General features: G+C 67.2%; 55 protein-coding genes (2 of these 55 cut by a window edge). 14 read left to right on the top strand and 41 right to left on the bottom strand.

Annotation, left to right across the window (positions count from 1 at the left end; genetic code table 11):
* Both J7I84_RS04935 and J7I84_RS04930 read right to left on the bottom strand, forming a co-directional pair.
* On the bottom strand, positions 1–194 hold the 5' portion of the coding sequence (locus J7I84_RS04935) for an AAA family ATPase (RefSeq protein ID WP_214941305.1). Its footprint begins 2035 nt before the window's first position; the window shows 194 of its 2229 coding nt (coding positions 1–194); it begins with the start codon at positions 192–194; the stop codon falls past the left edge of the window.
* Positions 195–245: 51 nt separating this feature from the next.
* Positions 246–935 carry a DNA-3-methyladenine glycosylase gene (locus J7I84_RS04930; RefSeq protein WP_214941302.1) on the bottom strand — a complete coding sequence of 230 codons (690 nt, stop codon included), beginning with the start codon at positions 933–935 and terminating at the stop codon, positions 246–248.
* Between the two features lie 130 nt (positions 936–1065).
* On the opposite strand from J7I84_RS04930, the gene J7I84_RS04925 reads away from it, so the two are divergent.
* A complete protein-coding gene (locus tag J7I84_RS04925; protein ID WP_214941300.1) occupies positions 1066–2544 on the top strand; it encodes an AlkA N-terminal domain-containing protein in 1479 nt (492 codons plus the stop codon).
* Positions 2541–3035 carry a methylated-DNA--[protein]-cysteine S-methyltransferase gene (locus J7I84_RS04920; protein ID WP_214941298.1) on the top strand — a complete coding sequence of 165 codons (495 nt, stop codon included), beginning with the start codon at positions 2541–2543 and terminating at the stop codon, positions 3033–3035. The genes J7I84_RS04925 and J7I84_RS04920 overlap by 4 nt, the downstream gene beginning before the upstream one ends.
* Positions 3036–3041: 6 nt before the next feature.
* Here the strand turns inward: J7I84_RS04920 and J7I84_RS04915 are convergent, their stop codons facing one another.
* From J7I84_RS04915 to argC, 10 genes are all read right to left on the bottom strand, one after another.
* Positions 3042–3803 carry a maleylpyruvate isomerase family mycothiol-dependent enzyme gene (locus tag J7I84_RS04915; protein ID WP_214941296.1) on the bottom strand — a complete coding sequence of 254 codons (762 nt, stop codon included), beginning with the start codon at positions 3801–3803 and terminating at the stop codon, positions 3042–3044.
* 9 nt (positions 3804–3812) lie between these two features.
* Entirely contained in the window at positions 3813–4373 is a 561-nt protein-coding gene (locus J7I84_RS04910; RefSeq protein ID WP_214941294.1) for a pyridoxal 5'-phosphate synthase, read from the bottom strand.
* Between the two features lie 173 nt (positions 4374–4546).
* Positions 4547–5974: an argininosuccinate lyase gene (argH, locus tag J7I84_RS04905; RefSeq protein ID WP_214941292.1), complete on the bottom strand. Its 1428-nt coding sequence runs from the start codon at positions 5972–5974 to the stop codon at positions 4547–4549.
* A 5-nt stretch (positions 5975–5979) separates the two neighbouring features.
* Entirely contained in the window at positions 5980–7185 is a 1206-nt protein-coding gene (locus tag J7I84_RS04900) for an argininosuccinate synthase (protein ID WP_214941290.1), read from the bottom strand.
* 45 nt (positions 7186–7230) lie between these two features.
* Positions 7231–7761: an arginine repressor gene (locus J7I84_RS04895; RefSeq protein ID WP_159632296.1), complete on the bottom strand. Its 531-nt coding sequence runs from the start codon at positions 7759–7761 to the stop codon at positions 7231–7233.
* Positions 7761–8762 carry an ornithine carbamoyltransferase gene (gene argF / locus J7I84_RS04890; RefSeq protein WP_214941288.1) on the bottom strand — a complete coding sequence of 334 codons (1002 nt, stop codon included), beginning with the start codon at positions 8760–8762 and terminating at the stop codon, positions 7761–7763. Before argF ends, J7I84_RS04895 begins: the two co-directional genes overlap by 1 nt.
* Positions 8759–10012 carry an acetylornithine transaminase gene (locus J7I84_RS04885; protein WP_214941286.1) on the bottom strand — a complete coding sequence of 418 codons (1254 nt, stop codon included), beginning with the start codon at positions 10010–10012 and terminating at the stop codon, positions 8759–8761. The genes argF and J7I84_RS04885 overlap by 4 nt, the downstream gene beginning before the upstream one ends.
* Positions 10009–10968: an acetylglutamate kinase gene (argB, locus tag J7I84_RS04880; RefSeq protein WP_214941284.1), complete on the bottom strand. Its 960-nt coding sequence runs from the start codon at positions 10966–10968 to the stop codon at positions 10009–10011. Before argB ends, J7I84_RS04885 begins: the two co-directional genes overlap by 4 nt.
* Before the next feature lie 70 nt (positions 10969–11038).
* Positions 11039–12205 (bottom strand): bifunctional glutamate N-acetyltransferase/amino-acid acetyltransferase ArgJ, encoded by a 1167-nt coding sequence (argJ, locus tag J7I84_RS04875; RefSeq protein ID WP_214941282.1) that lies wholly within the window; start codon positions 12203–12205, stop codon positions 11039–11041.
* Positions 12202–13233 (bottom strand): N-acetyl-gamma-glutamyl-phosphate reductase, encoded by a 1032-nt coding sequence (gene argC, locus J7I84_RS04870; RefSeq protein WP_214941279.1) that lies wholly within the window; start codon positions 13231–13233, stop codon positions 12202–12204. The genes argJ and argC overlap by 4 nt, the downstream gene beginning before the upstream one ends.
* A 154-nt stretch (positions 13234–13387) precedes the next feature.
* Here argC and J7I84_RS04865 point away from each other — a divergent pair, with 154 nt between their 5' ends.
* The 3 genes from J7I84_RS04865 (at position 13388) to J7I84_RS04855 (ending at position 19864) form a co-directional block, all read left to right on the top strand.
* Positions 13388–14353, top strand: a complete 966-nt coding sequence (locus tag J7I84_RS04865; RefSeq protein WP_214941276.1) for a quinone oxidoreductase — start codon at positions 13388–13390, stop codon at positions 14351–14353.
* Between the two features lie 163 nt (positions 14354–14516).
* Positions 14517–18491, top strand: a complete 3975-nt coding sequence (locus J7I84_RS04860) for a Pls/PosA family non-ribosomal peptide synthetase (protein WP_214941411.1) — start codon at positions 14517–14519, stop codon at positions 18489–18491.
* An 11-nt stretch (positions 18492–18502) separates the two neighbouring features.
* Positions 18503–19864, top strand: coding sequence for a M1 family metallopeptidase (locus tag J7I84_RS04855; RefSeq protein WP_214941273.1), 1362 nt, complete (start codon positions 18503–18505; stop codon positions 19862–19864).
* On the opposite strand, the gene J7I84_RS04850 is transcribed toward J7I84_RS04855, so the two are convergent.
* Genes J7I84_RS04850 through pheS form a run of 3 tightly spaced genes read right to left on the bottom strand, consistent with a single transcriptional unit; the run spans position 19828 to position 24171 of the window.
* Complete coding sequence (locus J7I84_RS04850; protein ID WP_214941270.1) at positions 19828–20532, bottom strand: 4'-phosphopantetheinyl transferase superfamily protein; 705 nt, start codon at positions 20530–20532, stop codon at positions 19828–19830. The two genes, J7I84_RS04855 and J7I84_RS04850, sit on opposite strands and share 37 nt — an antisense overlap.
* Positions 20533–20563: 31 nt before the next feature.
* Entirely contained in the window at positions 20564–23107 is a 2544-nt protein-coding gene (gene pheT / locus J7I84_RS04845; RefSeq protein ID WP_214941268.1) for a phenylalanine--tRNA ligase subunit beta, read from the bottom strand.
* 2 nt (positions 23108–23109) lie between these two features.
* Positions 23110–24171, bottom strand: a complete 1062-nt coding sequence (gene pheS, locus J7I84_RS04840) for a phenylalanine--tRNA ligase subunit alpha (RefSeq protein WP_214941267.1) — start codon at positions 24169–24171, stop codon at positions 23110–23112.
* A 200-nt stretch (positions 24172–24371) separates the two neighbouring features.
* On the opposite strand from pheS, the gene J7I84_RS04835 reads away from it, so the two are divergent.
* The 3 genes from J7I84_RS04835 (at position 24372) to J7I84_RS04825 (ending at position 26711) form a co-directional block, all read left to right on the top strand.
* The gene (locus tag J7I84_RS04835; RefSeq protein ID WP_214941264.1) at positions 24372–24824 is read left to right on the top strand and encodes a hypothetical protein; all 453 of its coding nucleotides are present in this window, start codon (positions 24372–24374) and stop codon (positions 24822–24824) included.
* 17 nt (positions 24825–24841) lie between these two features.
* Positions 24842–25486, top strand: coding sequence for an SIMPL domain-containing protein (locus J7I84_RS04830; protein WP_311381064.1), 645 nt, complete (start codon positions 24842–24844; stop codon positions 25484–25486).
* Positions 25487–25577: 91 nt separating this feature from the next.
* On the top strand, positions 25578–26711 hold the full coding sequence (locus J7I84_RS04825; protein WP_214941261.1) for an Rv2578c family radical SAM protein: 1134 nt from the start codon (positions 25578–25580) through the stop codon (positions 26709–26711).
* A 40-nt stretch (positions 26712–26751) separates the two neighbouring features.
* Here J7I84_RS04825 and J7I84_RS04820 read toward each other — a convergent pair whose 3' ends face one another.
* Complete coding sequence (locus tag J7I84_RS04820; RefSeq protein ID WP_214941259.1) at positions 26752–27207, bottom strand: (deoxy)nucleoside triphosphate pyrophosphohydrolase; 456 nt, start codon at positions 27205–27207, stop codon at positions 26752–26754.
* A gap of 162 nt (positions 27208–27369) precedes the next feature.
* Here J7I84_RS04820 and J7I84_RS04815 point away from each other — a divergent pair, with 162 nt between their 5' ends.
* Positions 27370–28578: an MFS transporter gene (locus J7I84_RS04815; protein WP_214941256.1), complete on the top strand. Its 1209-nt coding sequence runs from the start codon at positions 27370–27372 to the stop codon at positions 28576–28578.
* Between the two features lie 70 nt (positions 28579–28648).
* Here J7I84_RS04815 and J7I84_RS04810 read toward each other — a convergent pair whose 3' ends face one another.
* On the bottom strand, positions 28649–29605 hold the full coding sequence (locus J7I84_RS04810) for a cation diffusion facilitator family transporter (protein WP_214941253.1): 957 nt from the start codon (positions 29603–29605) through the stop codon (positions 28649–28651).
* A gap of 199 nt (positions 29606–29804) precedes the next feature.
* On the opposite strand from J7I84_RS04810, the gene J7I84_RS04805 reads away from it, so the two are divergent.
* The gene (locus J7I84_RS04805) at positions 29805–30080 is read left to right on the top strand and encodes a GlsB/YeaQ/YmgE family stress response membrane protein (RefSeq protein WP_159632311.1); all 276 of its coding nucleotides are present in this window, start codon (positions 29805–29807) and stop codon (positions 30078–30080) included.
* A 145-nt stretch (positions 30081–30225) separates the two neighbouring features.
* On the opposite strand, the gene J7I84_RS04800 is transcribed toward J7I84_RS04805, so the two are convergent.
* The 4 genes from J7I84_RS04800 to infC all read right to left on the bottom strand — a co-directional run bounded on the left by J7I84_RS04800 (position 30226) and on the right by infC (position 33041).
* Positions 30226–31161, bottom strand: a complete 936-nt coding sequence (locus J7I84_RS04800; protein WP_214941251.1) for an RNA methyltransferase — start codon at positions 31159–31161, stop codon at positions 30226–30228.
* Between the two features lie 69 nt (positions 31162–31230).
* On the bottom strand, positions 31231–31620 hold the full coding sequence (gene rplT, locus J7I84_RS04795; protein WP_214941249.1) for a 50S ribosomal protein L20: 390 nt from the start codon (positions 31618–31620) through the stop codon (positions 31231–31233).
* A gap of 117 nt (positions 31621–31737) precedes the next feature.
* Positions 31738–31932 (bottom strand): 50S ribosomal protein L35, encoded by a 195-nt coding sequence (gene rpmI, locus J7I84_RS04790; protein WP_009358635.1) that lies wholly within the window; start codon positions 31930–31932, stop codon positions 31738–31740.
* 116 nt (positions 31933–32048) lie between these two features.
* A complete protein-coding gene (gene infC, locus J7I84_RS04785; protein ID WP_396020028.1) occupies positions 32049–33041 on the bottom strand; it encodes a translation initiation factor IF-3 in 993 nt (330 codons plus the stop codon).
* A 399-nt stretch (positions 33042–33440) separates the two neighbouring features.
* Between infC and J7I84_RS04780 the strand changes: the two genes are divergently transcribed.
* Positions 33441–33827, top strand: a complete 387-nt coding sequence (locus tag J7I84_RS04780; protein WP_214941246.1) for a DUF1844 domain-containing protein — start codon at positions 33441–33443, stop codon at positions 33825–33827.
* Between the two features lie 90 nt (positions 33828–33917).
* Here the strand turns inward: J7I84_RS04780 and J7I84_RS04775 are convergent, their stop codons facing one another.
* The 8 genes from J7I84_RS04775 to J7I84_RS04740 all read right to left on the bottom strand — a co-directional run bounded on the left by J7I84_RS04775 (position 33918) and on the right by J7I84_RS04740 (position 40236).
* On the bottom strand, positions 33918–35216 hold the full coding sequence (locus J7I84_RS04775) for an MFS transporter (RefSeq protein ID WP_214941243.1): 1299 nt from the start codon (positions 35214–35216) through the stop codon (positions 33918–33920).
* Between the two features lie 57 nt (positions 35217–35273).
* A complete protein-coding gene (locus J7I84_RS04770) occupies positions 35274–36158 on the bottom strand; it encodes an SseB family protein (RefSeq protein ID WP_214941240.1) in 885 nt (294 codons plus the stop codon).
* Positions 36159–36177: 19 nt separating this feature from the next.
* Positions 36178–36924, bottom strand: a complete 747-nt coding sequence (gene priA, locus J7I84_RS04765; RefSeq protein WP_214941237.1) for a bifunctional 1-(5-phosphoribosyl)-5-((5-phosphoribosylamino)methylideneamino)imidazole-4-carboxamide isomerase/phosphoribosylanthranilate isomerase PriA — start codon at positions 36922–36924, stop codon at positions 36178–36180.
* 82 nt (positions 36925–37006) lie between these two features.
* Complete coding sequence (locus tag J7I84_RS04760) at positions 37007–37171, bottom strand: hypothetical protein (RefSeq protein WP_214941236.1); 165 nt, start codon at positions 37169–37171, stop codon at positions 37007–37009.
* A complete protein-coding gene (gene hisH, locus J7I84_RS04755) occupies positions 37172–37933 on the bottom strand; it encodes an imidazole glycerol phosphate synthase subunit HisH (protein WP_214941233.1) in 762 nt (253 codons plus the stop codon). It lies immediately after the preceding gene.
* Positions 37930–38556: an imidazoleglycerol-phosphate dehydratase HisB gene (hisB, locus tag J7I84_RS04750; protein WP_214941230.1), complete on the bottom strand. Its 627-nt coding sequence runs from the start codon at positions 38554–38556 to the stop codon at positions 37930–37932. Before hisB ends, hisH begins: the two co-directional genes overlap by 4 nt.
* Positions 38557–38617: 61 nt before the next feature.
* Entirely contained in the window at positions 38618–39736 is a 1119-nt protein-coding gene (locus J7I84_RS04745) for a histidinol-phosphate transaminase (protein WP_214941228.1), read from the bottom strand.
* Between the two features lie 149 nt (positions 39737–39885).
* Positions 39886–40236, bottom strand: coding sequence for a LysM peptidoglycan-binding domain-containing protein (locus J7I84_RS04740; protein WP_214941225.1), 351 nt, complete (start codon positions 40234–40236; stop codon positions 39886–39888).
* Between the two features lie 356 nt (positions 40237–40592).
* On the opposite strand from J7I84_RS04740, the gene lexA reads away from it, so the two are divergent.
* Positions 40593–41327 (top strand): transcriptional repressor LexA, encoded by a 735-nt coding sequence (gene lexA, locus J7I84_RS04735; protein ID WP_214941222.1) that lies wholly within the window; start codon positions 40593–40595, stop codon positions 41325–41327.
* A gap of 53 nt (positions 41328–41380) precedes the next feature.
* On the opposite strand, the gene J7I84_RS04730 is transcribed toward lexA, so the two are convergent.
* On the bottom strand, positions 41381–43441 hold the full coding sequence (locus J7I84_RS04730; RefSeq protein WP_214941219.1) for an ATP-dependent DNA helicase: 2061 nt from the start codon (positions 43439–43441) through the stop codon (positions 41381–41383).
* Positions 43434–45014: a GTPase HflX gene (gene hflX / locus J7I84_RS04725; protein ID WP_214941216.1), complete on the bottom strand. Its 1581-nt coding sequence runs from the start codon at positions 45012–45014 to the stop codon at positions 43434–43436. Before hflX ends, J7I84_RS04730 begins: the two co-directional genes overlap by 8 nt.
* A gap of 436 nt (positions 45015–45450) precedes the next feature.
* Between hflX and J7I84_RS04720 the strand changes: the two genes are divergently transcribed.
* The gene (locus tag J7I84_RS04720; protein WP_214941213.1) at positions 45451–46074 is read left to right on the top strand and encodes a class I SAM-dependent methyltransferase; all 624 of its coding nucleotides are present in this window, start codon (positions 45451–45453) and stop codon (positions 46072–46074) included.
* Here the strand turns inward: J7I84_RS04720 and dapF are convergent.
* The 6 genes from dapF to J7I84_RS04690 form a co-directional block, all read right to left on the bottom strand.
* Positions 46046–46990 carry a diaminopimelate epimerase gene (gene dapF / locus J7I84_RS04715; RefSeq protein ID WP_214941210.1) on the bottom strand — a complete coding sequence of 315 codons (945 nt, stop codon included), beginning with the start codon at positions 46988–46990 and terminating at the stop codon, positions 46046–46048. The two genes, J7I84_RS04720 and dapF, sit on opposite strands and share 29 nt — an antisense overlap.
* Before the next feature lie 44 nt (positions 46991–47034).
* Entirely contained in the window at positions 47035–47931 is an 897-nt protein-coding gene (miaA, locus tag J7I84_RS04710) for a tRNA (adenosine(37)-N6)-dimethylallyltransferase MiaA (RefSeq protein WP_214941207.1), read from the bottom strand.
* A 3-nt stretch (positions 47932–47934) separates the two neighbouring features.
* On the bottom strand, positions 47935–49491 hold the full coding sequence (miaB, locus tag J7I84_RS04705) for a tRNA (N6-isopentenyl adenosine(37)-C2)-methylthiotransferase MiaB (protein WP_396020027.1): 1557 nt from the start codon (positions 49489–49491) through the stop codon (positions 47935–47937).
* 3 nt (positions 49492–49494) lie between these two features.
* The gene (locus J7I84_RS04700; RefSeq protein WP_311381063.1) at positions 49495–50043 is read right to left on the bottom strand and encodes a regulatory protein RecX; all 549 of its coding nucleotides are present in this window, start codon (positions 50041–50043) and stop codon (positions 49495–49497) included.
* A gap of 72 nt (positions 50044–50115) precedes the next feature.
* Complete coding sequence (gene recA, locus J7I84_RS04695; protein ID WP_214941401.1) at positions 50116–51171, bottom strand: recombinase RecA; 1056 nt, start codon at positions 51169–51171, stop codon at positions 50116–50118.
* A 226-nt stretch (positions 51172–51397) separates the two neighbouring features.
* Positions 51398–51622, bottom strand: coding sequence for a DUF3046 domain-containing protein (locus J7I84_RS04690; protein ID WP_214941201.1), 225 nt, complete (start codon positions 51620–51622; stop codon positions 51398–51400).
* Positions 51623–51663: 41 nt separating this feature from the next.
* Here J7I84_RS04690 and J7I84_RS04685 point away from each other — a divergent pair, with 41 nt between their 5' ends.
* Positions 51664–52194 carry a MarR family winged helix-turn-helix transcriptional regulator gene (locus tag J7I84_RS04685; protein ID WP_214941198.1) on the top strand — a complete coding sequence of 177 codons (531 nt, stop codon included), beginning with the start codon at positions 51664–51666 and terminating at the stop codon, positions 52192–52194.
* 73 nt (positions 52195–52267) lie between these two features.
* On the opposite strand, the gene J7I84_RS04680 is transcribed toward J7I84_RS04685, so the two are convergent.
* The 4 genes from J7I84_RS04680 to J7I84_RS04665 all read right to left on the bottom strand — a co-directional run.
* Complete coding sequence (locus tag J7I84_RS04680) at positions 52268–52720, bottom strand: helix-turn-helix domain-containing protein (RefSeq protein WP_018771597.1); 453 nt, start codon at positions 52718–52720, stop codon at positions 52268–52270.
* A 168-nt stretch (positions 52721–52888) separates the two neighbouring features.
* Positions 52889–53368 (bottom strand): CinA family protein, encoded by a 480-nt coding sequence (locus tag J7I84_RS04675; RefSeq protein ID WP_214941195.1) that lies wholly within the window; start codon positions 53366–53368, stop codon positions 52889–52891.
* Positions 53365–54009 (bottom strand): CDP-diacylglycerol--glycerol-3-phosphate 3-phosphatidyltransferase, encoded by a 645-nt coding sequence (pgsA, locus tag J7I84_RS04670; RefSeq protein ID WP_214941193.1) that lies wholly within the window; start codon positions 54007–54009, stop codon positions 53365–53367. The genes J7I84_RS04675 and pgsA overlap by 4 nt, the downstream gene beginning before the upstream one ends.
* Positions 54010–54026: 17 nt before the next feature.
* On the bottom strand, positions 54027–56259 hold the 3' portion of the coding sequence (locus tag J7I84_RS04665; protein WP_214941190.1) for a DNA translocase FtsK. It continues 662 nt past the right edge of the window; 2233 of the gene's 2895 nt are visible here — the last part of the coding sequence; its start codon lies beyond the right edge, outside the window; the stop codon is at positions 54027–54029.

Raw genomic sequence — 56259 nt, 5'->3', positions numbered from 1 at the left:
GCGTCCAGCTGCGCCAGGCGGTCCTCATACAGCGCAGCGAAGGCGTCACGTTCCGAAACGTTCTGCATGGTGCCCACGGCTCCGGCACGACGGACTTGCGCCAGCTGGCGGCGCTTTTCCTCCCGGAGTTCCTCCAGCCGGGCATACAGGCCGGCTACATACTCCCGTTCGTGGGCCAATTCGGAGTCGAGCATCAACGTTCCCCTATCGCAAAAGACAGACCGTCCATTCTACAACCATTTCCGTTAACGCTGGTCAAACCTTGCACCCAGCGGCGGACCCGGTGCCTGCGTCCGGGTCCGCGGCTTCGCTGCCTTGTATTTGGAGACGGTAGGGTCGTCGGCGAGCCAGAACCGCCACGCGTATTCATCCGAGCCTCCGGCGCCGGCCACGCCCACCCGGGGACCGGAACTGACCCGCCCTGCGGGAGCGGAGGGAAGCTCCAGTCCAAAAGGCGGGGCCAGTGCGTCGCGGCCACTGTCCGCCGTCGTCAATCCCAGTGCTTTGGCGAGGCGGGCCGGACCGCTGGCCAGGTCGGAAACAGTTTTCGACGTCGGCCGGCGCCGCTGGGCCAGCTCCAGCCCGTCCACGATTTCCCCTGCCCGGAGGAGCAGGGCGGACGCGACGCCGGCCGGACCGCACACGATGTTGGTGCAGTGGTGCATCCCGTAGGTGAAGTAGACGTAAAGGTGGCCGGCGGGGCCGAACATGGGTGCGTTGCGCGGCGTGGGGCCGCGGTAGGTGTGCGAGCCGGGGTCCGGGTGCAGCGAGTCCTCGGGCCCCATATAGGCCTCTATCTCGGTGAGCCGGACGGACACGGCGCCGTCGCGGGATTCATGCGTGAGCACGGCACCCAGCAGCTGCGGTGCGAGCTCACGGGCGTCTGCGGACAGGAATTCCCGCAGTGGTCCCATCGCCCCAGTGCTTTGGTTCATTGCTTGACCTTACCCGGATGCTGCGGGTTTCATCCGCTCCTGAAACGGGGCCTGCGAGGATTTTCCCGTGCCCACGGCGATGTCCGATTCCCGCTAGTAGCAGTGGCCAGGCGGCTGGCAGGATGGAGGCGTGGACTTCTGGCAGCGCTACCGGGCAATCGACGCCCGCGACCCCCGGTTCGACGGCCAGTTCTTCACCGCCGTCCGCAGCACCGGGATCTACTGCCGCCCCTCGTGCCCGGCCCGGACCCCCAAAGCCGCCAACGTGACGTTCTACGAGACGTCCGTCGCGGCACACGAGGCAGGCTACCGCGCCTGCAAGCGCTGCCTGCCGGAGGCGGTGCCGGGAACTCCGGCCTGGAACGTACGGCAGGACGTCGCGGGCCGCGCGATGCGCCTGATCAACGACGGCGTCATCAACCGCGATGGGGTGGCGGGCCTTGCCGCCCGGCTGGGGTATTCACCGCGCCAGCTGAACCGGATCCTGGGCCAGGAGCTGGGCGCCGGCCCCCTGTCGCTGGCCCGTGCCGCAAGGGCACAGACCGCGCGCACCCTGCTGGTTTCCACATCGATGAAGCTCGCCGACGTTGCCTTTGCGGCAGGCTTCAGCAGCGTCAGGCAGTTCAACGAGACCATCGCCGAGGTGTTCGGCATGACTCCCACTGCACTGCGGAGGACGGTCCGGCACCCGGCGCCCGGCGGCGGCACCACGGCCCTGACCTTGGGCCTGCCCTACCGCCGGCCTTTCGACCCGGGCATCTTCTCCTTCCTGGCGGTCCGTGCCATCCCGGGAGTCGAGGAAGGGACGCCGACGTCCTATACCCGGACGCTGCGGCTCCCCCACGGCGACGCGCGGTTCCGGGTGGAGTACGACGGCGGGTCCCGGGAACGGCCGCTGACCCTCACCGTAGGCGCGGTGGACCTTCGCGACCTTCCGGCGCTGCTCAGCCGGGTGCGCAGGCTGTTCGACCTCGACGCGGACCCGGAAGCGATTGACGGCGCCCTGGAGGCGGATCCCCGGCTTGCCGCCTCCGTTGCCGGCGCCCGCGGGATGCGGATGCCGGGGGCGGTGGATCCGCAGGAGCTGCTGATCCGGGCCATGGTGGGCCAGCAGATCACGGTTGCGGCTGCCAGGACCGCACTGACCCAACTGTCAGCGGCCGGCAGTCCCAGCAGTGCACCCGGCGACGGCCTGGACCGGCTGTTTCCCACTCCGGCCGAAATCGCGGGGGCGGGACATCTGCTGCGCGGTCCACGGCGGAGGACCGAGTCGCTGCTGCACGCTGCGGATGCCATGGCGTCGGGACAGCTGGCGTTCGGCTACGGCGACAATCTCCCAAGCCTGACCGCGGCGCTCCTGCCGCTTCCCGGCGTCGGGCCCTGGACGGTGGGGTACGTGGCCATGCGGGTCCTGGGCGCCCCGGACATCTTCCTTGACAACGACGCCGCGGTGCGGAACGGGATCCGCGCCGTCGATAATGGGAACAACGCCCTGAGTCCGGACTTCCGGGAGACAAGCCCGTGGCGCTCCTACGCCACGATGCACCTGTGGCGTGCCGCGGCGCGGCCCGCCACAATTACCACCATTCCCGCGAAAGGGATGCCATGAAAGCGCAACTGCTCCAGCTGTCCACGCCGGACGGACCGTTCACCATCCTCGCCCGGGATGGCGTGGTCCTTGCATCGGGCTGGACCGCCGGCCTGTCGGAGCTGACCGGGCAGGTCCATCCTGCCCTGCGGCCTGACGCCGTGGAAGAGGTGGCGGACCTGGGCGGGATCTCCTCCGCCGTCGACGCCTTCTATGCCGGCGACCCCGCACCGGCCATGATGGTGCCGGTCCACCAGCAGTCCGGCCCGTTCCGCGCCCATGCCTGGGATGTACTGCGGCAGGTCAAACCGGGCTCTCCCGTCACCTACACCGAGTACGCGGCCCTTGCCGGCAATCCGCGCGCTGTGCGGGCCGCCGCGAGCGCCTGCGCGTTCAACGCGGCTGCCCTGTTCGTTCCCTGCCACCGCGTCATCCGGACCGACGGCTCGCTGGGCGGTTTCCGCTGGGGCCTGCGCATCAAGGAAAGCCTGCTGGCCCGCGAGGCCGCCTGACCACGCCTACTTCGGGTCAGGCATCGCCGAGGGCCAGGGCAGGAGGCCGGGGAGGTCGGTGCCGTCCCCGGCGGCCGTGGCCCGCAGGCTGTCCAGCGACGGCTGCCGCCCGGCGAGCCACGCGGCAATGTCGGTCACCATGCCGCTGACTACCGTAGAGCGGGTGCCGCTGCCGATGCTCACCGGAGGCAGGCCAAGCGGCTGCAGCAACAGTTTCTCTTCCGGAGGCACGCGGGCGGCCAGGAAGTCGAACAGGTGCTCACAGAACGGCCGGCTCCAGGTCTCCGGTCCCCGGCCCGTCAACAGGTCGGCGTTATGGATGACCAGTTCGCGCCACAGCGCCAGCCCGCCGTCCAGGACCACCCCCCGCCTGAAGGAAATGGGCGCCCACCAGCCGGTTTGGTTAGCGGACGAATCCTTGACGCCGGGCAGTGCATCAAACGCCCGCAGTGCACGTTTGAGGCCGGCGGACACATCTTCCCGGTGGGTGGCGGCATCGTGGCCGGCAGCCATGTCGATGGCCCTGTTCCGGCCATCCATCCCGCCGTCGTACAGCTCAATGGTTTCTCCCCGCGCGGCGTACTCAAGTTGGCGCGCCATGGCATTGGAGATTCCGGCCACGTGCGCCAGGACGTGCCCGCGCGTCCAGCCGGGCAGGGCGGACGGAGCCTTCACGTCCTCGTCGGTGAGCTTGGAGACGTCGGAGGTGACGGCGTCGGCGGCTTGGTGGATTCCGGAGAGCAGGTCGGCAGGGGAAGGTGAGGTCATGCGGCCAGCCTAGCCGAGCGATTTGTCCAGCGGACTGCCGTGCGGGCCCACACGGTGGCGCACGTGCCGGCCGTCGTTGCTGGCCTGCCAGAACTCGAGTTCGGTGGGCTGCAGGGCGTAGAGCTGCCAGTGCGGGTTGTCGCTGCCGTCCGCCCGGGGCCGCTCCTGCCAGTCGACGGCGGAGGCCTCAGCGGAAAGCTCAACCACGGTGCCCGCCACCCGGACCTGCCGGCCCAGGCCCGGCCAGTAAAAGTTCATTGCCGCGCGAGGTGACGCCGCCAGTTCCCGGCCCTTGCGGGAGGTGCGGGACGTGGCGAAGTGCCAGCCGTCGTCGTCGATGTCCTTCAGGATCAGCATCCGGGAGGACGGTTGCGGGCCGCCGTCGGACCCTGCGCCCACCGTGGCCAGGCTGAAAGCGTGCGGTTGCTGCTCCCCCGCGTCCAGCGCCTCGTCCAGCCACTGCTTGAAGAGCAATGCAGGGTCCGGCGGTGCGTTCTCCGGGTCGAAGCCGGGAAGGTTGGACGGGAAATCGGGCAGGGTGCGAAGGAACTTGCGGAAGGTCTCGCTCATGAAGCCAGCCTAGCGGCGCGTCAACCGCCCTCGTCCCCCAACGCCCGCTCAGATATTGCAGGGCAATTGGCAACGCCCGCTCACGCTCTACACCTAAAACGCCAACGCCCGCTCACTGTCCTGAAGAAAGTGAGCGGGCGTTGGCCCGAAAAGCGCAGGAAGTGAGCGGGCGTTTAGCCGGCGTACTCGCGAACCCGGCCCAGTTCAGCTTCCAGCGCAGCCAACTGGCGTTCGACGGCGGCCGGCGCGGTTCCGCCCTGGGAGTTGCGGCTGTTGAGCGAGCCCTCGGTGGAGAGGACGGTGCGGACCTCCGGAGTGAGGTGCTCCGAGATCGCCGCGTACTCTTCGTCCGTCAGGTCCCACAGCTCAACGCCGCGGGACTCCGCCTGCTTGACGGCCGCGCCGGACAGCTCGTGGGCCTCACGGAACGGCACGCCCTGGCGGACCAGCCACTCGGCGATGTCCGTCGCCAGGGCGAAGCCCTGCGGTGCCAGCGATTCCATCCGTTCGGTGTTGAACTTCAAAGTGGCGATCATGCCGGACACAGCCGGGAGCAGCAGCTCCAGGGTATCGGCGGCGTCGAATACCGGTTCCTTGTCCTCCTGCAGGTCGCGGTTGTACGCGAGCGGCAGGCCCTTGAGCGTGGCCAGCAGCCCGGTGAGGTTGCCGATCAGGCGCCCTGCCTTGCCGCGGGCCAGCTCTGCCACATCCGGGTTCTTCTTCTGGGGCATGATCGAGGAACCCGTGGAGTACGAATCATCCAGCGTGACGAAGGAGAACTCCTTGGTGGCCCAGAAGATGACTTCCTCGGAGATGCGGGACAGGTCCACGCCGATCATCGAGCAGACCCACGCGAACTCGGCGAAGACGTCGCGGGAAGCGGTACCGTCGATCGAGTTGTGCACGGCGGAGAAGAACCCCAGGTCCGCGGCCACCGCTTCGGGGTCCAGGCCAAGCGAGGATCCGGCCAACGCGCCGGAACCGTAGGGCGAAACACCTGCCCGCTTGTCCCAGTCCTGCAGCCGCTGCACGTCGCGCAGCAGCGCCCAGGCGTGGGCCAGGAGGTGGTGGCTGAGCAGGACGGGCTGGGCGTGCTGCAGGTGGGTGCGGCCCGGCATGGCCACGCCGTGGTGCGCCTTGGCCTGCTCCACGAGCGCGTCCACGGTAGCCAGGACACCGCGGGCGATGATCCGCGCGTGGTCGCGCAGGAACATCCGGCCCAGGGTTGCCACCTGGTCGTTGCGGGACCGGCCGGCGCGGAGCTTGCCGCCCAGCTGGGCGCCGGCACGCTCGATCAGGCCGCGTTCCAGCGAACCATGTACGTCCTCATCGGATTCCGCCGGCAGGTACGCACCTGAGGCCACGTCCTCGTCCAGCTGCGTCAGGGCGGCGAGCATGCCTTCCAGCTCGGCGTCGTCCAGCAGGCCGGCCTTGTGCAGCACGCGGGCGTGCGCCTTGGAGCCGGCGATGTCGTAGCGCGCCAGCCGCCAGTCGAAGTGGGTGGACTTGCTCAGCGCGGCGAGGGCGTCTGCGGGGCCGCCGGCGAACCGGCCGCCCCACAGGGCACCTGCGTTGGTTGCCTCCGTTTTTTGCTCAGCCACGCGGGCTACTTCCCTGCGACGCGGATGTCGCGGCCGGAGGCGACCTTGGCGGACATGCCCCACAGCTCGATGAAGCCCTTGGCCTGGGACTGGTCGAAGGTGTCGCCGGTGTCGTAGGTGGCCAGCGAGAAGTCGTACAGCGAGGTGTCGGAGCGGCGCCCGTTGACGATGGCCTGGCCACCGTGCAGGGTCATGCGGATGTCGCCGGTGACGTACTTCTGGGTGTCCTCGATAAAGGCATCCAGGGAGCGCTTGAGCGGGGAGAACCACTGGCCGTCGTAGACCAGCTCTGCCCAGCGCTGGCCGACGGTGGCCTTGAAGCGGGCCTGCTCGCGCTCCACGGTGATGTCTTCGAGGTGCTTGTGCGCGGTGATCAGCGCCATGGCGCCCGGGGCTTCGTAGATTTCGCGGGACTTGATGCCCACCAGGCGGTCTTCGACGACGTCGATGCGGCCCACGCCCTGCGCTCCGGCGCGGCGGTTCAGTTCCTTGATGGCCTGCAGCGGGGTGACCTTGACGCCATCGATCGCGACGGGAACGCCGGCTTCGAAGGAGATGGTGACCTCGTCCGGCGCCGGCGGGAACTCCGGGGTGGCGGTGTAGTCGTAGATGTCCTTGGTGGGGGCGTTCCAGATGTCCTCGAGGTAACCGGTTTCCACTGCGCGTCCCCAGACGTTCTGGTCGATGGAGTACGGGTTCTTCTTGGTGGTCTCGATGGGCAGTCCCTTTTCCTCGGCGAAGGCGATGGCCTTGTCGCGGGTCAGGGCGAGGTCGCGGACCGGTGCGATGCACTTCAGGTCCGGGCCCAGGGTCTGGATGCCCACTTCGAAGCGGACCTGGTCGTTGCCCTTGCCGGTGCAGCCGTGCGCAACGGTGGTGGCTCCGAATTCGCGGGCTGCCTTGACCAGGTGCTTGACGATGACCGGGCGGGAGATGGCGGAGACCAGCGGGTAGTGGCCCTGGTAGAGGGCGTTGGCCTTCAGGGTGGGCACGCAGTATTCGTTGGCGAACTCGTCCGATGCGTCGGCCACGTAGGCCTCCACGGCGCCGCAGCCCAGGGCGCGCTGGCGGATGGTTTCGAGCGATTCGCCGCCCTGTCCGACGTCGACCGCCACGGCGATGACCTCGGCACCGGTGGCTTCACCGATCCAGCCGATGGCGACGGACGTGTCCAGGCCGCCGGAGTAGGCCAGCACAATGCGTTCAGTCACTTTAAATGCTCCTTGTTGGGGTTGGTTGGTTTGTTGTCTTCAAGCTTATTGCCCGGCTTCCTCGGCGAGTTGCAGGAAGCGGGCGGCGAGGTCCGGGCCGCCCAGCGGGTCACGGGAGACCAGCAGGACGGTATCGTCACCGGCGATGGTGCCCAGGATGGACGGCATCACCGAGTGGTCGATGGCCAGGGCCAGGAAGTTGGCGGCACCGGGCGGGGTCCGCAGGACTGCGATGTTGGCGGACGCCTCGGCGGTGACCAGCAGTTCGCTGCACAGCCGGGCGAGCCGGGCATCCAGGATCTCCTGGGTGACGCCGCTCTTGGCGCCCCGTTCGCCGCCTTCGCCGGGGACGGCGTAGACCAGGACGCCCTCCTTCCCGCGGACGCGGACGGCGCCCAGTTCCACGAGGTCGCGGGACAGCGTGGCCTGGGTGACCTGCACGCCGTCGTCCGCCAGCAACGCCGCGAGCTCCGCCTGGGAACGCACGGACTGCCCGGTGAGGATGGCGGTGATGCGCGCCTGCCGGGCGGTCTTGGTGGCGGGGCTGGTGCCCGGGGAGGACGGCTGGGCGGACACTAGAACGTGCTCTCCCCTGTACCTTCAACGGGGGAAAGGCCGTCCACGAAGGCCAGGCCGGAGCGGTGCATCAGCCAGGCCATCAGTGCCTTCTGCGCGTGCAGCCGGTTTTCGGCCTCGTCCCAGACGATGGACTGCGGCCCATCGATGACGTCTGCGGAGATCTCGTAGCCACGGTACGCGGGCAGGCAGTGAAGCACGACGGCGTCATCCGCAGCAAGTGCCATGGCACCGGAGTCCACTGAGTACTCCCGGAACAGCTGCATCCGGGCTTCCTTTTCGGCCTCCTGGCCCATGGACACCCAGGTGTCGGTGGCCACGACGTCTGCCCCCTGCAGCGCTTCCTTGGCATCGGTGGTGATGAGCACGGAGCCGCCGGTTTCCGCCGCCCGCTCCTCGGCTGCCGCAACGATCTCCGCGGCCGGCAGGTAGCCTTCCGGCCCGGCGATGCGGACGTGCATGCCGGCCGTGACGCCGGCCAGCAGGTAGGAGTTGGCCATGTTGTTCGCGGCGTCGCCCAGGTAGCTCATGGTGAGTCCCTTGAGTTCGCCCTTGTGTTCCTTGACGGCGAGCAGGTCGGCCAGGAGCTGGCAGGGGTGGTAGTCATCGCACAGGGCGTTGATCACCGGCACCCTGGAATTCTCCGCCATGGCCACGAGGCCGGAATGGGCACCGGTGCGCCACACGATGGTGGACACCATGCGTTCCAGGACCTTGGCGGTGTCCTCCACGGACTCCTTGTGCCCGATCTGGGCTTCGCCGGGGTTGATGATGAGGGCGTTGCCGCCCATGTCGGCAACGCCGGTGGCGAAGGAGACGCGGGTCCGGGTGGAGGTCTTGTCGAAGATCACGGCCACGGTCCTGCGGCCGCTGCCTTCCGCAGCGTAGGGCTGGACGCTGTAGGGGGCGGCCTTCATGCGGGCGGCAAGTTCCAGCACTTCTGCCTGCTCGGCGGGGCTGAGGTCGGTGTCCTTGAGGAAGTGCCGGGTTGCGGTTGTCACTGGGCGTCCTTAGCTGCTTGGAGGATTGCCGGGAAAGCGGAGAGGAAGGTATCGGCCTGTGCCGTGGTGAGGATCAGCGGCGGGGCCAGGCGAATGGTGCGCGGGCCCGGGCTGTTGACGATGAAGCCGGCATCCAGGCCGGCCTGCACGACGGCGGGCGCGACGTCGGCGTCAAGGTCGAAGCCGATCAGCAGTCCCTCGCCCCGGACCTCGGTGACGCCGGCTATGGCAGCCAGCGCGGAACGCAGGTGCTCCCCCACGGCGGCGGCGTTGGCCAGCACGTTTTGGCTTTCCAGGGCATGCAGGGTGGCCAGGGCCGCCGCGGTGGCCACCGGGTTTCCGCCGAAGGTGGTGCCGTGCTGGCCGGCGGACAGCAACGACGACGTCTGCTCACCAAAGGTGATCATGGCACCGATGGGGAAGCCGCCGCCCAGCCCCTTGGCCAGCGTGATGGCGTCCGGGACGATCCCTGCGTCCTCGCTGGCGAACCACTTGCCGGTCCGGCCGATGCCGGTCTGGACCTCGTCCAGGATGAGCAGGGCGCCCACGTTGCTGGTGGCTTCCCGCGCTGCCTTCAGGTAGCCGGGCGGCAGCGGACGGACGCCTGCCTCGCCCTGGATGGGTTCCAGGAACACGGCGGCGACGGTGTCGTCCACGGCTGCCTCCAGGGCGGCGATGTCACCGAACGGGATGTGCACCACGCCGCCGGGCAGCGGTTCGAAGGGTGCACGGTAGGCTTCCTTGGCCGTCAACGCCAGCGCGCCCATGGTCCGGCCGTGGAAGGCCCCTTCGAGGGCGATGATCCTGGTCCGCTTCACCGGGCCGTCGCCGGAGTTGCGGCGCGCCAGCTTGAAGGCGGCCTCGTTCGCTTCGGTGCCGGAGTTGCTGAAGAAGACCTTGGAGCCGGCCGGTGCGTGGGCAAGTTCCAGGAGTTTCTCAGCCAGCGCCACCTGGGTGGGGCTGGTGAAGAAGTTTGACACGTGGCCCAGGGTGGCCAGCTGGCTCGCGATCACGGAGGTCACGAAGGGGTGGGCGTGGCCCAGGGCGTTGACGGCTATGCCGCCGAGGAGGTCCAGGTATTCCTTGCCGTCGGCGTCCCACACCAGGCAGCCCGCGCCGCGGACCAGGACGCGCTGCGGCGTGCCGAACACGTTCATCAGCGAGCTGGAGTAGCGGGACAGCCACTCGGAACCGGCGTGGCCGGTGGTTTCCACCAGCTCATTTACTGATGACTCTTCCATCGTGTTCATCCGTTGATCTCCTCGTCCGGGACTACCTGGGTGCCGATGCCCGCCGTCGTAAATGTTTCAAGAAGCATGGAGTGGGGCAGGCGCCCGTCCACGATGTGTGCGCGTTCCACGCCTTCGTCGACAGCCTTGAGGCAGGCCGCCATCTTCGGGATCATGCCCGATTCCAGCCTGGGCAGCATGTCCCGCAGCTCCGACGCCGTGAGCGAGGAGATCAGGGAGGACTTGTCCGGCCAGTTGGCGTAGAGGCCTTCGACGTCGGTCAGGATCACCAGCTTGGACGCGCCCAGCGCCGAGGCGACCGCCGCCGCCGCGGTGTCCGCATTGACGTTCAGGACCTGGCCTGTGGGCTGGAACCTCGCGGTCCCCACCACGCCGTCGCCGCCGTCGACAATTTCCGGGGCCACCGTGGAAATCACGGGAATGCGGCCGGCGGCGAGGATGTCAACGATGCCGGTGGGGTCCACGCCCACCACCTCGCCCACCAGCCCAAGGTCAACGTCCTCGCCGTCCACCACGGTCCCGGTACGGACGGCACGGAGCAGGCCGCCGTCTTCCCCGGACATGCCGACGGCGTAGGGTCCGTGGGAGTTGATCAGGCCCACCAGCTCGCGTCCCACCTGGCCGGTGAGGACCATGCGGACCACGTCCATAGCCTCAGGGGTGGTGACGCGCAGGCCGCCCTTGAACTCGGACTCTATGCCCAGCCGGCCCAGCATGGAGTTGATCTGCGGGCCGCCGCCGTGCACCACCACGGGGTGGATGCCCACATGGTGGAGGAAGACGATGTCCTCGGCGAAGGCTCGGCGGAGCTCGTCGTTGACCATGGCGTTGCCGCCGTACTTGATCACCATCGTGGTACCGGCGAACCGCTGGATCCAGGGCAGGGCCTCGATCAGCGTTTCTGCTTTGTCCTGCGCGGCGGACATGCTGGTGGTTTCACGCGTCTGGGTGTTCATGTTGTCACTTTCCACAGCGGCTCGAGCCTGGCGGGTTTGCCCCTGGCGGGTACTTCCTTGGCCGGGGCTCCTAGCTGGAGTAGGCGCTGTTTTCGTGCACGTAGTCGTGGGTGAGGTCGTTGGTCCAAATGGTCGCTTCGGCGTCGCCTGCCTGCAGGTCGATCTCCACCAGCACTTCGCGGGGTTCCAGGTCCACCAGGCTGCGGTCATCGCCGATGCTGCCGTTGCGGCAGATCTGGACTCCGTTCATGGCCACATTCATCTTGTCCGGCTCGAAGGCTGCATCAGTGGTGCCCACGGCGGAGAGCACGCGGCCCCAGTTGGGGTCCTTGCCAAAAATGGCGGCCTTGAAGAGATTGGAGCGGGCCACGGAACGGCTGACCGTCTCGGCGTCGGCCTCGCTGGCCGCGTTGAACGTGCGGATGGCGATGTCGTGGCTGGCGCCCTCGGCGTCCGCGATCAGTTTGCGTGCCAGCTCGGCGCAGACCTGGGTCAGTCCGGCGCCGAAGGCTTCGGCTGACGGCACGGCACCGGACGCGCCGGAGGCCAGCAGGACCACGGTGTCGTTGGTTGACATGCAGCCGTCTGAGTCGGCACGGTCGAAGGTGACGCGCGTGGCGTCGCGGAGGACGACGTCGAGCATTTCCGGCTGGACCATGGCGTCGGTGGTGAGGACCACCAGCATGGTGGCCAGGCCGGGAGCCAGCATGCCGGCCCCCTTGGCGATACCGCCGATGCTGAATTCCTGGCCGTCGGCGTCGGTGCCGATGAAGAGGGCGGACTTTGGCACGCTGTCAGTGGTCATGATGGCGGTGCCGGCGGCAGGACCGCCGTCCGGGCTTAGCGCCGCCGCAGCAGCCTCCACCCCCGGCAGGATCTTGTCCATGGGCAGCTGCTCGCCGATCAGGCCGGTGGAGCAGACGAACACGTCGGTGGCCGAAATACCCAACACCTCCGCCACTTTTTCCGCCGTGCTGTGGGTGTTCTGGAACCCTGTGGGACCGGTGCAGGCGTTGGCGCCGCCGGAGTTGAGGATGACGGCGTCAACGCGGCCGTCGGAGACCACCTGGCGGGACCAGTGAACGGGGGCCGCTGCCACCCGGTTACTGGTGAAGACGGCGGCAGCAGCCTTGGAGGGGCCGTCGTTCACGACCAGGGCAAGGTCCGGGTTGCCGGAGGCCTTGAGTCCGGCAGTGACGCCGGCGGCCCGGAATCCCTGGGGTGCGGTGATGGTCACGGGGCTACTCCCTGCAGGTTGAGGCCGGCGGTTTCCGGCAGGCCGAGTGCGATGTTCATGGACTGGACGGCGCCGCCGGCAGTGCCCTTGGTGAGGTTGTCGATGACGCAGGTGACGATGACCCGGCCGGTGTGGGAGTCGAACGCCAGCTGCATGGCGGCGTGGTTGGAGCCCTGGACGGACTTGGTGGTGGGCCACTGGCCTTCCGGCAGCAGGTGGACGAACGGCTCGTCTTCATATGCCTCGGCCCAAGCCAGGCGCAGCTGCGCGGCCGTGGTGCCGGCCTTGACCTTTGCAGTCGCGGTGGTCAGGATGCCGCGGCTCATGGGGGCCAGGGTGGGCGTGAAGGAAACGGTGACCTGCTCCCCCGCTGCGTTGGACAGGCCCTGCTCGATTTCCGGCGTGTGCCGGTGGCCGCCGCCCACGCCGTAGGGGCTCATGGAGCCCATGACTTCGGCTCCGATCAGGTTGACCTTGGCGGCCTTGCCGGCACCTGAGGTGCCGGACGCGGAAACGATCACGACGTCGTCGGGCTCCAGGAGGTGCGCGGCGAACCCGGGGGTCAGGGCCAGGAGGGCGGACGTTGGGTAGCATCCGGGAACGGCGATGCGCTTGGCTCCCTTGAGGGCTTCGCGCTGGCCGGGCAACTCGGGGAGTCCGTAGGGCCAGGTGCCGGCGTGCGCGGAGCCGTAGAACTTTTCCCAGGCGTCCGGGTCTTCGAGGCGGTGGTCGGCGCCGGCGTCGATGACCACTGTCCCTTCCGGCAGTTGGGCCGCGATCTCAGCGGAGGCCCCGTGGGGCAGCGCGAGGAAAACGACATCGTGGCCGGAGAGGTTTTCCACCGTGGTGTCCTCGAGGATGCGGCTTGCCAGTCCGTGCAGGTGCGGCTGAACTTCACCGAGGCGGGAACCGGCGTTACTGTGGGCTGTGATGGCGCCAATGGTCACACCCGGGTGCCCCGCAAGGAGGCGGAGGACCTCGCCCCCGGCGTAGCCGCTGGCTCCCGAAACCGCAACAGAAATAGTCATGCTTCGACTATACAGCAATAGTTATGCATTGGTGCTGATAATTATGCATGAACCAGGGCCGGAACGCTGCCGCTTGTCGTCCCGGACCCGGGGTATCCCTAGGATGGTTTCGGCAGGCGGGGCCGGAGAGGCCGGGACCCGTGAAAGGAGAGCAATGACGCACGCAATCGTCGCACGGCAGGCAGGCGGACCGGAAGTCCTTGGCTACACAGAGGTGGAACCCCCTGTTCCCGGCCCGGGGCAGCTGCTGATCAAGGTCGGGGCGGCCGGCGTCAACTTCATCGATACCTACAAGCGCAGCGGCACCTACAAAGTCTCCTACCCCTTCACTCCCGGATCAGAGGCCGCCGGCACGGTGGAGGCGGTGGGCGAAGGCGTCACCGGCTTCGCCGTGGGTGACCGGGTGGCCACCGCCGAAGGCATCGACTGCTACGCGGATTACGCACTGGTGGACCAGGACGCAGCGCTGCCGGTACCGAAGGGGCTGGACATCTTCACCGCCGCCGCCCTCCCCCTGCAGGGCGTCACCGCCCATTACCTGATGAATTCCACCTTCAAAGTGGAGCCCGGCCACAAGGTCCTGCTGCACGCCGGCGCCGGCGGCGTGGGGCTGCTGCTGATCCAGCTGCTTAAGGCACGTGGCGCGGAAGTCATCACCACTGTCTCCACTGATGAGAAGGAACAGCTTGCGCTCGACGCCGGAGCGGACCACGTGCTGCGCTACGACGGCTTCGCGGAGCGGGTCAGGGACATCACCAGCGGGACGGGCGTTGACGTCGCCTACGACGGCGTGGGCAAGGACACCTTCGACGGTTCGCTGTCCGCTTTGCGTGTCAGGGGGATGTTGGTCCTGTTTGGAGCGGCCTCAGGTCCCGTCCCGCCATTTGATCCGCAGCGCCTTAATGCCGCGGGCTCGGTGTTCCTGACGCGCCCCACCATGGGCCACTACCTGCGGGACGCAACGGAGCGGCGCTGGCGTTCGGACGAGGTGTTTGCCGCCGCTGCGGACGGCAGCTTGAAGGTCCGGATTGGCGCGCGCTACCCGCTGAGCCAGGCCGCGCAGGCTCACCGGGACCTTGAGGGCCGCAAGACCACAGGGAAAGTCCTGCTGGTTCCCTAGGTACCGGCTACATGAACAGCCGGCAAACGCCCGGACCGCCGGAAACGGCACGTCCGGGCGCGCCGGACACCTGTTGTTCATCTTCTCCCCGGAAACTACGGGGGTGACCCAGCAGCAGGTCCCCTCCGGGGATGCACGTTCCGGCGAGGAGCCAGCCAGCACCATGACAAACGGAGCAGCAGCCCCGGCCCGGTTCCAGGCGCCCGACGACGGCAGCCGGCACCCAGCGGTCCACCAGCCCCAACTGCCCGGCGCCCCCGCGGCACCGCCAGCCAGGACGCTGATTGACATCCTGCAGGACACGGCGGCCCGTTTTCCCGAGGCGTCCGCACTGGATGATGGCCGCACATCGCTCAGCTACGCCCAATTGCTGCAAGCCGTCCGGGCCACCGGCCGACGGCTGCACCTCGCCGGCCTGGGCGCCGGCGACAGGATTGGCGTGCGGATCCCCTCCGGCACCAGCGAACTGTATGTTTCCATCCTTGCCATCCTCCTGGTGGGCGCAGCCTACGTTCCCGTGGATGCGGACGACCCCGATGAGCGTGCCCGGTTGGTGTTTGGCGAAGCCCGGGTGGCAGCCGTCCTCAGGGCAGGCGGCGCTATTGAACCGGGGCCGGCGGGAACCCGACGCGGCGGCCCCTTCAAGGGGGCCCGGCCACCCGGACCTGGCGACGACGCCTGGATCATCTTTACGTCGGGGTCCACCGGAACGCCCAAAGGGGTGGCTGTCCAGCACCGGTCGGCGGCGGCCTTCGTGGACGCGGAGGCGAGGATCTTCCTTCGCGGGGATCCGCTCGGCCCCCAGGACCGGGTCCTGGCCGGCCTGTCCGTCGCGTTTGACGCCTCGTGCGAGGAGATGTGGCTCGCGTGGCGTCACGGCGCCTGCCTGGTGCCCGCGCCACGGGCCCTGGTCCGCACCGGCATGGATCTTGGGCCCTGGCTGATCAACCACGGCATCACGGCCGTCTCCACCGTGCCCACCCTCGCGGCGCTGTGGCCCGCTGAATCACTCGAAAATGTGCGCCTCCTGATCTTCGGCGGAGAGGCCTGCCCGCCGGAACTGGCCGAACGCCTTGCCGTGGAGGGCCGGGAAGTCTGGAATACCTACGGCCCAACCGAAGCGACGGTGGTGGCCTGCGCGGCACCCCTCGGGGGCCCCGGCCCGGTGCGGATCGGGCTGCCCCTGGACGGCTGGGACCTGGCCGTCGTTGACGCGAATGCGGTACCGGTGGCCGAAGGTGCGGTGGGCGAGCTCATCATTGGCGGTGTGGGCCTGGCCCGCTACCTTGATCCGGCGAAGGATGCGGAAAAGTACGCGCCCATGCCCAGCCTGGGGTGGGACCGCGCTTACAGGTCAGGCGACCTCGTACGCTACGAACGGGCGGGCCTGGTCTTCCAGGGCCGCGCCGACGACCAGGTCAAGCTGGGCGGCCGCCGGATCGAACTCGGCGAGATCGACGCGGCCATGCAGGCACTTCCCGGGGTTTCCGGCGCGGCGGCGGCAGTGCAGACCACTGCCGCGGGCAACCAGATCCTGGTGGGCTACCTCGCGTCCGTGTCCGGCCAGGACCTGGACCTGGCGGCCGCACGGGAACAACTGTCTGCCAACCTCCCGGCGGCCCTGGTGCCGTTGCTGGCGGTCGTGGAGTCGCTCCCCACCAAGACCAGCGGAAAAGTGGACCGGCATGCCCTGCCATGGCCACTGGCCGGTGCGGGCGCCGCCGAAGCAGATTCAGCTCCGTTGAACCTCCCGGACGATGCCGCGTGGATCGTGGAGCAATGGAGCAGCGTGCTGGGCAGTCCCGTCAGCTCGCTGGACGCCGACTTCTTTGCCTACGGCGGCGGTTCACTGTCCGCCGCGCAACTGGTCTCCGCACTGAGGGTGCGCTACCCCACCATCACGGTGGCCGATGTCTATGCCACGCCCAGGGTGGGGGCACTGGTGGAGCTGGCGCGGCAGGTCCACCCGGCCGGGGACTCCGGTCCTGCGCGGGAGCGCACCGTGAGGCCCACCGCCAGGAAGTCCCAGGTCTTCCAGACGCTCATGGGGGTGCCCCTGCACATCCTGGTCGGCATGCGCTGGCTGACCTACCTCATGGCCATCAACAACCTGTTGGCCGGATTTGCGGGATTCACCGCAGCGCCCACTGTTTCATGGTGGTGGGTCGCAACCTCCTGGCTGGTCTTCGTCAGTCCTGCCGGGCGGATGCTGGTATCCGTCGCCGCAGCCAGGCTCCTCCTCCGCGGCGTCGAGCCGGGGATCTACCCCCGGTCCGGCCGGGTCCACCTCCGGTTGTGGCTCGCGGAACAAATCCAGGACCTCGCCGGTGCCATCAGCCTCGCCAGTGCACCTTGGGTGCCCTATTACGCCAGGGCGCTGGGGGCGAAAATTGGCCGGGACGTCCAGCTACATTCACTGCCGCCTGTCACGGGAATGCTGACGCTGGGCAGTGGGGCCAACGTGGAACCGGAGGTGGACCTTTCCGGGTGGTGGATCGACGGCGACAACGTCCACATCGGTGCCATCCGGATTGGACGGGGCGCCAGTATTGGGGCCCGGAGCACCCTGATGCCGGGGGCTTCGATCGGGGCGGGCGCCCAAGTGGAAGCCGGCTCTGCGGTGTTGGGGAAGGTGAAGGCTGGCCAGCTGGCGGCAGGTTCACCGGCCCGGCGGCAAGGCAAGGCCAAGCACAGCGTGCCGGACACCCCGGTCCAGGGAAGGCTGGCCGCGAGGGCATGGTTCGTCGGCTTTGCGCTGGCCTCGGCAGTGCTGTCCACCATCCCCTACCTCTCCGCTGCCGCAGGGCTCTGGGCCGCATTTGCCTTCATCCAGGGCAGCAGCTCGCTGACAGGCGCCCTGCCCCGGCTCGTGGCGGCCCTGGCTCCGGCGTCGCTGGTGTGGTTCGCCGCGAACGCACTTCTAATCCTGGCGGCCACTCGCCTCCTGTCCGTCGGCATCACGGAGGGCTATCACCGGGTCCGCAGCCGCGTCGGGTGGCAGATCTGGGCTACTGAACGGGTGCTGGACCTGGCCCGGGACCTGCTCTTCCCCATTTATGCCAGCCTCTTCACGCCGGTATGGCTGCGCCTCCTGGGAGCAAAGGTGGGCAGGAACGTGGAGGCATCCACGGTGCTGCTGATCCCGAAGATGACCACCGTGGGTGAAGGGGCGTTCCTCGCCGACGACACCATGGTGGCTGCCTACGAGCTCGACGGTGGCTGGCTGCGCGTGGCTCCCGCAAAAATTGGCAAGCGGTCCTTCCTGGGCAACTCCGGCATGACCGCCGCGGGCCGCAACGTCCCGAAGAATTCGCTGGTGGCCGTCCTGTCGGCCACTCCGGCAAAAGCGAAGTCCGGCACCTCCTGGCTGGGAAGTCCGCCCGTCCGGTTGCGGCGAACGGCCATCGCATCCGACGACACCCGCACCTTCCAGCCGCCGCCCAGGCTGAAGCTGGCACGCACCCTGTGGGAGCTCGGCCGGTTCCTGCCCGTCATGCTCACAGCCGGTATCGCGGCCGGCACCATGCTGGCCTTCGACTGGATCGCGGCCGGCTTCGGTTACGCCGTGGCCGCGCTGCTCACCGGCCTGGTGATGCTGCTCGCCGGATTTGTGGCCGCCGCAGCGTCCGTGATCGCCAAATGGGTTCTGGTGGGACGGATCCGTCGCGGCGAACATCCACTGTGGAGCTCCTTTATCTGGCGGAACGAAGTGGTGGACAGCTTCATCGAACTGGTCACGGCGCCGTGGTTCGCCCGGGCAGCATCGGGCACCCCCGCGCTGGTCTGGTGGCTGCGGGCGCTCGGGGCGAAGATTGGGGGCGGGACGTGGTGCGAGAGCTACTGGCTGCCCGAGGCGGACCTTGTGACGCTGGGCCGGAATTCCACGGTGAACCGGGGCTGCGTGGTGCAGACCCACCTGTTCCACGACCGTGTGATGAGCATCGACGCTGTTACGCTCGAGGACGGGGCCACCATGGGCCCGCACGGGGTCATCCTTCCCCAGGCCAGCATTGGCGGCGGCGGAACGGTGGGGCCGGCGTCCCTTGTGATGCGCGGCGAGGCAGTGCCCGCCGCAACGTACTGGATGGGTAACCCGGTCAGCCCATGGAGCGGGCCCGGATCGCCGTCTGCCACCTAACCGAAGGTCCCATGAGTTCTTCAGCATCTGCCGCCCGGGGCGCAGTTAACGCAGCCACCGGGACCTCCCCCGACCCGTACCTGCCCGCCGCCGGGACAAACGCCTTCCGCGTCGAGCGGTACGAACTGGACCTGGACTACCGTGTGGCCAGCAACCGGCTCAGCGGCAAAGCGGTGCTGCACGGCGTGACCTGCGCTCCGACGTCGGCCCTTGTCCTGGACCTTGTTGGCCTGCGCGCCGCGAAGGTGCTGCTGGATGGCCGCAAGCCGCTCCGCTTCACCCAGCGGGCCGGGCAGCTGGTGGTCACCGCGCCGCGCCCCTTCGAACCGGAACAGCCCTTCACCCTGGAGGTGCGCTATGAGGGCAATCCGCGGCCACGCCGCGGGCCGTGGGGCGAGGTGGGCTGGGAGGAACTGACCGACGGAGTCCTGGTGGCCGGGCAACCCAACGGTGCACCCTCCTGGTTCCCGTGCAACGATCGCTCCGGGGACAAGGCGAGCTACCGGTTCACCGTTACCACCGAAGCGAACTACCGCGTGGTGTGCAACGGCGTACTGGAAACGCATACCGCCCGCGCCAGCCGGGAAACCTGGGTCTACGAACAGGCGGAGCCGATGGCCGCCTACCTGGCCACGGTGCAGATTGGCAGGTACGCACTGCTGGAGCTGGACAGTGGACGGCATGGGATGCCGGTTCCGCAGTCCGTGGCCGTTTCCCCCGCGCTGGCGGACCGTGCGCGGACGGGATTGGCCCGGCAATCGGCAATGATGCGCACGTTCAGCAACTGTTTCGGTCCTTATCCGTTCCCTGCCTACACAGTGGTGGTGACCGAGGACGAACTGGAAATCCCGCTCGAGGCGCAGTCATTGGCCATCCTGGGGCCAAACCACCTGGACCTGGAGTGGGACTCCCAGCGCCTGATTGCGCACGAGCTCTCGCATCAGTGGTTTGGCAATTCCCTGACGGCCGCGGGCTGGCAGGACATCTGGCTGCATGAAGGCTTCGCCTGCTATGCCGAATGGATCTGGTCCGAGGAAGCCGGTGTGATGCCCGTGGCGGAGCGGGCCGCCGCAGCCTGGGAACAGCTGGCGGAGGAGGACCAGGACATCCTGGTAGGTGACCCGGGTCCTGAGCGCATGTTCGACGACCGCGTCTACAAGCGGGGCGCGCTGGCCGTGCACGCTGTCCGGATGGCCGTGGGCGACCTCGCCTTCTTCGCCGTCCTCCAGGACTGGACGGCAAGCCACAGGCACGGCTCGGTCACCACGCAGGATTTCATCGTGGCGGTCAGCGGCGCCACGGCCATCGACGCGGAGTCGCTGCTGCACCCCTGGCTCTACGAGGAGCCGCTGCCGCCACTGCCGCTGCCCTGAACGGGCATGGAAAGGGCGACGGCGGCGGCAAAGTGTGAGGGCAGCCCGGTTTCTGCGGGGCCCAGGTCCCGCAGGCCGGGACATTCCCGGACGTCCACGGCGGACGGAGCAGTCCGGAGTCCGTCGCCGGTCATTTTCAGCCAGGCTTCCTTGCGTGCCCAAAGCCTGGCCCTCGCCGCCGGCAGCAGTTCGGCCTTGGTGTCCCGGAGGGTCCGGCGCTCCGCAGGCGTCAGGGCAACCTCGTCAAACCCGCCAAAGCCGGTACGGGACGGATTTTCGATGTCGGCGCCCAGCCGCGTTTCCGGGGCGGTGTCCACCACAGCCGCCAGCAGCGTCCAGCCGTCAGCGCGTGACAGGCTCAGCGCCAGCGGCACGCGGGCGCCGCGGTAACTGTACCCAGGCCTGCCGTGTCCCAGCCCGGGACCGGCGCCGCAGCGCGGGCAGCTGTAGGCCGGGGCCAGTTCCACGGCGGGAAGTGACATCAGTTCGGCCGCAAAGACCCGCTGGGCAACGCGGCCGGCAAGGAACACCGCGCCGGCAGCAGGTGCCATGGCCCTGGCCCGGGCCAGTTCGCTGCCGTCCAGGAGGCGTTCGGCATCCCGCCGCACCGCGGCGGCTTCCCCGGACAGCAGGAAGGGCGGGATGGCACGCACCTCAAGTTGCGCCATGACCCGCCCTTCCTTGCAAAGTGCGTGCGACCTAGCGCTGGACGGCTCCGAAGCGTTCGGCAGCCAGGGCAACTGCGCCTTCACGCGCTGCAGAGGCCTCGTCAGCGGTCAGGGTGCGGTCCGCGGCCCGGAACCGGAGCCCGAAGGCCAGCGACTTCCTGCCTTCTTCGATGCCTTTGCCCGCGTAGACATCGAACAGCGCCACATCCTCCAGCAACTCGCCGGCACCTTCGCGCAGGGCGGCGAGGACGTCGTCGGCCGGGACATCGGCCGGGACCACGAGCGCCACGTCCTGGGTAGCAACCGGGAACGTGGAGATGTGGCGGGCCACGATCACGTCCGGCGCGGCCTCGAACAACGCATCGGCATCGAGTTCCAGCGCCACTGAACGGGCGGGCATGTCCGCAGCTGCCAGCAGCTTGGGGTGCAGTTCACCTGCGTACCCGACAGTCTCCCCCGTTCGCAGCGCCAGCTTGGCGGTGCGGCCCGGGTGGAACGCCTGGTGGCTGCCCTGGCTGACCACCAGGTCCACGCCGAGCACGTCGCCGGCAAACCGGGCTAGGTCCAGTGCGTCGGCCCAGTCCCACGCGCGCGGGGTGTGGGACGCGGCGGCCGGGGAATCATGGCCGGTAAGGACAGCCGCGATGTGGAACGGCTGGTCAGGGACGCCGTCGTACAGTCCGTCAAGGACCTCATCAGCCGGCCTGGCGCCCAGCGGCGGAATGTCGGCAGTACCCACTGTCCCGTCGGGCAGGAACACCAGGCCCGATTCGAACAAGGCAAGGTCCCGGAAACCGCGGGAGTGGTTCCGTTTGGCCACCTCGATCAGTCCGGGCAGCATGGAGGTCCGCAGGTACCCGTGCCCCTCGCTGATCGGGTTGGCCAGCTTGAGGGCGGTCCGCTCCCCTCCTTCTTCGGCCACGCCAAAGGTGTCGTTGGCCGCCTTGGACACAAACGGGTAGGACAGGACCTCGGTTAGTCCCGCGTCCGCCAGTGCCTGGATGAGTCGACGGCGCTGCTGCTGGACGCGGGTAAGGCCGCGGCCGGGAGGGGCTACCGGGAGCGTGGCCGGGATCTTGTCGTAGCCCACCAGCCGGGCGATTTCCTCGGTGAGGTCTTCCTTGGTCTCCAGGTCGCTCCGCCAGCTCGGCGGCGTAACCGTCCAGCCGCCGTCGTGCTTCACCACCACGGCGCCCAGGTCCTCAAGGGAGGTGACGATCTGTTCCTCGGTGAAATCGATGCCGATCCGGGCGGCGGCGAAGCCGGCGGGCAGCTCGATGGTGATGGTTTCCGGGGCGGTTCCCACATCCGTTCCCGCTTCATCCGCGGTCCCGCCGGCCAGTTCCACCAGGAGGTCCACCACGCGCTGGGCGGCGATGCCCGCCACCTGCCAGTCCACGCCGCGCTCGAAGCGCTTGGACGCCTCGGACGGCAGCTTGTGCCGGCGCCGCGACCGCCCGATGGACACCTCGTCAAAGTGCGCCGCCTCAACGAGGATGTTCGACGTCGAATCGCTCACCTCGGTTGCTGCGCCGCCCATGACGCCTGCGATGCCGATGGCGCCGGAGTTGTCCGTGATGAGCAGGTCTTCGGCGTCAAGGGTGCGCTCCTTGCCGTCCAGGGTGGTGATCTTCTCACCGGCGGAGGCGCGGCGCACCACGATGTCCCCGGAGAGCTTGTCCAGGTCGTAGCAGTGCGTGGGCTGGCCCAGCTCAAACATGACGTAGTTGGAGATGTCCACCGGCAGCGAGATGGAGCGGACGCCTGCCAGCCGGAGCCGGGACACCATCCACGGCGGGGTGGGACGGGTGGCGTCCACGCCCCTGACGGTACGGGCCACGAAGCGGTCGCAGCCGGCCTTGCCGTAGATTGGCGCGTCGTCGTTGAGCTTAACGCCGTGGCCGCCGGAGAGCTCCGCAGGGGCCTGGACCTTGCTGGCCGGGTCCGTGAATGCGGTTCCCGTGGCGTGCGCGTATTCGCGGGCCACTCCGCGGATGGAGAACGCGTAGCCGCGGTCCGGCGTAACGTTGATTTCCGCTGCCTGGTCGTAGAGGCCCAGCAGTTCCATGGCGTCTGTGCCCACTTCGGGGTCCAGCCCGATGCGGGACAGCACCAGGATGCCGTCGTGGTCCTCGCCGATGCCCAGTTCGCGGACGGAGGCGATCATGCCGGCGGAGAGGTGGCCGTAGGTCTTGCGGGCCGAGATGTGGAAGTCGCCGGGCAGGACGGCACCGGGGAGGGTGACCACCACTTTGTCGCCCTCCACGAAGTTGTGCGCGCCGCAGATGATGCCCTGGACACCGGAAGGGTCGATGCCCTCTCCAGTCAGGGTCTGTTCCTGTCCTTCGGGGACAACGCGGACCTGGCACCAGTTGATGGTCTTGCCGTTGGTCTGCGGTTCCTTGACCAGGCTCAGGACCTGGCCCACCACGATGGGGCCCTGGAGGGTGTCCGTGGGACGGTGGACCGCTTCCTCTTCGAAGCCGACCTTGACCAGTTCGGCCATGACGTCTTCGGCCGTTGCACCGGCCGGTACTGCCGCGAATTCACGCAGCCAGGAAAGTGGGGTACGCACTGTTAGATCTCCATCCCGAAGTGCTCGCTGAACCGTACATCGCCTTCGATCATGTCGTGCATGTCGGCAACCTCGTTGCGGAACATGAGGGCACGCTCGATGCCCATGCCGAAGGCAAAACCTGAATAGACGTCCGGGTCGATGCCGGCGGCGCGCAGGACGTTGGGGTTGACCATGCCGCAGCCGCCCCACTCGATCCATCGCGGGCCGCCCTTTGCGCCCGGGTGGAAGATGTCCAGTTCGGCCGACGGCTCGGTGAACGGGAAGTAGTTGGGGCGCAGCCTTACCTTTGCCTCCTCGCCGAACATCTGCCGCGTGAAGTGCTCCAGGGTGCCGAGCAGGTCCGCCATGGACAGGTTCTTGTCGATGGCCAGGCCTTCGAACTGGTGGAACACCGGCGTGTGCGTGGCGTCCAGTTCGTCGGTGCGGAACACCTTGCCCGGGCACAGCACGTAGATGGGCACCTCGCGCTCCAGCATGGAACGCACCTGCACCGGGGAGGTGTGGGTGCGCATCAGCAAATGCGCTTCGGGGGGTTCCACGAAGAAGGTGTCCTGCATCTCGCGGGCGGGGTGGTCCGGCTTGAAGTTAAGGGCGTCGAAGTTGAACCACTCGGATTCGACCTCGGGGCCTTCCGCGATTTCCCAGCCCATGCCGACGAAGATGTCCGCGACGCGGTCCTGCAGCGTGGAGAGCGGATGCCGGGCACCGGCGCGGCGGCGGCGCGGAGCGGCGGTGACGTCAACGGTTTCCTCGATGAGGATCCGGGCATCGTTTTCGACTTCGAGCACCGCGGTCCGGTCGGCGAGCGCCTTGTTGACCCGGCCGCGGGAAGCACCCATCAGCTTTCCGGCGAGCGCCTTCTGGTCCTTGGGCAGGCGGCCGATCTCGCGGTTGGCAAGGCTGAGCGGGGACTTCTCACCGCTGTGGGCAAGCCGCACCGCCTTCAACTCGTCAAGGGTGGCCGCACCGGCGATGGCGGTGATGGCCTGGTCTACAGCGGCGTTGATGGCAGCCTCATCCGTGGGGTTCGGGATGGCGGCGCCCGGCAAAGTTTCAGTCATCTACTGTTCTTAGCTACGAGTCGTGGCTGCCGGCGGCCGGGCAGCCATGGACGGTTTCCCGCCCGGTGCGTCCGTCGCCGGCAGGTCATGGATGAATGCGCTGAACGTCAGTGTCATTCAATGACCAGGTCAGGGCGCGCCGGCAGGACCGGCGGCCACTGCCCTCCAGTCTAGTAGAACCCTCCGGTTACCATGGCCTCATGACTTTGCGGCAGCGCGCAGGTTCCCTTGATGGCCCGACGGCGGCCCAGCGGCTCAGGCGGGCAGCGAACTTCCTCAACGGGAGCACCCTGGCGGGGCTCGCCGTCGCCCTTGCCGCCCGGGCGCGGATCAGCCGGGGCCCCAGGGGCCTGGTCATTGCCGCGGGTTACCGCTGGCGCTTGCCCTTCGCGCACGCCTACACCCTGGGCAACGTGGTGTTGTGCCGCAGCACAGCCGAGGAGCTGATATCCCGGCCGGCACTCCTGGAACATGAGGAACGGCACTGCAGCCAGTATGCATGGTGCCTGGGGCTGCCCTTCATCCCGTTGTACCTGGTGGCAGCCGGATGGTCAGTGCTGCGCACCGGCAACCCGGGGACGGCGAACGTCTTCGAACGGCGGGCGGGGCTGGCTGCCGGCGGCTACCCGCTCAGCGCAGGGAGGGCCGTGTAGTGGGCCAGGAACCGCATGTGGGCGCGGATAATGCGACGATCACCGTCACGGGGACCGGATGGGCGGAAGCAGTACCCGACGTCATGCTGGTCTCCATAGGGGTGGAGTGCCGCGCCGAATCGGTGGGGGAAGCCTACGCTGCCGCCGGAAAGGACCTGGCAGCAGTCGGCACGGTCCTCCGCGGCCGCGGCGTTGCCCCGGACGATATCCGCTCAACCGGACTGGCTGTCCGGGCCGATCTCGCCTGGCGCGACGGCGAAGGCCAGCGGCTTGTGGGTTATGTAGCCTCCAGCAGCCTCGCGGTCAGGCTGCGGGACCTCAGCAGCGCGTCGGCCGCCGTCTCCGAGGCAGTCCGCTCCGGAGGGGACAACGTTCGTCTCAACAACCTTCAGCTGGCGCTTGCCGACGACTCGGCGGTCCGGGCACGGGCCCGTGATGCCGCATGGCAGGACGCGCTCAGCGCTGCGGCGCAGTATGCCACCTTGGCCTCGTCCAGTTTGGGGAGCGTCCTGTCCATTACAGACCAGCGGCCCGGACCGGGACCGGTGCCCGTTGCCGGCCTGCAGCGGGCATCCGCTACGGAAGGCCCGCCGGTTGAACCGGGCGCAAACCGGGTAGAGGCAGCGGTTGCAGTCACGTGGGAGCTGCAGCAGCAGCAGTAAGGGGCGGTTGCCAGTATTGGCGCGCCGTTGTGGCCTGCCTTCGTCGCGCGGCGCCTTGACTTATATTCGAACATGTTTTCGAATGGGTGTCATGAGATGGGAAGCACAAGCACTGGTACCCACGCCGGACACTTTGGGTGGACAGGGCCCTGCGCTGCTTCCGCTCGCAGGGCTGGTCCGCTCCGTCACCACGCCCGAATTCGCCGGAATCACGTTCCACGAGGTCACTGCCAAATCGGTGCTCAACAGGGTTGCGGCGGGATCGAAAATGCCGTTCGAATGGACCGTCAATCCCTACCGCGGCTGCAGCCACGCCTGCGTTTACTGCTTTGCCCGCAAGACGCACACCTATCTGGACTTCGACGCCGGCATGGATTTCGACAGCCAGGTGGTGGTGAAGGTCAACGCCGCGGAGATCCTCCGGAAAGAACTGAACAAAGCTTCCTGGACCCGCCAGCAGGTGGCATTGGGGACCAACACCGATCCCTATCAGCGGGCCGAAGGCAGGTACCGGCTCATGCCTGGAATTATCAATGCCCTGGCCGAGTCCGGAACTCCGCTGTCCATCCTCACCAAAGGGACACTGCTGGCACGCGACGTCCCGCTGCTCAAGAGCGCTGCCGCACAGGTGCCCGTAGGGCTTGGCATATCCCTGGCCATGACCGACGAAGCCCTTTCCGAGGCAATCGAGCCGGGCACTCCCGGACCCAGGGCCCGGCTCAAACTGGTGTCCCGGCTGCGCGAGGCCGGGCTGCCCTGCGGCGTCATGGCGATGCCCATCCTGCCGTGGCTCTCCGACAGCGACGAAGCCCTGGATGCACTGTTTGGCTCCCTGGCGGCCGCTGGTGCCACCGGGGTCACCGCGGGCGCGCTGTACCTCAAACCCGGCACCAGGGAGTGGTTCATGAAGTGGATCGCCACCCACCATCCCGAACTGGCAGGCCGCTACCGGCGGCTGTATGGGACGGGTTCCTACGCGTCCAAGGAATACCGGACCTGGCTCGCCGGCAAGGTCCGCTACTTCAAGGCCCGGCACGGGTTTTCGCATTCGTCCGGCTTCAGCCACCGCGACTTGAACAACCAGGACCTGGACGATCCCCGGGCCGAGGAAGCGGTGTACCCGGCAGGAAGCATTCCCGCCCCGGTTCCCGGCGGCTCCCCTGCTGGCTCCGCGGCCGCGGCTTCTTCGGCATCCCGGCCCGCGGTGCAGGACTCACTGTTCTAACCGGCTGTTCCACCGGCAGCGGGGTCAGCCGTATCCGTGGCTAATCACGCGCCGGGGACTTCGGCACCAGTGCTGCCACGGAGTCCAGGAGCGCGTGCACAATCGGGTAATCGGCCGGAATCCACGGCAGGCCCAGAACCTCTTCCTTGTCCTGCAGCTGGACCCAGCGCAGTTCGTCATGGTCTTCAAGAGGCGTTGGTTCGCCACTGGACACCTCGGCGAACCAGACCCTCATGCTGGCCCGCCCGTTGAGGGGCCAGCCGTCAGGTGTTTCCGCGGGCAGTTCTGCCCCCAGGCGCACGGCGATTCCGAGTTCCTCGGCCAGCTCCCGTACCAGCGCAGTTTCAGGTGCCTCACCGGCTTCAACCTTGCCGCCCGGAAACTCCCACAGCCCTGCCAGATGCTCCGGAGCGCTCCGCCGCGCCACCAGCAAGGCCGTTGGATCGGCCAGCCTGTCCACCACGGCTCCGCCTACTACCTGTATCACTCCAGTCACCGGCCCATTCTATGGGCCACAATGGGAGGGGCCGGGAACAGCAGTCCCGTCCTTGGGAATAGGTCCTGCCCGCCCAGGGTTGGCCCCACTGTCCGGACCTTCCTGCCCCATTGCCGTGGCGTCCCGCCCCATTTCCAGTTCCATACTTCGAGAAGCAGGCATATGAGCAGCGTCCTTTCCCCGTCCACGGCAGCCCACACCAAGGCCCCGAACGTCGGCATGGCCATCTTTGCCCTGGCCATGGGCGGGGTGGGTATCGGCGTCACCGAGTTCACCATGATGGGCCTGCTGAAGGAAGTGGAGCAGGGCCTGGGGATCAGTACTCCCGAGGCCGGGCACCTTATTTCCGCGTATGCGGTGGGTGTAGTGGTAGGCGCTCCGCTCCTGGCCGCCGTCGGGGCCAGGCTGCCCCGCAAGAAACTGGCACTGGGCCTCCTGCTGTTCTTCACCGTGGCCAACCTGACCTCCTTCATAGCCCCTGACTACGGGTCGATGCTCGTGTCCCGCTTTGCCGCCGGCCTGCCACACGGGGCGTTCTTCGGAGTCGCGGCCGTCATCGCCGCATCTCTGGTTCCGCCCGCGCGGCGGGGCTGGGCCATCTCCATGGTCATGGCCGGGCTCAGCGTCTCCAACGTGGTGGGCGTACCGTTCGCCACCTGGCTGGGCCAGACATTTGGGTGGCGTCTGCTGTTTGTCCTGGTGGGTGCCATCGGCCTGCTGGCCCTGGCCATGGTGTGGAAATTTGTCCCGTTCCAGCACGCGCATCCCGACGCGAGCATCCGGCGCGAACTCGGGGCCCTCAAGCGGCTCCAGGTCTGGCTGGCCCTCCTGGTGGGCATCGTGGGCTTCGGCGGCTTCTTCGCTACATACACCTACATCGCGCACACCATGACGGCGGTGGCGGGCATCCCGTCGGCGCTGATTCCCCTGGTGGTGGCGCTCTACGGGCTGGGCATGGTGGCAGGGAACATCGTTGGGGGCAGGCTGGCCGACAAATCGGTCATGGGTACCCTCTACCGGGTCCTCCCGGCCATTGCCGTTGCCCTGGTTGCCTACGCCGTAGCCGCCCACTGGCAGTGGAGCGCCATGGTGATGGTGTTCGTGGTGGGAGCTTCCGGCTCCATGCTGATCCCCGCCCTGCAGACCCGGCTGCTCGACGCCTCGCCGGACGCACCATCGCTGGCATCTTCCCTCAACCACGCCGCACTGAACGTCGCCAACGCACTCGGCGCATTCCTCGGCGGGCTGGTCATCGCCCTCGGGTGGGGCTTTGTGGCCCCCGCCCTGGTCGGCGCAGTCCTTGCCGTCCTCGGTTTCGGCGTCGCCCTCCTCAGCGGCCTGCTGGAACGCAGAAGGCCGCTGGCTGCCTGACCGCCCACCATGACGCCCGGAGCCCGTGCCGGAGGCCGCACCCCGGACCGTTTCCGGGCCCGCGCCACGTTCAGGGGCCCGGTGCAGCGCCGGCAGGATCCTGCCCGGGCGCCGCGGCTTCCCGGTGCAGGTCCGGCTCGAGGTAGATGACCCGCGCGATGGGAACGGCAGCCCGGATCCTCTCCTCGCAGGCATCGATGGCCCGTGCTATCTCCTCGCCGGTCGCGGACCTGCTGACGGCGATCTTGGCCGCCACCAGCAGCTCCTCAGGGCCAAGGTGCAGCGTCTTGAGGTGGATGAGGCGTCCGCCATCGGACTCGATGGCAGCCCGGATCCGCTCAAGGTCGACTTTGCCGGCGGACTCGCCCACCAGGAGCGACTTGGTTTCCAGCGCCAGCGCCCCGGCGATCGCCACCAGCAGGAGGCCGATCATCCCCGTGCCTGCCGCATCCCACACTCCGTTGCCCGTGACCAGCGTCAGGCCCACGCCTGTCAGTGCGAACAGAAGGCCCAGAAGGGCGCCGGAGTCCTCAAGCAGGATGACCGGCAGCTCGGGCTGTTTGGCGCTACGGACGAACTTTATCCAGGACTGGGTGCCGCGGGTGCGGTTTGACTCCCTGATGGCGGTCCGGAAGGAATAGGACTCCGCCCCGATTGCACCCACCAGCACGGCCAGCGGCACCCACCAGAAGCCGCCCTCGATCCCATGTGGTTGCAGGAACTTCTCCCACGCTTCGAAGAGGGCGAACAGGCCACCGACCGTGAACAGCACAATCGACACGATGAACGCATATATGTAACGCTCGCGGCCATAACCGAAGGGGTGCTCCGGGCTGGCCGCACGCTCGGACTTCTTGCCGCCCACCAGGAGCAGGAGCTGGTTGCCGGAGTCCGCGAGGCTGTGGATGGCCTCCGCGAGCATGGATGACGACAACGTCAGGAAATACGCCAGGAATTTCAGGAAGGCAATGGCCAGGTTCGCCGCTAGGGCCGCAATAATCGCCCTGGTACCGCCATTTGCAGCCACAGGCTCCACCCCTTTGCGGGTTGCTTTCCAGTCGGCCTGCCGCGGGTTCGGCCGCAGGCCCCGCCTCTTTGGATACCGTACCCGGAAGGCCCGCGGCCGCACAGCGGTACCGGCCCTGGGAGCTACTGACTTTATGGGGTGCTTATGTTAGCTTGAGGCTCATCGGGACTATTAATCCCGGTCACAATGAGGAGGAGACATGGGTTTTCTTGCTTGGATTATTCTGGGCCTGATTGTCGGGGCCATCGTTAAAGCCGTTATGCCCGGACGGGTCGGCGGCGGCTGGGTTACCAGCCTCATCCTGGGTGTCGTTGGAGCCATCGTTGGCGGCTGGATTGGCAGCCTCCTGTTCAACAAGGGCGATCTTGCCTTCTTCGACCTCGGCACCTGGATTCTCGCTATCGTCGGCGGCCTGGTCGTCGCCGGCATCTACGGAGCGGTCACCGGACGCGGAAAAGCCAGCCGCGCACCCTGATAACTCTGTCCAGCAACGACCAACGGGCCCCGGAATTCCGGGGCCTTTCTTTGTGGCCGGGACATTGCTGCCCGGGGACCCCGATGAGTACGGACCCCACGGTATGAGCGTGGGCGTACGACTAGCCGGCCGCCGTCGCGCGTCCCTATTTTTCCTGTTTTTCCTGGTCCTGCCCGGCGGCATGGCCAGGGCGGCGCTGGGAGCGGGCGCTGGCGTACAGGCACACGGTGGCGGCTGTCCCAAGGTTGAGGCTTTCGGCGGCACCATAGACCGGAACTGCCACCCGGTGGTCAGCCAGTTCAAGCTCCTCGTCGGAGAGCCCCTGCGCCTCGTTCCCAAAGAACCACGCGGTCGGCGCAGCAAGGTCGTACACGGATTCGGGGCCGGTTCCGGTGAGCCTGCGGCGCGCGTTCTCGTCCTGCAGGGCATCAAGGTCCAGCTGCCCGTAACCGTCGGCAGCAAGGATGCCGATGCCCCGGGCCTTGCAGGCGGCAGCCAGTTCCGCGGGGTCGGCAGCCAGGACGACCGGAAGGTGGAACAGTGACCCCGCCGTGGAGCGGACCGCCTTGGGGTTGTAGACGTCGACGCTGGATGCTGTGAAGATGATGGCGTCGGCGCCGGCTGAATCGGCCGCCCGCAGCACAGTGCCCGCGTTCCCGGGGTCCCTGACCTGGCACAGGACGGCAATCAGGCGGGGACCGGAGTCGAGCACCTCCGCCAGGCCAACATCCACGAACCTGCAGACGGCGACGATCCCCTGCGGGTTGACGGTGTCCGCCATGGCCGCCAGGACTTCGTCGGTGGCCAGCCGCGCGTTGGTACCTCCGGCGAGCTCTTCGAATTCGGGGAAGCGGTCCAGGCAGCTTTCGCTGGCAAACACTTCGGTGACTACTCCGGACGCTCCTGCCGCGAGGCGCTGCTGGTGGAGCTTGAGTGCTTCCCGGACGGCCTGCGGCCCCTCGGCAAGGAACTGGCCGCGCTTTAAACGGGCCGGGCGCCCTGCAAGTTTTGCCACGTCCCTGACCCGATCAGCTCGGGGGTTGGACAGTGGAAGATCTTGCGGGCGCCCGGTTTCGTTCATACAAGAACTGTAGTAGCTGCTGCTACCCGTTCCTGAACTGGCCCCTCAGGTGAGGGGCGGAAGCGGCTGCTAGGCTGCGGCAACCTTTTTGGCGGAGGTGTCTGCCGGCAGGGAGTCCTTGGCCACCTGGACCAGTGCGGCGAACGCGTTGGCGTCTGAGACGGCAAGTTCGGCCAGCATGCGGCGGTCAACCTCGACCTCAGCGGCCTTCAGGCCCTGGATGAGGCGGTTGTAGGTGAGACCGTTGGCGCGGGACGCAGCGTTGATGCGCTGGATCCACAGGCGGCGGAAGTCGCCCTTCTTCTTCTTGCGGTCACCGTAGCTGTACACAAACGAGTGCAGCAGCTGTTCTTTGGCCTTGCGGTACAGGCGCGAACGCTGTCCGCGGTAACCCTTCGCCCGTTCAAGAATAACCCGGCGCTTCTTGTGGGCGTTGACCGCCCTCTTCACACGTGCCACGTGCGTACTCCTTCGAAAATCTGATCCCAAGCATCTGTTGCCGGTGTTCCGGCGGCCTGAGAAGGCTGTTTGGCAGGTGACGGACCATTGGTCAACGGTTCGTCAATAACTTGGAAACTAGATGCCGAGCATCTTCCGGATGACCTTGGCGTCGCCCTTGAAGACGATCTTGTCACCGGCAAGGCGGCGGGTCAGGCGGCTGGACTTGTGCTCCAGGTAGTGGCGGCGGTTGGCCTGCTGGCGGCGCAGCTTGCCACTGCCGGTCAGCTTGAAGCGCTTCTTAGCACCACTGTGGGTCTTCATCTTCGGCATGGGAACCGATCTCCTTACGTTTCTGCGGGCCCGGGGGCCGGCAGTTCTATCGCGCAGCCGCCCCTGCGGGCAGCGTGCTGGTTGCTGACTGCCGGGGCACGCCCGGCAGCTGTGGACTAGTTGGTCTTCTTACCGGCCGGCTTCGGCACTGCCTTGGGGGCAGGGCGGGCAGCAGGCTTCGGTGCAGCAGGCCTGGCCACCGGCTTCGGCGGTGCAGGCACACCCGCCGGTTTCGGCGCAGCCGGTGCCGCCGCTTCCGGCTTTGCAGCTGCCGGCCTGGGCGCCGGAGCGGCAGCCTTCGGTGCAGCGGCCTTCGGTGCAGCGGCCTTGGGAGCTTCCTGCTTAGGAGCTGGAGCCTTGGGAGCTTCCTGCTTAGGAGCAGGAGCCTTGGGGGCCTCCTGCTGGGGGGCTTCCTGCTCAGGAGCGGCAGCAGCAGGGGCCTCAGCCGGGGCGCTGTCCGCGGGAGCTGCCTCCGGCTCGGTGGAGACCGTGAAGCCTTCCGGCAGGAGGTCCGCCAGTGACTGCGTCAGGGGGGCCTGGTCCTCACCGGAGGTGTCAACGCGTCCCGAGGCCTTGGCTTCGTTCTGGGCCTTGGCCTCGGCGCGCTGGGTTGCGCGGCGTGCTTCCGCCTTGGCCTCTGCCTTGTTCTTCAGCGGGCCAACCACCATGACCATGTTGCGGCCGTCGATACGGGGGCTGGACTCCACCACGCCAACTTCGGCGACGTCGTCCGCGAAGCGCTGGAGCAGGCGGATGCCCATCTCCGGACGCTGCTGCTCACGGCCGCGGAACTGGATCATGGCCTTGACCTTGTCCCCGGCACCGAGGAAGCGCAGGGCGTGGCCGCGCTTGGTCTCGTAGTCGTGGGTGTCGATCTTCAGGCGGAAGCGGATTTCCTTCAGAACAGTGTTCGTCTGGTTCTTCCGGGCCTCACGTGCCTTGACCGCGGCCTCGTACTTGTACTTGCCGAAGTCCATCAGCTTGCACACCGGAGGCTTCGCCTGAGGTGCAACTTCAACGAGATCAAGGTCGGACTCGGCAGCCAGGCGCAGGGCATCCTCAATACGGACGATTCCTACCTGTTCACCTGCAGGGCCGACCAGCCGCACCTCGGGGACGCGGATACGCTCATTGATTCTTGGCTCGCTAATGTTAAAGCTCCTGTGTTTGTTGTTGAGTCCGGCAAATAGAGAAGGCCCCCAATTGCCGGAGCAATCGAAGGCCTCAAAGAGGTTGGACCGGCAACCCCCAAAGGGCTGCGCGTGCACTGTCCCGGCAGATGCCGGTCCGTGCCCAACCAGTACCCGGCAACCTTGCGTCCCTGCAGGTTCCAACGGAACGCGGCGGGACAACGGCTGACGCGGGTGGGAGAGAACTCCGCTTGCAAACTGGATGCCATTCTACAGAAAAAATTCCCGTCAACGCCGCGAAGCGCTGTTGGGAACCTGGTCGTTTGGGACAATCCCTGAAATAACGACATCCAGTCGGTCTGTGTCAAGCTTACCAGTATGAGCACCTCAGACAGTAATTCGTACGTCTTCGAGCCCGGTAGCGCAGGCGCAGACGTCTCACAACAGATCCGCGACATCTCCGAAGTTCCCGCCATCGAGGTCATCACTACGGCCGCCGTGCACCTGATGAGCGCCGCCGCGGTAAAGCTTGGCCTGGCCGAAGAAGACAACGCAGCCGAACTCAAGGACCTGGACGAGGCCCGGAAGCTGATCACCGCACTGGCTGGCCTGGTGACCGCGGCCGCCCCTGAAATCGGCTCCCAGCACGCCGGCCCCTTGCGGGACGGCCTGCGCTCCCTGCAGCTGGCTTTCCGTGAAGAGTCGCTGATCCCGGACGCCCCGGGCAAGGGCCCGGGTGAAAAGTTCACCGGGGCAGTGAACTAGGAAAGAACTCCCCCAAGCAGCGTCCGACGGCGGGACGGCCTTTGCAGGCCGTCCCGCCGTCGCGCTTTAACTTCCGGTTGTACTGCATGTTCAAACGGCGGCGCGGCGGCGGTGCTGTTGGAGGGCCAGGCCCACGAGGCAGAGCACCACGCCCGCGGTGCCGACGGAAACGAAGCCGCCCGACGAACCCATGACGTCGATGAAGACCCCGGCCAGCGGCGATCCGAGCGCAACGCCGGCAGTCAAAGCCGAACCGTACCAGCCCATGGCCTCCCCGCGCCGCTCCTCCGACACCAGGTCTGCGACCTTTTCCGATGCCGCAGATAGCACGGGAGCGCAGAGGAGGCCCGGGAGGACGGACACGAAAGCCAAGGTCCAAGTGTCGTGGGCGAACGCCATCGGCAGGGTCAGGGCGGCCATGCCCAGCAGCAGGATGGCAGGTGGAATGGGCCGGTGCATGGCGCCATAAATCAGGCCGCCCACTACGGACGCGGCGCACCAGAAGACAAAGACGATTCCGATTTCGCTCTGGTGGCCCCCGCTTTGCAGGGCTGCGACAATGCCGACGTCGGTGCCGCTGAGTACCATTCCGGCGCCGGCGGCAACGGCGAAGAGTGCCGCCACCGTGGCGGTGAACCATGCGAAGCCGCCCGCCAGCCTTCCACGCAGGCCGCGCTGTGCTGCGCTGGTGGCCGCTCCCGCGGGGGCCAGCTCCGCGGCCGCTTCCTGGAGATGGGCCGGAGCAGTGGAAACGACGGCGGCTTCCGCGGCGTGCTGTTCATCCTCTGCGCATTCAACTGTCAGGCCCTGGGTGCGGGTGGGCGGGTTGAACCACATGAGGAACAGCCCGGAGAGGGAAGTGGCCACGCCCACCACGGTCAGGCCCGCAGTAGTGTGACCGCTGGTGGCTACGACGGCACCGGCGGCCGGACCGATCATGAAGACAAATTCGGTGGTGATGGCATCGAGGGCGAACGCGGTGCGCCGCTGGTCGCCCTCCGCCAGGACACCCAAAGATTGCCGCACCACACTGAAGATGGGCAGCGTGAGCAGGCCGCCCACGAAAACCAGCGGCAGGAGCCACTGGTAGGACACGTGCGGCACAACAGACCAGATCACCGTCTCGGAAATCACCGACGGGATGAGCGCGGTCCGCAGTCCCACAGTGTCGACGCGCCTCCCCCGCCACGGCGCGCCCAGGGCAATACCGATGGTCATGACGGCCGCGGCTGCACCGGCCGCCGCGTAGCCCTGGCCCAGGGTCAGGACGATGTGCAGGGTCAGCAGCACCCCTGCGGCTGAGTGCGGGATACGGGCAACCATGCCAACCAGCAGCAGCCGCCGGATCGGCTGGATGGCAAGCAACTCCCGGTAGAGAGCGAAATTCACGAAGCGGTCCTTCAGGGTATGCCGCTGCCCTGGCGGGGATCGCCCATCCTGCAGCGGCTAGTCGGGGGCGCGCCGCAGTTTGATTTCAAGGGAGTCGACGCGCTCCCCAAACAATACATTCCGCGACCACTCCACCTGCAGGGCGGACACCAGTTCCTGGACACCGGCGGCGTCGAGGCCTTCCTCGAGGTACAGCACCACCTGGAGCTCCGGCCCCGCGCCGCCGCCAGGGAGCACGGAGCCGTCGGCGGCCCTGGCGGCCACTCCCCTGCCGGGCAGGAGTGCGATCTGCCGGACGGCGGCGAAGCCGGCGGCGGCGCGGCCCATTTCGGCGGCCAGTTCCTGATCGTTGTAGGAGGGGGTCCAGCCATGCTGCTTGGCGAGGGCCCAGACGCCAGGCCTGCGCACCACGAAGGTAACGTCGGCGCCCGGATCCAGGACCAGGAGTTCGGCCCCTTCGGCGACCGCGGAAAGGGCTGCCCGGGCGGCATAGACGGCTACCGGCCGGGCCTCCGGGTGCCACGCGGTCAGGGCGGCTGCCGAGGTGAACGCGGGCAGCGCGGTCCGGCCATCGGCCGCTTTGAGCGTTACCAGCGCCATGTCCGCTTGCTTGTCGGCCTGCAGCCCAAGGTCAGTCTCCGCCTCCTCGGCGAGCTGCGCCACGATCGGAATGAAGACCCGGGCCGTTGCCAGCGAGGCAACCACGCCAGCTTCATCACCCACCCCATTCCGGAGCGCGGCGACTGCGGCGAGGTAGCCGGCGTCGGCCGTTCCGTCGTCGTCCCCGAAGTTGTGGATCTTCGCGTCCTCACCGGCGAGGCTGCGCCCGGCCCAGGGGCGGCCCGCGGAGTCCGTGGCACCGCCGGCACCGGTCAGCGCCGCCGCGATGTGTCCGGGGAGTTGGCGGGCTTGAGGGCTTAACGGTTCTTCGGAGCTGGGCATGGCCTGGCTGCTTCCGCGCCTAGCGGCGGCCGGCGACGTCGAGGGCTTCGGGCAGCGTGAAGGCCCCGGCGTACAGGGCCTTGCCCACGATGGCGCCTTCCACGCCAAGCGGGACCAGGGAGCGGAGGACCTTCAGGTCGTCCAGGCTGGAAATGCCGCCGGAGGCAACTACGGGCTTGCCGGTCTTTTCCACCATCTGGCGGAGGAGTTCAACGTTGGGTCCCTGGAGGGTACCGTCCTTGGTTACGTCCGTGACCACGTAGCGGGCGCAGCCGGCCTCTTCGAGGCGGCCCAGCACGTCCCAGAGGTCGCCGCCTTCCTTGGTCCAGCCCCGGCCGGCCAAGGTGGTTCCGCGGACATCAAGGCCGACGGCGATCTTGTCGCCGAAACGCTCGATGGCCCGCTGTGTCCATGTGGGATTTTCCAGCGCGGCCGTTCCCAGGTTGACCCGGGCGACACCAAGGTCAAGCGCTGCCTCCAGCGTCTCGTCGTCACGGAGGCCGCCGGACAGTTCCACCTTGATGTCCAGCCGGCCCACCACCTCACGGAGCAGGTCAGCGTTGGAGCCCCGGCCGAAAGCTGCGTCCAGGTCCACCAGGTGCACCCATTCGGCACCCTGCTGCTGCCAGTTCAGCGCTGCTTCGAGGGGGGTTCCGTAGCCGGTCTCGCTGCCCGCCTCGCCCTGGACCAGCCGTACGGCCTGGCCGTTGACGACGTCGACGGCTGGCAGCAGTTCAAGTACCGGCAGGTCATGTGCGGTGGTCATACTCATCCTCGGTGTTGGTTCTTCGGTTCGGGCAAAGACGGGTTTTTGGCCGGCGCGGTTCAGGGAGTTCCGCGCAGCCGCCTCATGGCGAGTTGGCAGACAGCGTGAGCAGGTAGGCGGCCACCAGCGACATGGCGGCCAGGACGTAGAAGGCCACCTGGGTCCAAAGGGGGCTGCGTTGCTGCCGGAACGAGATGCCGCCACCAATCAGCAGGCCGGCCAGGCCCATCAGGAGTACGGACCACACCTAGGCGTCACTACCGGCGTCGGCCCCAGGCGTGCCGGAGTCAGATGCGGCCGGCTTGCGCAGGCCTTCCACCCAATTACGCAGGAGCCGCGCACCGGCATCGCCGGATTTTTCGGGGTGGAACTGGGTTGCGCAGAGCGGGCCATTTTCGACGGCGGCGATGAACGGGCCACCGTGCTCAGACCACGTGACCAGTGGCGGCGCCATCCGCGGCTGGATGACGTCGAAGTTCCATTCCTGCACGCCGTACGAGTGCACAAAGTAGAACCGCTCATTTTCGACGCCGGCGAAGAGTTTCGACCCTTCGGGGACCTTGACGGTGTTCCAGCCCATGTGCGGGACCACTTCCGCGCGGAGGGCCTCCACCTTGCCGGGCCATTCGCCGATGCCCTCGGCCTCGGTGCCGTGTTCCACACCGGCTTCGAACAGGACCTGCAGGCCCACGCAGATGCCAAGCACGGGCCGCCCGCCTGCCACGCGCCGGCCGATCAGCCGGATACCGTCCACGGCCTTGAGTTCGCGCATCACGGTCTCGAACGCGCCGACACCGGGCACCACCAGGCCGTCTGCGTTCAGCGCATCATCGGGCTTGGCGCTCAGGATCACTTCTGCGCCGGCACGCTCGAGGGCGCGCACGGCTGACCTAACGTTCCCGGACCCGTAGTCCAGCACTGTGACCGTGGGCTTGCCCTCCGGTGACGGCAGCCTGCGCGCCGCCGACGGATCGATGATTGCTCCGTCTTTGAGGACCTGCCCGCTCATAGCGCTCCCTTGGTGGAGGGGATGCCCTCAACCCGGGGATCCGGTTCGACGGCGGCGCGGAGGGCGCGTGCAAAGGCTTTGAATTGAGCCTCGACGATGTGGTGCGGGTCCCGCCCGGCCAGCACGTTCATGTGCAGGCAGATGCCGGCATGCAGCGTGATGGCCTCGAAGACGTGGCGGGTCAGGGACCCGGTGAAGTGGCCGCCGATCAGGTGGTATTCCTGACCGGCGGGCTCGCCGCCGTGCACCAGGTAGGGGCGGCCGGAAACGTCCACCACCGCGTTGGCAAGGGCCTCGTCCAGCGGCACGGTGGCTTCGCCGAACCGGCGGATTCCCGCCTTGTTGCCCAGGGCTGTGCGCAGGACCTCACCGAACGTGATGGCCACGTCCTCCACAGTGTGGTGGACGTCGATGTAGGTGTCGCCGGTGGCCTTGACCGTCATGTCGATCAGGGAGTGCTTGCACAAGGCGGTCAGCATGTGGTCGTAGAACGGCACCGAGGTATCGATGTCCGATACTCCGGTTCCATCGAGGTTGATCTCCACGAGTACGGAGGACTCGCTGGTGGCACGCTCCATGCGGGCGGTCCGGGCTGCAGCCGTATTCGATCCGGTTGGACTCATGGTGAAGGATCCTTTGTGGGAGAAGAAGTGGTTCAAGGCGTCCAGCGCCGCAGTATCAAGTCTAGGCGTGCAGGGCGGCGTGGCCCGCAAGGATGCGTTCCAGGGAGGTGAGGAAGGCTGTGGTTTCCGCCTCAGTGCCGGCCGTGACCCGAAGGTGGCCGGGGATGCCCACATCGCGGATGAGCACACCGGTGTCCAGCAGTTCCTGCCAGACCTGGTGTGGATTTTCCAGTCCGCCGAAGAACACGTAGTTGGAGTCCGACACCGCAGGCTTGAGCCCCATCCTGGTCAACTCGGCTACGATGCGGTCCCGCTGCTTCTTGATGTCCTGGACATCGGCCATCAACGCTTCGCGGTGTTCAAGGGCGGCCAGGGCGGTGGCCTGGGTGATGGCGGACAGGTGGTACGGCAGGCGGACCAGCCGCAGGGCATCAGCAACCTCGGGGGCTGCTGCCATGTAACCGAGCCGGGCCCCCGCCAGGGCGAATGCCTTGCTCATGGTGCGGGAAACGATCAACCGCTCGCGGCCGGGTAACAGGGTCAGCGCGCTGGGCGTTCCGTCGTGCGCGAACTCGTGGTAGGCCTCATCGACGATCACGATGGCCTGGCTGTCCGCGCCCGCGTCGTAGACCGCCTCCACGACGTCCAGCCCAAGTCCTGTCCCGGTGGGGTTGTTCGGCGAACACAGGAACACGATGTTCGGTTGCAGTTCCTTGACCTGGCGGGCGGCCGACTCGGCGCTCAGGTCGTAGCCGTCGGCACGTTCCCCGGTGATGTAGCGGGTGTCCGTGCCACTGGCGAGCAGGGGGTACATGGAATACGTGGGCGGGAAACCCAAGGCGGTGCGGCCGGGTCCACCGAAGGCCTGGAGGATCTGCTGCAGGATTTCATTGGAACCATTGGCTGCCCACAGGTTGGTTTCGTTGAGCCCATGCCCGAGGTATTCCGCCAGTGCCTTCCGCAGCGCGGTGAACTCACGGTCCGGATACCGGTTCAGACCGGCAGCGGCCTCGGTCACGGCGGCACTGATGGCGGCACGCACGTCAGCAGGAACACCATGCGTATTTTCATTGACGTTCAGCAGGATGGGGACGTCCAGTTGGGGCGCCCCGTAAGGGGTCAGCCCGCGAAGGTTGCTGCGGAGGGGAAGACGGTTCAGACGTTCTAGCTGATCGTTCACCTGAACAGTTTAGTGGCCACGGCAACTGCCGGAAAATGTGACAGCTGTTGTTCGCCGCGGCGCGCCCCGCCATGCCCCTTGTGATGTCCCTTGGAAGGCGTCGTCCTGGCCTGCTCGACATAGCTTCCGCGACTCACCAGGACCGCCGTTCAGCGCGTGGGGACAAAGAGCTGCTGGCCCGGAAGGACGGTGCCGGCGGCGAGGTTGTTGAGCTGGACGATGTCCGCCACCACGTCCCGGGCATCCCTGTCTGGAGCTACGGCGCCGGCAATGGCCCATAGGGACTGGCCCGATTGCACCGTCACGGTGACCGTGGGCGTTACCGCCAGGTCCGCCGCCGACTCGGACGCCTTGGCCGGGGAGTGAAAGAGTCCGGTCAGGGACAGCAGGAGTACAGCCAGGACTACAAGCGGAACTCCGATCAGGACGATCCTCCCCCGGCCGGTCAGCCGCAGGGGGGTGGACGAGGGTGAAACCTGGTGAAGAGATAAAGCTGACATGAACTAAGCCCTCCTGGACTTGCCGTGCTGCCCGGGTGTCCGCCGGCTGCTGCCCTGCCGTTCGTCCCGCTTCCGGACGCTTCTCCGGCCGCGTATTCGAATAGGGCACCTGCTGGTTAGAACACATGTTCGAACTTTGCTTGTTAAGTTTTAGCACCTATCAACGAACAATGTCGAGACTCGCTAGAACAAATGTTTGAAAAAGCAATGCGGCTGGCCTAGTTTTGAAACCACAGAACAACCACTACTGAAGTTGAACAGCAGGGTCTGACAATGACAGTGGGAGTCCTTCCTGGGGCACTGTCGAGACAGCGCCCGGCGGAAGATCCGGCGGCAAGCGAAAGGCATTGGCGAATATGGCAGCAGCAGCCGCCGGGGGCAGGACAGCCCCGCAATCCAAGAAGACCGCCAAGGGCCTGACCCCCCGGCAGAAGAAGATCCTCGAGACCATCCAGCGCTCCGTCAACGAGAACGGCTACCCGCCCTCCATGCGTGAGATCGGCGACACGGTGGGCCTTGCAAGCCTGTCCAGCGTGACCCACCAGCTCTCCCAACTGGAAAAGCTGGGCTACCTGCGGCGCGATCCCAAGCGGCCGCGCGCCATGGAAGTGCTGATGCCCCTCACGCTGGACGGCGGCGGCAAAGGCGCGGGCACGTCCCCTGCCCCGCAGGTCACGGGTGGCGGCGCCTCGGTGGCAGAGCTGCCCACTGCACTGGATACGGCCATGGTTCCCTTGGTGGGACGGATTGCCGCCGGCGGGCCCATCCTCGCCGAGCAGCTCGTGGAAGACGTCATGCCGCTGCCCCGCCAATTGGTTGGCCAGGGCGAACTCTTCATGCTTAAAGTCGCTGGCGATTCCATGGTGGACGCCGCGATCTGCGACGGCGACTGGGTGGTGGTGCGGCGCCAGGCTGACGCTGCCAACGGGGACATCGTTGCTGCACTGCTGGACGATGAGGCAACCGTCAAGACCTTCCGCCAACGTGACGGCCACACCTGGCTGCTCCCGCAGAACACGCAGTACGAACCGATCCTAGGTGACCACGCCACCATCATGGGCAAGGTCGTCTCGGTCCTGCGTTCCCTCTAAGCGGCGATCCCTCTAATGGGCGGCCGCGCGGACTGATCCGGCGGCTGCCGCAGTCAGCCGGACGCGTCCGCACCCAGCCTGGTCAGCGCGGCCAGCGCCTTGGAGCGGTCGGTGGTGGCCCAGAACGGGGGCAGGGCGCCCCGCAGGAAGCCTGCATAGCGCTCAGTGGCCAGGCGCGAGTCCAGGACGGCCACGACGCCCTTGTCCCCTGTCGACCTGATCAACCGGCCGGCCCCCTGGGCCAGCCGGATGGCGGCGTGCGTGGCCGAAACGGACATGAAGCCGTTCCCGCCCGCCTGCGCCACCGCACGCGAACGAGCCGTCATCAGTGGATCATCCGGCCGCGGGAACGGGATGCGGTCGATCACCACCAGCCGGCAGGATCCGCCAGGAACATCGACGCCCTGCCACAGGGACATGGTTCCGAAAAGGCAGGTGTCCGGTTCATCGGCGAACTGCTTGACCAAGGCAGTCATGGTCGATTCGCCCTGGCAGAGGACAGTCATATCGAGTTTGGGCCGGAGGGCGTCGGCAGCCTCTTCGGCGGCCCGCCGCGAGGAGAACAGGCACAAGGCTCCCCCACCGGATGCTTTGATCAGCGCTTCAAGTTCTGCCAGTGCCTCCGGGGAAACGCCGCGGCCGGGCTTGGGCAGGTGGCCGGCGACGTAGAGGATGCCCTGTTTCGGGTAGTCGAAGGGCGAACCCACATCCACGCCGGTCCAGCTGGGGGCACCGTCGCCGATCAGGCCCAGCCCCCCGGCCGCGGGTTCAAAGGCGGAACCGATGGCCAGGGTGGCGGAGGTCAGCACTACGGTATGGTCGGCGAAGAGCCCTTCCCGCAGCCTGCCGGCCACGGACAGCGGGGCAATGTTGATCAGGACCGGCGCATCGTCATCCGCCTGCGAGTAACCCTGGCCGGGATCGAAGGTGCTGGCCCGTGAGAACCACACCACTTCCCGGTTTTCGCGGGCGGCGATCAGCCGCTCGCACAGTTCCAGGATGAGCATGAGGCGGGAACGGGCCAGCTGCCGGCCGCCGTCGGCTGTGGTGTTGCTGTCCCCTTTGGAGTCTGACAACGCAGCGCGGCACGCTTCACGCAGCTGGTCCACGCAGTCCAGCTGTTCATCGTTCAGGCCGTTGGGAAGAAGGCCGTTCGGCGCGCCGGCAAGGGCCAGCTCAAGGTTGGCGGCTGCGGCGTTCAGGGCATCAACGGTGATGGCGGTATGTTTCCGGGCGCCTGAAGCGGCGGCATGGACCATTGCCACGGACAACTGCCCGGACACGGCTCCTGTAACCCGGTCCTGCAATTCGTGCGCCTCATCCACCACCACGACGTCGTATTCAGGCAGGACCGCGAGGCCCTCGAACGCACTGACAGCCAGCATGGCGTGGTTGGTCACTACCACATCGGCCTCGGCAGCGTCCTGCCGCGCGAGCTCGCTGAAGCATTCCGCGGCCATGGGGCATTTTTGGGCCCCAAGGCATTCCATCGAGGTCACGGAAACCTGGCGCCAGGCACGGTCGGTCACGCCGGGCAGGAGCTCGTCCCGGTCGCCCGTGGCTGTCTTCTCCGCCCACTCGCGGAGCCGCACCACTTCCTTGCCAAGCTGCGACGACGGTCCGCCCACGGAAGCGGCGAAATGCGGAACACTGGTGTCCTCTCCCAGGGAGAAGAGCTGTCCTTCGGACGGTTCCTCTGACGGGAAGCCGCCCTCGAGCTTGTGGCGGCACGCGTAGTTGGACCTCCCTTTGACCAGGGCAACCTTGACGGGCCTTTCCAGCGCAGGCGTGATGTTCTTCAAGAGCCGGGGCAGGTCCCTGCCCACAATCTGGGTCTGCAGTGCCAGCGTGGCCGTGGACACCAGGGCCGGCTTGTTGCTTTCCAGGGCATGGGCAATAAGCGGCACCAGGTAGGCCAGCGACTTGCCGGTACCGGTGCCGGCCTGGACCAACAGATGGTTGCCTGTTTCGATGGCCCGGGCCACCTGGCGGGCCATTTCGTGTTGTCCGGTGCGGCTTTGTCCGCCCATGCCGGCAACGGCGCGGTCGAGCAGTTCGATAACGAACTGCTCGCCCGCCGTCTGCGCAGCTTCACCGGCAGCAAGGTCAGTCATTGACGACGAATGGTTCCAGTTCGGACGCCAGGCCCTCCCGGACCATCACTGCAGCGCGGGTGCCTGCCTCAACGTGGTCAAGGGTGAGGATTTCGGCGTCGGACTCATGGAGCTTGCTGAGCAGGTCTCCGCGGTCGTACGGGATGAGCAGCTCCATCTTGACCGATGGCCGCGGAATGGACTCGCTGATGGCCTTCAGGAGTTCGGGAATGCCCTCGCCTGTCCGGGCCGAGACCACCACGTGCCGCGGCTCGCGTTGCTTCAGCCGCTCCACCACGAAGGGGTCGGCTGCATCGGCCTTGTTCAACACGATGATTTCGGGCACCTTGCGGGCATCGACTTCGCTGAAGACCTTCCGGACCGCAGCGATCTGCCCTTCGGGATCAGGGTGCGAAACGTCCACCACGTGCAGGATCAGGTCCGAATCCGCCACCTCTTCGAGGGTGGAACGGAAAGCTTCCACGAGCTGGGTGGGCAGCGAACGGACGAATCCTACGGTGTCAGCCAGCGTGTACCCCAGCCCGTCAGCGGTTTCCGCCTTGCGGACGGTGGGATCCAGCGTGGCGAACAGCGCGTTCTCCACGAGGACTCCCGCGTCCGTGAGCCGGTTGAGCAGCGAGGACTTTCCGGCGTTGGTGTACCCGGCGATAGCCACCGAGGGCACTTCATTACGACGGCGGTTGGCCCGCTTGGTCTCGCGTGCCGGCTTCATTGCCGCAATTTCACGCCGCAGCTTTGCCATGCGGGTACGGATCCGGCGCCGGTCCAGTTCGATCTTGGTTTCACCGGGACCGCGGGAGCCCATGCCGGCGGCGGCGCCGCCCACCTGGCCACCGGCCTGGCGGGACATGGACTCGCCCCAGCCGCGCAGGCGGGGAAGCAGGTATTCCAGCTGCGCGAGTTCCACCTGCGCCTTGCCTTCGCGGCTCTTGGCATGCTGGGCGAAGATATCCAGGATCAGGGCGGTGCGGTCAATGACCTTGACTTTGACGATGTCTTCAAGGCCACGGCGCTGGGAAGGCGCCAGTTCGGCGTCCACCACCACGGTGTCCGCACCCGTGGACATGACGATGTCCCTCAACTCAAGGGCTTTGCCGGAACCCAGGAAGGTCCCCGGGTCCGGCTTGTCACGGCGCTGCACCAACCCGTCAAGCACCTCTGAACCGGCAGTTTCGGCCAGGGCGGCCAGCTCACGCAGTGAGTTTTCGGCGTCGGCAAGGGTTCCTTCGGACCAGATCCCGGCCAGGACAACGCGCTCCAGGCGCAGCTGGCGGTATTCGACCTCGGTGACGTCTTCGAGCTCGGTGGACAAGCCTGCCCTCCGGCGCAGGGCGCGCCGTTCCTCGAGGTCCTGCTGGTCGCCGTCGTACGTTGAGTGTTCCTCGTCAAGGCGGGAAATGGCCTGTGCCTTGCCGAGCACCGCTTTTCCATTGCCGCCGCCTTCACCACCGGACGTGCTGACATTCTTGGCCGGTACGTCCTTGGCGAGGATCCGGTCGATGACAGCCTGGATCTCCTGCGGACTCATGTCCTGGGCGGCTGGATCGGAACCGGTGTTGGGCTGGCTGGTCATGGTCTCCTTTGAAGATTCGGCAATTCCAGAATAGTGCTGATTGGCTGGAAGGTGGAAAGTATTCGCGCTGGGCTGACGGCCTGCGGTCATGCAGTTCTCCTGGGTAGTTTCGCCGCCGGCTGCGATGCCGGGGCTCGAATGCCGCGTCAGGACGGCGGCAGGGCTGAATAAGGCCGGAGAATGGCGGGAAGCGCAGCAGGGGGCTGACTTTCGAGTATTGTCCGGCAACCGGGTCAGACGTACGGTCTGGCCGGTGCACCAGCGGAAGGTACGGGAACCTGCGTCGCTGCGGGACGGGCTGTCACTTGAGGACAGGCTGCGGGACGGGCGTGGCCCGTTCCGGCTACTCGAAGATCAGGAACATGCCTTCCAGCCTAGCAGAGGGCCTCCTGGCCGGTTTCCCATTACGCTGCAGGGGGAACTAATCTGGCCAGTTATGGAGTCCGCTCACTATTTCAGCACGTCCCCTGCCGGCCCCTTTACCCGGAAGCCCCTGACAGTGGACCTGGCCGGTGAGACCCGACGGCTCCACACCTCCGGGGGCATCTTCAGCCCGGACGGAATCGACAAGGGCACCGCGGTGCTCTTGGCCGAAGTTCCGGCCCCACACCCCAAGGGCAACCTCCTGGATATCGGGTGCGGCTGGGGCCCGGTGGCGCTGACCATGGCCCTGCTGGCCCCTGAATCAAAGGTCTATGCGGTGGACGTCAACGAACGCTGCGTCACCCTGACCAACGAGAACGCCGCAGCACTGAGGCTGTCCAACGTCGTCGCCAGCACGCCCCGGGACGTGGACCCCGGCATCCGCTTTGACACCATCTGGTCCAACCCGCCCATCAGGATCGGCAAGGACGAGCTGCATGCCCTGCTCAAAGTGTGGCTGCCGCGCCTGGCAGAGGGCGGGACCGCGTGGCTGGTGGTACAGAAGAACCTTGGCTCTGATTCCCTTCAGCGCTGGCTGGCTGCCGAACTGGACAGTTCCTTCACAGTGACCCGCGAGGCCACGTCAAAGTCCTTCCGGATCCTGAAGGTCAGGAAAGCGTCCCGCTCGCCACAATGACGGCCGGGCCGCTGAGCTCCACATGTTCGTGGCCGCCGGGGCCGGCAAAGAACTTCACACCCACTACTCCGCCCGGGACGTGGACCTGCCAGGCGTCGGGGGCTTCGGCCCCGGCCCAGTGCCTGATGGCGACGGCGGCAGCACAGGCACCGGTCCCGCAGGACTGGGTCTCCCCCACTCCACGCTCGTGCACGCGCATGGTGACGGACCCCACGCCGTCCTGGACCAGGGGTTCTGCGGGAACCACGAATTCGACGTTGGTCCCGTTCTCAGGTACCGGATCAACGGTCGGCGCGGTGAAGAGCCGGGTGCCCGTGAGCTCCGAAAGTTCGGCGAGGGCCACCACAGTGTGCGGGTTACCCATGCTGACGGAGATGGCCGGCCGGGGAACCTCCAGCCCGTCGGCGGTGACAAGGGAATCCATGGCCTTGGCGCTGGCTTCACCGGGAAAGATGAATTCCCAGGGTCCCATGTCCACCGCGTACCCGTCGCCGGTCCGGACCACGGTCTTGACGCCGCCGCGCGTGCCAATGGTGAGCGATCCGCCGTCGGGCAGGTCAATCAGGCCCTCGGCCCTCAGGAACTGGACGAATACCCTGACGCCGTTGCCGCACATTTCGGACAGCGAGCCGTCGGCGTTGCGGTAATCCATGAACCATTCCGCGTCCGGGGCATCTGCCAGCAGTTCACGGCCCTCCGGGAGGAAGCGGGACGGGACGGCCCTGATCAGGCCATCAGCCCCGATCCCACGGTGCCGGTCGCAGAGTGCGGCGGCCTGGTCCGCGCCGAAGACGTGCGTCCCCTCGGGATCGGCGACCAGGACGAAGTCGTTGCCGGTGCCGTGCCCCTTGGAAAAGCGGAGCCCGCTCAGTGTGCGCAGGGCGGGCCTTGTCATTTCGGTGGGGGTAGCATTCATGATTCCAAGCGTAGCGGCGGATGCTGCCGGTCCTGAAACCGCAGCTAACGGCACAACTCCACTGCCTTGGCTGTGAGTTCCGGATCCTGCCAGTCGAGCCAGGCGATGCGGGGGTCTGCGCGGAACCAGGTCAACTGGCGGCGGGCAAATTGCCGCGTAGCCACGATGGTTTCCTCTACTGCGTCCTGCATCGTTGAGGCGCCGTCCGCGACCCGCAGGAACTGTGAGTAGCCCAGGGCACGTGACGCGGTTTTGCCGCGGCGGAGGCCGCGGGCGTCAAGCATCCGGACCTCGTCCAGCAGCCCGGCGTCCACCATCCGGTGCACGCGCGCCGCCAGCCGCTCCCGCAGGACCCCGCGGTCCACGTCGAGGCCCACCTGGACGGCCTGCTGGTAATACTCGCGGCGGGGCATGAAGGAGCTGAAGGGCCGCCCGGTGAGCTCCTGGACCTCCAGGGCACGGATGATCCGCCGCGCATCGGAAACCCTGTCCGCGGAGATGGGATCCACCGTCCGGAGCCTGGCCAGGAGCGCCCCCGTGCCAAGTTCCGCGTGCTCCGCCTCAAGCCTTGCGCGCAGCACGGGGTCCGTGCCCGGGAACTCAAGGACGTCCAGGGCAGCCCGAACGTACAGCCCGGAGCCGCCGGCCAGGATGGCGCGCTTGCCGCGGGCATGGATGTCATCAATGGTGCCGCGGGCCTGGTGCTGGAAGTCGGAGACGCTGGCTTCCTGAGTCACGTCCAGGATGTCCAGGAGGTGGTGCGGCACTCCCCTGCGCTCGGCCACCGTGATCTTCGCAGTCCCGATGTCCATACCTCGGTAGAACTGCATGGCATCCGCGTTGATGACCTCGCCGTCCAGCTTGAGGGCAAGGTTCACTGCAAGGTCGGACTTGCCGGAGCCGGTGGGACCGACGACGGCGATGACGGGCGGGGCAGCCACCTGTCAGCGGGTGCGCAGCGGCAGTGAGGGCATGCCGAGCGAGACGCCCTTCCGTTCCCCTCCGGAACCGGGGACTGGTGCTCCGCAGGAGTCGGCCTGGGACCTGTCCCACGCGTCCCCCGCCCGTGACCGGCGAAGGCTGTAGTCCTCAAGCGTCGGATCGGAGACCAGGTGGAAAGCCGCTGCCTCGGTAATGGTGACAGTGACGAGGTCCCCGGGCCTGGGGGCGGGAGCACCCTGCGGGACCGAGAAGTGGACCAGCCGCTGGTCCTGCGACCGGCCGGACAGCCGGTGGGTTTCCTCCGACTTCCGCCCGGACTGCGCGGTCACCATGACCTCGAGCCGGCGGCCAAGCTGCTTCCGGTTTTCCTCCGCGGCGATTCGGTCCTGCAGGGCGGTAAGGCGCTCGAAGCGTTCCTGGACCACGGCCTTGGGCAGCTGGTCGGGGAGGTCGGCGGCGGGTGTGCCGGGGCGCTTCGAGTACTGGAACGTGAAGGCGGTGGCAAAGCGGGACTTTTCCACCACGTCCAGGGTGGCTTGGAAGTCTTCTTCCGTTTCGCCCGGGAATCCCACGATGATGTCGGTGGAGATGGCGGCGTGCGGAATCTTGTCCCGGACCTTGTCCAGGATGCCCAGGAACTTGGTGGACCGGTAGGACCGCTTCATGGCCTGGAGGATGCGGTCCGACCCGGATTGCAGCGGCATGTGGAGCTGCGGCATCACGTTGGGCGTCTCCGCCATGGCGTCGATGACGTCATCGGTGAAAGCCGCCGGGTGTGGGCTGGTGAAGCGGACGCGTTCCAGCCCCTCGATCTCCCCGCATGCACGCAGGAGTTTGGAAAAGGCCTGCCGGTCCCCGAACTCGACCCCGTAAGAGTTGACGTTCTGGCCGAGCAGGGTGACTTCGATGGCGCCGTCGTCCACGAGTGCCTGGATCTCGGCGAGAATCTCCCCGGGCCGGCGGTCTTTTTCCTTGCCACGGAGGGCCGGCACGATGCAGAAGGTGCAGGTGTTGTTGCAACCTACGGAGATGGACACCCAGCCGGAGTAGACGGAGTCGCGTTTGGTGGGCAGCGTGGAAGGGAAGACGTCCAGGGATTCAAGGATCTCCAGCTGCGCTTCATTGTTGTGCCGCGCCCGGTCCAGGAGGGCAGGCAGGGCACCAACGTTGTGGGTGCCGAAGACTGCGTCCACCCACGGCGCCTTCTTGAGGATGGTCTCGCGGTCCTTTTGCGCCAGGCAACCGCCCACGGCGATCTGCATGCCGGGGTTGGCCGCCTTCACGGGGGCCAGGATGCCCAGGTTGCCGTACAGCTTGTTGTCTGCGTTTTCCCGGACCGCGCAGGTGTTGAAGACCACGACGTCGGCGTGCTCGCCCTCCGCCGGAACGTAGCCCGCGGCCTCGAGCAGGCCGGACATCCGCTCCGAGTCGTGGACGTTCATTTGGCAGCCGAAGGTGCGCACCTGATAGGTGCGGGGCAACGCTCCGGTTTGCGGCACGGCCCCTGCTTCGACGGAAGGGGTGGCGTCGGATTGGGGGGAAGGAATGGTCAAACTCACCCGTTAAGGGTACCGGCTTTGCAGCCGGCCGCTGTCGGGGCCCTGCTGGGAATCGAGGACCTCGTTGACGATCCGGAACGCCTGCGAGGGCTGGTAGCCCTTTCTCGCCAGCATGGAAGCCAACCGCCGGACGGCCTTGTCCCGGTCCCCCGGACCGGACAGATCCGTCCCGGGCCGAAGCTTGCGCTCCACCAGGGCGCGCGCAGCGGCTTCCTCGTCAGCGTCGGTCAGTTGTTCCAGCGCTGAAGCGGCAGTCTCCTGGTCGATGCCCTTTTCAGCGAGCTCACGCCTGAGGGCACCCTTGGCGAGCTTGCGGGACTGGGCGCGGCTCCTGACCCACATGTCCGCAAACTCGGCGTCATTGATCAAGCGGACGTCCTGGAACTTGTCCAGCACTGCCTCGGCGACGTGTTCGGGGATGTTCCGTTCCGCCAGCTTCCGGGCAAGCTGCAGCCTGCTCTTGGGCGCCACCGTCAGCTGCCGGTACACGATGGTCTGCGCAACCGTGAACGGGTCCGGTTCGGCGTCCGCGGCGTGCGGGTCCTCAGGCACGCCGAACCCGTCCGACGGCCCCGTTGAAGGGGTGCCGGAACGGGCCCGCCGTGTTCGTGGTCCGGTCAAGGGCTAGAACCCGTCGACGGCTTTCAGCTTTGGCGTGTCCTTGGACCCGTCTTCGGCAGGTTTGACTCCGACGCCAAGCTTTTCCTTGATGAGGCGCTCCAGCTCGGCCGCCAGCTCGGGGTTGTCGCGGAGGAACCTGCGCGAGTTTTCCATGCCCTGGCCCAGCTGGTCACCGTCGTAGGTGAACCAGGAGCCCGACTTCTTGATGATGCCGTGCTCCACGCCCATATCGATGATGCCGCCTTCGCGGGAGATGCCCTGGCCATAGATGATGTCGAACTCGGCCACCTTGAAAGGCGGAGCCATCTTGTTCTTGACGATCTTGGCCTTGGTCCGGTTGCCGACCGAATCGGCGCCTTCCTTGAGGGTCTGGATCCGCCGGACGTCGATGCGGACCGACGCGTAGAACTTAAGGGCCTTACCACCGGTGGTGGTTTCCGGGGAACCGAAGAAGACGCCAATCTTTTCACGGAGCTGGTTGATGAAGATGGCGGTGGTCTTGGTCTGGCTCAGGCGGCCGGTGATCTTACGCAGGGCCTGGCTCATGAGCCGCGCCTGGAGGCCGACGTGGCTGTCACCCATGTCGCCTTCGATTTCGGCTCGCGGCACCAGGGCGGCGACGGAGTCGATGACGACGATGTCCAGCGAGCCGGAGCCGACCAGCATGTCCATGATCTCCAGGGCCTGCTCGCCGGTGTCCGGCTGGGAGACGAGGAGGGCATCTGTGTCCACGCCCAGTTTGGCGGCGTAGTCCGGGTCAAGGGCGTGCTCGGCGTCGATGAAGGCGGCGATCCCGCCGGCGCGCTGGGCACTTGCTACAGCATGCAGGGCGACGGTGGTCTTACCCGAGGATTCAGGACCGTAGATTTCGATGACGCGGCCGCGCGGGAGCCCGCCAATGCCAAGGGCGACGTCCAGTGCGATGGAGCCGGTGGGGATGACTTCGATCGGCGCACGGACTTCATCGCCCAGGCGCATGACCGAGCCCTTGCCGAACTGCTTGTCAATCTGGGCAAGCGCTGCTTCCAGCGCTTTTGCACGATCCGGGGCTGCCGCCATGGTTGACACCTCTAATGCTTTCTCGATGGTGGCCTTCGCGGCCGTTGTATTGGTCATCTCTGACGCTAAGGGGACCCACTGACATTCCGGCTGGAGGACAACGGCTATGTGGATAAACCCGATAGAAAAAGCATAGCGTTATCCGAACAGGTATTCGAAGAGTGGAGCTCCTGCGGCGTGTCAGGCGGCAGGGTCCCGGCCGGCCGAACCAGCACGGGCACCGCTGCTAATCGCGGCGTGGGGCGATGTCGCGGCCAAGCCGCCGTTCCGCCGGAACGTCCTGGACGTCGCAGACCGCAAGCCAGACCCTGCGCGGCTCGACACCCGCGGCCAGGGCCTGGTCAGCGGTGCGCCCGCCGACGCCGGCAAGAACCAGGGTACTGCTCAGCACGCGGGAGTACCCTGTGCCGAACTCGTCATCCATGAGACGCCAGTACTCGCTGATTCGCATCGGTAAATCCTCTCATGAGTGGGGACCCTAGAATTATTGCCATGAGCAACTCCCCGGATCTCCCGCCGTGGCAGGACACAGGCAATGACGCCGCCGACACCGCGCTGCAGAATGTCGAACACCAGATCAGCCTCTTTTGGCGGCGGGCCCGGGCCATTTCCAACCAACTCTCGCGCGAAGTCCATCCCGACATGGAGCCTGCCGCGTACGGGCTGTTGACGGTGATCCGCCGGGAAGGACCCATCCGGCTGACCGAGCTTGCGATGAACATCGGAGTGGGCAAGCCGTCGGTCAGCCGGCAGATTGCCTTCCTGGAAAGCCTGGGGCTGGTATCGAAGGAAGCGGACCCACTGGACCGCCGGGCCCAGTCCATCCGGCTGACGCCAAAGGGCGAAGAGAAGATGCACCAGGTCCAGGACGCCCGGCGCCAGGTCTTCCAGGAGCGGCTGCGCGAGTGGCCGGTGGAGGAGCTGCAGGAACTGGCCCGCTGCATGGCCAAGCTGAACTCCACCTATGAGCGTGACGGGTTCCCCAGGGAAGCCGCAGAGGCATCCCCCGTAGAGGAGGGCTAGGAAACAGCAGGAAGCCCCCGGCGCGGCCGGGGGCTTCCTGCTTTCCAAGGCCCATCCTCGGGTGGAGGTACCTTTACCGGGCGCCGGAGAGGAGGCCCGTGGAGAGTTCGTCGTTCAGTTCAGTGTTGAGGTCGCGTTCCAGGTCACGGCCGTAGCGCTGGGAGAATTCCTGCGGAACGGTGTCCGGAACTGCGACGCCTTCGGCTACGGCCACGCGGTCACTGACCTCGCGGAGCATGCTTGACAACGGAACATCCAGTGCCGAGCAGATCGAGGACAGAAGCTCTGACGAGGCTTCCTTCTGGCCGCGCTCCACTTCGCTGAGGTATCCCAGGGAGACACGGGCACTGTGCGAAACTTCACGGAGCGTGCGCCCCTGACGCTGGCGGACATCGCGCAGGACATCACCAATTTCGTGACGAAGTACAACCATCTTGCGCTCCTTCTGTTCGCTCTTAGCCTGTTCGGCGAGGCCCACATCCTTCCAGCGGACAACGCCGTTCACGGATACGGGCTGCTTTACCATCTGTATCGCCTTGCTCCCTCTTTGGTCGGGTCCGCCGCCGGCGGACCCGTCTTGGTCATTTCATCCTAGGCGCCTCCGCTCTCCGGAAGCGACACAATGTAATAACTAATCGGTACCGGCTTTTGTTCCCGGTAACTTTACGCGCGGTAACTTCGCGCCCCGCAAAGGTCAGCCGGACAAGGCCTCGAGGAGTCTTTCCAGGGCCGCCCCGCAGGCAGCGGCCCGGATGTCCGGCCGGCTGCCGGTGAAGGTGTACTCGAACCCGGCGGTTCCGGCAGCGGTGGCAATTCCGATATAGACCCGGCCCACGGGCTTGCCGTCGTGGGCCTCGGGACCGGCGACGCCCGTGGTGGAAAGCCCGACGTCGGCGCCGAGGACAGTACGCGCCCCGGCAGCCATGGCACGGGCTACGTCGGGGTCGACGGAGCCGGCACGGGCCAGCAGGTCGGCGGGCACGTGCAGCACCGCATCCTTCACGGAGTTCTGGTAGGCCACCACGCCGCCCTGCAGCATGCCGGATGCTCCGGGCGTATCGGCCAGGACCGCGGAAACCATGCCGGCCGTCAATGATTCCGCCGTGGCGACGGTCTGCCCGGACTCGAGCGCTTGCCTGACGGCCTGGGCGGCCAGTTGATGAAGGTTGCTCACGCTTGTTCCCGCCCTTCCACGGTCCCTGCCTGGCGCTTGCCGTTGGCACGCAGCCGCAGCGCTTCAACCACGTATTCGACGCCAGTCCACAGCGTGATGGCCACGGCGGCCATCATGACGGCGAACGCCACCCAGGACATCCATGGAGCGAATGCCGCGAAAGGCAGCAGGTACAGGAAGATCGCCGCGGTCTGCACAACGGTCTTGAGCTTGCCGCCGCGGGAGGCGGGGATGACGCCGTAGCGGATCACGAAGAAGCGCAGGGCAGTGATGCCCCATTCCCGCACCAGGATCACGACGGTTGCCCACCAGGGGAGCTCACCCAGCAGGGACAGCATCACAAGCGCTGAGCCGATAAGGAGCTTGTCGGCGATGGGGTCGGCGATCTTGCCGAAGTCGGTGACGAGGTTCCGGCTCCTGGCGATGTCGCCGTCGAGCTTGTCCGTGTAGATGGCGACGGCGAACGCCGCCACCGCTGCCCATCGCCACGGTCCGGAGACGCTGTGCAGCCCGGGAGCATCCGCCACGAGGAACCAAACGAAAAACGGGACCAGCGCGATGCGGATCATGGTCAGGACGTTGGGAAGGTTCCAGACCCCGGCACGGCCTCGGCCGGCGGCGGTTGCATCGGTGCTAGTCACGTTTCTAGGCTACCGGGCTAGCGCCCGGTGAGGGACCAGGCGTCCTCGGAGCCGTCGTCGTCATCGCCGTACCCGCCGGGAGCGGAATCCGAACCGTCGTAATATTCAACGTTCTGCTTCCGTTGGTCCAGGTCGGCGGCCACCAGGTCCTCGGCATAGCCGCCCTGGGCGATGTTGGCGTTGGCGTTGTCGCTGAGCGCGGCGGTCTGCGAGTCAGGCGCCGCGGGAGCTTCCTGGCCCTTCATTGCCGCGAGGACAGCGGCAAGGTCGTCCGGCTTGACCAGGACATCGCGGGCTTTGGAGCCCTCGGAGGGCCCCACCACTCCCCTGGATTCGAGCAGGTCCATCAGGCGCCCGGCCTTGGCGAAGCCGACGCGCAGCTTGCGCTGCAGCATGGACGTTGAACCGAACTGCGTGGTGACCACCAGTTCGGTGGCCTGCAGGAGCACCTCGAGGTCGTCGCCGATGTCGTCGTCGATCTGCTTCTTTTCCGCCTCGGGAGCGACGTCGTCACGGTAGACGGCCTGCAGTTGGCCCTTGACATGCTCCACGACCTTGTGGATTTCCGACTCCGTGACCCAGGCGCCCTGGACGCGCATTGCCTTGGAGGCGCCCATGGGCAGGAAGAGCGCGTCACCCTGGCCGATGAGCTTTTCGGCGCCGGGCTGGTCCAGGACCACGCGGGAGTCGGTGACGGAGGAGGTGGCGAAGGCCATGCGGGAGGGCACGTTGGCCTTGATCAGGCCGGTGACCACATCCACGGACGGCCGCTGGGTGGCCAGCACCAGGTGGATGCCCGCGGCACGGGCAAGCTGGGTAATGCGGACAATGGAGTCTTCCACGTCGCGCGGGGCCACCATCATCAGGTCAGCGAGTTCATCGACGATCACCAGGAGGTACGGGTACGGCCGGATGACGCGCTTGGAACCCTCGGGCGGGATGACCTTGCCGGCCCGCACCGCCTTGTTGAAGTCGTCGATGTGCTTGAAGCCGTAGTTGGCGAGGTCGTCGTAGCGGGCGTCCATTTCACGCACCACCCACTGCAGCGCTTCGGCGGCCTTCTTGGGGTTGGTGATGATCGGCGTGATGAGGTGCGGGACGCCCTCGTAGGCGGTCAGTTCCACACGCTTGGGGTCCACCATGACCATGCGCACCTCGTCGGGGGTGGCGCGCATCAGGATGGAGGTGATCATCGAGTTCACGAAGGATGACTTACCGGCACCGGTGGCACCGGCCACCAGCAGGTGCGGCATCTTGGCCAGGTTGGCCACCACGTAGCCGCCCTCAACGTCCTTGCCCACGCCCATGACCATCGGGTGGTCGGTGCGCCGGGCGTTCTGGCTGCGGAGCACATCGCCCAGGGAGACGGTCTCGCGGTCCGTGTTGGGGATCTCGATGCCGATTGCCGACTTGCCGGGGATGGGGCTAAGGATGCGGACGTCGCTGGACGCCACCGCGTACGAGATGTTCTTGGACAGCGCCGTGACACGCTCCACCTTGGTGCCGGGCGAGAGTTCGATCTCGTACCGGGTGACGGTGGGACCGCGGCTGAAACCGGTCACGGTGGCATCGACGTTGAACTGCGTGAGGGTGTCGGTCAGGGCAGCGACGACGGCGTCGTTGGCTTCGGTGCGCTCCTTCGGGATGGACCCCGGGGTCAGGTAGTCCGATGCCGGCAGGGTGTATGTGACATCGCCGGCGAGGGACAGCTGCTCCGTGCGCTGCGGGATGGGTACGGGCGGCGGCGCGGGTGCCACCGGGTTCGAAGGCACGGTAGGTGCGGCGGCTGCTGGCTTCCCCGGAGCGGCCGCGCCGGGGATCACCAGCGGGATGGCCTCGGTGGCGTTGTCCGGCGCTGCCGCGTGGGAGCCGGCGCCCAGGCCCTGGGCTGCCTTGATCTTTTCGACGGCGATCTCCGCCTGGGTGGGCCGCCGCACGCCTGGTGCGGGGCGTGCGGGTTCGCGCTCGTCGTCGTCGATGACGGCGTGTTCGAAGGCCTCGTCGCCTACGTAGCCCTCAAGGCCTGCCTCTGGCTCTTCGTTCTTCCCAAAAAGCCTGCGCTTCTTCTTCCTGGGTGCGGCGGGGGCCGCGCGCTCAAGGTAGCTGCGGTCGTGGACGTCGCCGGCGTGATCCTGGTCCATCAGGTCGATGCCCATGAGGTGCTCGTAGGCACCGCGAAGGCGGCGCGGAATGGCCGTGAACGGGGTGGCCGTGATGATCAGCAGTGAGACAAAGGCGAGCAGGCCGTAG

This window comes from Arthrobacter sp. ISL-85, assembly GCF_018613675.1.
GTDB lineage: Bacteria > Actinomycetota > Actinomycetes > Actinomycetales > Micrococcaceae > Arthrobacter.
Note: the sequence above shows the minus strand (reverse complement) of the source record. Positions and strands in the feature narration are given on the sequence as shown.

What these genes read in the sequence shown, in the direction of transcription:
- J7I84_RS04720 (WP_214941213.1), top strand. Translation starts at nt 45,451, where the DNA reads ATGGAGTCCGCTCACTATTTCAGCACGTCCCCTGCCGGCCCCTTTACC.
- J7I84_RS04805 (WP_159632311.1), top strand. Translation starts at nt 29,805, where the DNA reads ATGGGTTTTCTTGCTTGGATTATTCTGGGCCTGATTGTCGGGGCCATC.
- J7I84_RS04920 (WP_214941298.1), top strand. Translation starts at nt 2,541, where the DNA reads ATGAAAGCGCAACTGCTCCAGCTGTCCACGCCGGACGGACCGTTCACC.
- J7I84_RS04730 (WP_214941219.1), bottom strand. Translation starts at nt 43,441, where the DNA reads ATGACTGACCTTGCTGCCGGTGAAGCTGCGCAGACGGCGGGCGAGCAG.
- pheS (WP_214941267.1), bottom strand. Translation starts at nt 24,171, where the DNA reads ATGACTGAAACTTTGCCGGGCGCCGCCATCCCGAACCCCACGGATGAG.
- J7I84_RS04685 (WP_214941198.1), top strand. Translation starts at nt 51,664, where the DNA reads ATGAGCAACTCCCCGGATCTCCCGCCGTGGCAGGACACAGGCAATGAC.
- J7I84_RS04910 (WP_214941294.1), bottom strand. Translation starts at nt 4,373, where the DNA reads ATGAGCGAGACCTTCCGCAAGTTCCTTCGCACCCTGCCCGATTTCCCG.
- hisB (WP_214941230.1), bottom strand. Translation starts at nt 38,556, where the DNA reads ATGAGTCCAACCGGATCGAATACGGCTGCAGCCCGGACCGCCCGCATG.
- J7I84_RS04865 (WP_214941276.1), top strand. Translation starts at nt 13,388, where the DNA reads ATGACGCACGCAATCGTCGCACGGCAGGCAGGCGGACCGGAAGTCCTT.
- J7I84_RS04850 (WP_214941270.1), bottom strand. Translation starts at nt 20,532, where the DNA reads ATGGCGCAACTTGAGGTGCGTGCCATCCCGCCCTTCCTGCTGTCCGGG.
- J7I84_RS04855 (WP_214941273.1), top strand. Translation starts at nt 18,503, where the DNA reads ATGAGTTCTTCAGCATCTGCCGCCCGGGGCGCAGTTAACGCAGCCACC.
- J7I84_RS04860 (WP_214941411.1), top strand. Translation starts at nt 14,517, where the DNA reads ATGACAAACGGAGCAGCAGCCCCGGCCCGGTTCCAGGCGCCCGACGAC.
- J7I84_RS04800 (WP_214941251.1), bottom strand. Translation starts at nt 31,161, where the DNA reads ATGAACGAAACCGGGCGCCCGCAAGATCTTCCACTGTCCAACCCCCGA.
- recA (WP_214941401.1), bottom strand. Translation starts at nt 51,171, where the DNA reads ATGGCGGCAGCCCCGGATCGTGCAAAAGCGCTGGAAGCAGCGCTTGCC.
- priA (WP_214941237.1), bottom strand. Translation starts at nt 36,924, where the DNA reads ATGACCACCGCACATGACCTGCCGGTACTTGAACTGCTGCCAGCCGTC.
- J7I84_RS04740 (WP_214941225.1), bottom strand. Translation starts at nt 40,236, where the DNA reads ATGTCAGCTTTATCTCTTCACCAGGTTTCACCCTCGTCCACCCCCCTG.
- rpmI (WP_009358635.1), bottom strand. Translation starts at nt 31,932, where the DNA reads ATGCCGAAGATGAAGACCCACAGTGGTGCTAAGAAGCGCTTCAAGCTG.
- argB (WP_214941284.1), bottom strand. Translation starts at nt 10,968, where the DNA reads ATGAACACCCAGACGCGTGAAACCACCAGCATGTCCGCCGCGCAGGAC.
- lexA (WP_214941222.1), top strand. Translation starts at nt 40,593, where the DNA reads ATGGCAGCAGCAGCCGCCGGGGGCAGGACAGCCCCGCAATCCAAGAAG.
- J7I84_RS04680 (WP_018771597.1), bottom strand. Translation starts at nt 52,720, where the DNA reads ATGGTAAAGCAGCCCGTATCCGTGAACGGCGTTGTCCGCTGGAAGGAT.
- J7I84_RS04815 (WP_214941256.1), top strand. Translation starts at nt 27,370, where the DNA reads ATGAGCAGCGTCCTTTCCCCGTCCACGGCAGCCCACACCAAGGCCCCG.
- dapF (WP_214941210.1), bottom strand. Translation starts at nt 46,990, where the DNA reads ATGAATGCTACCCCCACCGAAATGACAAGGCCCGCCCTGCGCACACTG.
- J7I84_RS04825 (WP_214941261.1), top strand. Translation starts at nt 25,578, where the DNA reads ATGAGATGGGAAGCACAAGCACTGGTACCCACGCCGGACACTTTGGGT.
- hisH (WP_214941233.1), bottom strand. Translation starts at nt 37,933, where the DNA reads ATGAGCGGGCAGGTCCTCAAAGACGGAGCAATCATCGATCCGTCGGCG.
- J7I84_RS04930 (WP_214941302.1), bottom strand. Translation starts at nt 935, where the DNA reads ATGAACCAAAGCACTGGGGCGATGGGACCACTGCGGGAATTCCTGTCC.
- J7I84_RS04770 (WP_214941240.1), bottom strand. Translation starts at nt 36,158, where the DNA reads ATGCCCAGCTCCGAAGAACCGTTAAGCCCTCAAGCCCGCCAACTCCCC.
- J7I84_RS04835 (WP_214941264.1), top strand. Translation starts at nt 24,372, where the DNA reads ATGACTTTGCGGCAGCGCGCAGGTTCCCTTGATGGCCCGACGGCGGCC.
- hflX (WP_214941216.1), bottom strand. Translation starts at nt 45,014, where the DNA reads ATGACCAGCCAGCCCAACACCGGTTCCGATCCAGCCGCCCAGGACATG.
- argC (WP_214941279.1), bottom strand. Translation starts at nt 13,233, where the DNA reads ATGACTATTTCTGTTGCGGTTTCGGGAGCCAGCGGCTACGCCGGGGGC.
- J7I84_RS04690 (WP_214941201.1), bottom strand. Translation starts at nt 51,622, where the DNA reads ATGCGAATCAGCGAGTACTGGCGTCTCATGGATGACGAGTTCGGCACA.
- J7I84_RS04780 (WP_214941246.1), top strand. Translation starts at nt 33,441, where the DNA reads ATGAGCACCTCAGACAGTAATTCGTACGTCTTCGAGCCCGGTAGCGCA.
- J7I84_RS04915 (WP_214941296.1), bottom strand. Translation starts at nt 3,803, where the DNA reads ATGACCTCACCTTCCCCTGCCGACCTGCTCTCCGGAATCCACCAAGCC.
- J7I84_RS04885 (WP_214941286.1), bottom strand. Translation starts at nt 10,012, where the DNA reads ATGAACACGATGGAAGAGTCATCAGTAAATGAGCTGGTGGAAACCACC.